We start from the raw sequence: 57,671 nt of genomic DNA on the forward strand, positions 1-57,671 counted from the left end.
ATGCGTTTTGCTCAAATGCTGATTAAAGGCGATGCCAGTCCTTTAGATATGGAAGATTGTTACCGTTGGTTGCATCACACCGTGATCGCCGACACCAAAACGCACCAAGAGGTGCAACAGCTGTTAGCTCAGCTGGCGAATAAAATGCCGGGTGCTGCGCTAACGAGGGCCAAAAGGCCATTGTAGTGAAAAATTCACCTGCGACTGCTACACTGCAGGCTGAATTAGTGAAAAAGAGAAAACATGACGGTCAAAGATCCGCATCTTGCGCGTGAGCAAGAAAAATATGAAAACCCCATCCCTAGTCGGGAATTTATCCTCGAACACTTAAAGCAGCGGCAACAACCTGCCTACTTTGAAGAGTTGGCCGCTGAATTAAAGCTGACAGACGATGAAGCGATGTTTGCGCTAAAAAAACGTCTGCGCGCCATGGAACGTGACGGCCAGTTGCTGTTTAACAAAAGCAAACGTTATGGTCTGGTCGACGACCTGGATTTAGTCAAAGGTACTGTGTTAGGTCACCGTGATGGTTTTGGCTTCTTAAAGCTGGAACAAGGTGGTCCTGACTGGTTTATTCCTAACTTTGAAATGAAACGTCTGCTGCATGGCGACGTGGTGCTGGCATCGAAAAGCGATTTTGCCAGCCGCGACAAAGTGGAAGCCCGTATAGTCCGCATTTTAGAAGCCCGTAATGAACCTATAGTAGGCCGTTACTTTAAAGATTTTGCTTTAGGTGTTGTGGTACCAGACGATCCACGTCTGAGCCAGGACATTGTGATACCACCAGGTGAAGAAGGCGCAGCGCGTCATGGTCAGGTGGTGTTGGTTGAAATCAGCCAACGTCCAAGCAAAAGAGTCAATGCGGTAGGTAAAGTCATTGAAGTATTGGGCGAACATATGGCGCCTGGTATGGAAATCGAAATCGCTATTCGTAACCACCAGATCCCCCACGAGTTTTCTAAAGCTGTTGAACAGCAAGTGGCAGGTTATGGCACTGAAGTACCAGTAGAAGCTAAAGCTGGCCGTGTTGATCTGACTCAACTGGGTTTGATCACCATAGATGGTGAAGATGCCCGTGACTTTGATGATGCAGTGTACTGTGAACGCAAAGCCGATGGCGGCTGGCATTTATGGGTCGCTATAGCGGACGTGAGTAGCTATGTACTGCCGGATACTCCGCTGGATAAAGAAGCGCTGGAACGTGGTAACTCGGTGTATTTCCCGGATCACGTGGTTCCTATGCTGCCTGAAGTGTTATCCAACGGTTTATGTTCACTGAATCCGCATACAGACCGACTTTGTTTTGTTGCTGAAATGCATATCAGCAAACAAGGCAAGTTGGATGGTTATCAGTTTTATGAAGCTGTGATGCACTCCAGCGCGCGCCTGACCTACAACAAAGTGCACGCCATTTTAGAAGGTGATCCTAAGTTACGTCAGCAATACGAAGCCAACTTAACCAATATCGATAACCTGTATTCGCTCTATAAACAAATGGCGAAAGTACGGGCCGAGCGTGGCGCCATTGAATTTGAAACAGTCGAAACCCGTTTTATCTTTAACAGCCATCGTAAAATTGAACAGATAGTGCCAATTCACCGGAACGAAGCGCATAAGATCATTGAAGAATGTATGATTTTAGCCAACGTTTCGGCTGCTAAGCTGATTGAAAAACATGAAGCTTTTGCCTTGTTCCGTGTGCATGAGCGCCCGGACGCGGATCGTTTTGCCAACTTCAGACGTTTCCTTGCTGAATTAGGTATTGAAGCTAATCTGCCGGTAGAGCCAACACCTTTGGATCTGATGCTGACTTTGCAAAAACTGCAGGACAGACCGGATAAAGAGCTGATTGAAACCACTATGCTGCGCTCGATGAAGCAGGCTGTGTATCAGGGCGATAACCTGGGGCACTTTGGTCTGGCGTTAGAAGCTTATGCGCATTTTACCTCGCCTATTCGTCGTTATCCGGATCTGGTGTTGCACCGTGCTATTAAAGCCATTTTGCAAACTCAGGGTCAGAAAGTGACAGGGCCTAAAGGCTACACTGAAAAACAAATTCATCCTTTGGGTGAACAATGTTCGATGACGGAGCGCCGTGCTGACGATGCAACCCGCGAAGTAGCAGACTGGCTGAAATGTGAGTATATGCAGGATCACATTGGCGACAGCTTCAAAGGCGTGGTCTCTACCGTCACTAACTTTGGTTTGTTTGTCCGTATTAGCGACTTGTATATCGAAGGTTTAGTGCATGTCACCTCGTTGCAAAACGACTATTACCACTTTGATACCGAACGTCAGGTGCTAAAAGGTGAACACAGTAATGTGCAATACCGCATGGGTGATTTGATTGAGGTCAAAGTGCTGGCGGTGAACCTAGAAGCGCGCAAAATTGATTTAGGCATAGTGGGCATGGAAAAACGCACGACGTCGAATCGCAAAGTCAGCGCCAGTAAAAAAGCGGCGATGACACCAGCGGAAGAAAAAGCGTCTATGCGCAAAAAAGGTGCCCGTAAAGCTGGTGTTGAGCAAACAGCGCCGGGTAAAGCGGGTAAAAAGCCTGCTGCGAAAAAGCCAGCGGGTAGCAAACCAGCGGCCAAAAGCTCGGTAACAAAGGGCCCGGCAGCGAAAAGCCCTGCTGGTCCAAGACCTGGTAAAGCACCGCGTAAGCGTAAGTAGCAAAAGCAATAGGCTGGTGTTTTTGCTACACTAGCCGACAGTTAATCCAAAGCCCGGTGTTACCGGGCTTTGCTATTTCAATTGAGGTTGCGATGAGCGCAGATTTTGTATTTGGTATTCATGCGGTAAGTGCGTTATTTGAACGTGCGCCGGAAGATGTTCTTGAACTTTTTATCTTAAAAGACAAAGACGATCAGCGTTTACAGCCGCTGCTGAAATTCGCCCGTGATTTTGGCGTGTCAGTGCAATACTGCAACCGCAGAGCTTTGGATGAAAAGGTCAATGGCGCGCAGCATCAGGGCGTAGTGGCACGAGCCCGCGCTCAGCAAACCGGCACCGAACAGGATTTAGCCCGTATTGTGGCTGAGCAATCCAGTCCTTTCATTTTGATTTTAGATGGCATAACCGACCCACATAACTTAGGTGCTATTTTACGTAGTGCTGATGCGGCTGGAGTGCATGCAGTGGTCGCTCCTAAAGACCGTTCAGTCAAGGTGACTCCTGTGGTGCGTAAAGTGGCTTGTGGTGCTGCAGAAGTAGTGCCTTTTATTACGGTGACTAACTTAGCCCGTACTATTCGTGAGTTAAAAGACGCTGGTATTTGGGTGGTGGGTGCTGCAGGTGAAACTGAAACCACTATTTATCAAACGAAACTCAATGGTCCTTTGGCGATCGCTTTAGGTGCTGAAGGGGATGGCTTACGTCGTCTGACCCGAGAGCATTGTGATTCGCTGATGAAGATCCCAATGTTTGGTTCGGTCTCGAGCTTAAACGTATCGGTCGCAACTGGTATCTGCTTATTTGAAGCAGTGCGTCAGCGCCAGTAATCCGGTTATGGGGTCAGTCTTGTGGCCAGACCCCAAGCCTTCTAGCCCTTACTAAGCAGGGCTGGATCCAATAGCTTCTCTAACTCTGCTCTGCTGTAACTGGTTTGCTCCACTGCGACATCAATCACAGGCCGCTTTTCTTTATAAGCCTGTTTGGCAATATCTGCTGCTTTTAAATAGCCAATCAATGGATTGAGTGCAGTCACCAGAATAGGGTTACGCGACAAGGCTTCGTTTATCTTGTCTTTTTGCACTGTAAAACCTGCTATGGCTTTTTCGCCTAAGGCTGAGCTTGCTGAACTTAACAGCTCCAGGCTTTGTAAGATGTTATGGGCTATCACAGGCAACATCACATTCAGTTCAAAATTACCGGATTGGCCAGCTACTGTAATAGTGCTGTCGTTGCCTATCACCTGAGCCGCTACCATGGCCACAGCTTCAGGGATCACCGGATTGACTTTACCCGGCATAATGGAAGAACCAGGTTGTAATGCAGGCAGGGCAATTTCGCCTAAACCTGCTAATGGGCCTGAATTCATCCAACGTAAGTCATTGGCGATTTTCATTAACGCCACAGCCAGTACTTTGGTCGCACCTGATAAAGCCACAATAGAGTCTTGCGAGCCCAAACTTAAAAAGAAGTTGGAGCTGGGTTTGAATTTTAAACCTGTCTGGCTGCTGAGCTTCTGACAAAACAAAGCCGCAAAATCCGGATGGGCATTAATACCAGTACCTACAGCTGTACCGCCCTGAGCCAGCGCTAATACTTGTTGCTGTGCAAATTCCAGTTGCTGTCGTGCATGGGCAATTTGAGCTTGCCAGCCGGATAACACCTGAGCAAAAGTCACAGGCATCGCATCCATTAAATGAGTGCGCCCTGTTTTGACGATATGCCCAACGTCCTGGGCTTTAGTGGCTATGACAGCTTCCAGTTTGGTGAGCGTCTCAATCAACTGATGGTTGGTAATAGCAGCACTTAAATGAATGGCTGTTGGGATCACATCATTGCTGCTTTGACCCAGATTAATATGATCATTGGGGCTGATATTAAGGCCTGAACTTTTGCTGGCTAAAGTCGCCAGCACTTCATTCACGTTCATATTGGTGCTGGTGCCAGAGCCGGTCTGAAACAGGTCGATAGGGTAGTGCGCCATATCCAGTTCAAGTAGTTGTTGCTCTGCGGCAGAATTGATCGCCGAAGCAATCTCTGGTTCCAGTAACTTCAGCTCAAGATTGGCGGCAGCGGCGGCTTGTTTAACTCGAAGCACGGCCTTAATAAAAGCCGGAGGCATCGTCAAAGGGCTGATTTGAAAGTTATCCAAAGCGCGTTGGGTTTGCGCCTGATACAAGGCCTCTTCAGGCAATTGCACTTCACCCATACTGTCGCGTTCTGTTCTGAAACTCATGAGGTTATTCCTGTTTATTTATTGCTCAGTTGGAAATGTTATGGGGGCTTTTCCGTTAAATAGCAATATCCCCGCAGTATTGACGCCATAGCTTAATAAAAATCCGTGTTGTAGCTTGTTTTAACAGCAAGAAACCCCTAGAATACCGCCCCTTCGACCATCCAGAACGTTCCTTGCCTCTATGCGAGTCTGGTCGAGCTCACCCGAGGCTAACTAACCGTAAGGAGCTACAATGCGTCATTACGAAATCGTGTTTATGGTTCACCCAGATCAAAGTGAACAAGTTCCAGGAATGATCGAGCGTTACACTGGCGCGATCAAAGAAGCTGGTGGTTCAATTCACCGCTTAGAAGACTGGGGCCGTCGTCAATTAGCTTATCCAATCGAAAAGCTGCACAAAGCTCACTATGTTCTGATGAACGTAGAAGCGCCACAGGCAGTAATTGACGAGCTGGAAACTAACTTCCGCTTCAACGACGCTGTATTGCGTAACCTGATCATGCGCACTAACACTGCCGTGACTGAGCCATCACCAATGGCCAAGGTACGTGACGAACGTCGTGACCGTGCTCCTCGTGATTCAGATGAGCTGGTAGCAAACGACGAGTAATTTGCAGATGGACAATAGCCTGGTTGTGACTGGCACTATCTGCCGTCAGGTCGACCACAGCGAAAGTCCGGCCGGTATTCCTCACAGTTATTTAGTGATTGAGCACCAATCAGTGCAGCAGGAAGCCGGTTTTAACCGTCAGGTTTATGTCAGATTACAAGTAGTCTGTGCAGGAACCGGGTTAGCGCAACAAACTCACAATTTGAAACTGGGAAACAAAGTTCGGGTGACAGGTTTTTTAAACCGGCATCAGAGCCGCAGCGGTCAGTCTAAACTGGTGCTGCATGCCCAACAGATTGAAATATTAAGTTAGGAGAAGTTTCATGGCTCGTTATTTCCGTCGCCGTAAATTCTGCCGTTTCTCTGCAGAAGGCGTGATTGAGATCGATTACAAAGATACAGCTACGTTAAAAAATTATGTCACTGAAAGTGGCAAAATTGTCCCAAGCCGTATCACTGGTACCAGCGCTAAGTATCAACGTCAATTAGCTCGCGCTATCAAACGCGCCCGCTACCTGGCCTTGTTACCATACAGCGATTCACATAGCTAACAGCGACTGGTTAAACCGTATACAGAGAGGGTATTACAATGGAAATTATTCTGTTGGACAAAGTTGCTAACCTTGGTGGTTTAGGCGACAACGTAACTGTTAAATCTGGTTATGCTCGTAACTTCTTATTCCCACAGGGAAAAGCAGTTCCAGCTACCAAAGCTAACATCGAAAAATTTGAACAGCGTCGTGCTGAGTTAGAAGCCAAACTGGCTGAGACTTTAGCAACTTCTCAAGCTCGTGCTGAGAAGATCGCTGCTCTGGCTGAAGTAACTTTAGCTTCTAAAGCGGGTGACGAAGGCAAATTGTTCGGTTCAGTTGGTACACGTGATATCGCTGATGCTATCACTGCTGCAGGTGTTGCAGTAACGAAAGCTGAAGTGAAGTTACCTAACGGTACTATCCGTGAAACTGGCGAATTCGACATCGCGCTGCAGTTACACGCAGAAGTAACAACTACTATCAAAGTAGTAGTGGTTGCTGAGGCTTAATAAGCCTTTTGGGCACACAGTTTTGTGTGCCCAATTCCTTCTGGCTCTACCTTCGTTTTACGTTAAAAAAATTCTGCTTTACTGATTTTTCCAAACCTTCATACATGCTTTAATGATAGGCTATCGCTCCCTGGCAGGCGCTATCAGCCTGTGACCTAATTTCTAGAACTTCTGGTGTTATGGACAATAAGCAAAGAGATAAACAAGTCGCTGCGGTAAAAATGCCGCCACATTCCATTGAAGCTGAGCAATCCGTCTTAGGCGGCTTAATGCTGGACAATGATGCCTGGGACAAAGTCTCAGAAAAAGTGGTAGAGCAGGACTTCTATTTACGTTCACACCGTTTTATTTTTTCTGCCATGTCGCGGGTGGCTGAAGCCAACCAGCCTATCGACTTAATTACCGTTTCTGAAACCTTAGAGCGTAGTCAGCAATTAGCCGACGTTGGTGGTTTTGCTTACCTAGGCGAGATTGCCAAAAACACTCCAAGTGCGGCCAATATTCTGGCCTATGCCGACATAGTGCGTGAACGCGCCGTAGTGCGGGATATGATTTCAGTGGCGCACGACATTGCTGATGCAGGTTATGACCCGCAAGGCCGTAATAGTGCTGAGCTTCTGGATTTCGCTGAAACCAAAGTCTTCAAAATAGCTGAGCAGCGTGCCAATTCCAATGAAGGCCCTGAGCCTATCAACAGTATTTTGTCGAAAACCATAGATAAAATTGACGAGCTGTTCCGGAACCCAAGCGCTGGTGGTTTAACTGGTGTATCAACGGGTTATATGGATTTGGATAAAATGACCAATGGGATGCAGCCGTCGGATCTGATCATAGTGGCGGCTCGTCCTTCGATGGGTAAAACCACTTTTGCGATGAACTTGTGCGAACACGCTGCTATTACCAGTGACAAACCAGTGCTTATTTTCAGCTTAGAGATGCCGTCCGAACAAATTATGATGAGGATGCTGGCGTCTTTAGGCCGTATTGACCAAACCAAAGTGCGGACAGGTCAGCTGGATGACGAAGATTGGGCGCGTTTATCGTCCGCCATCGAACTTCTCAACAGCAAAGGCAAAATGTATATCGATGATGCCTCGGGCTTAACACCTACGGAAGTGCGTTCCCGTGCCCGTCGTGTGGCGCGTGAGCATGGTGGCTTGAGTATGATTATGGTCGACTACTTGCAGTTGATGACAGTGCCTGGCTTATCGGAAAACCGTACTTTAGAAATCGCCGAAATTTCGCGTTCACTGAAAGCTTTAGCCAAAGAGTTAAAAGTGCCTGTTGTGGCCTTATCGCAGCTAAACCGTAGTTTGGAACAACGGGCCGACAAGCGTCCTGTGAACTCCGACTTAAGGGAATCCGGTTCTATTGAGCAGGATGCCGACTTAATTATGTTTATCTACCGTGATGAGGTCTATCACGACGACAGCCCGGATAAAGGCACGGCCGAGGTTATTATAGGTAAACAGCGTAACGGCCCTATAGGTCGTATTCGTCTGACCTTCCATGGTCGCTATTCACGTTTTGATAACTATGCCGGAACAGCCCGTTTTGAGGACGAGTATTAATGAGTCGTCGTCCACAGGCCCGCATTGACTTAGCGGCCTTATTGCATAATTTACAACAAGTGCGTGCTGCCGCTCCAAATAGCAAAGTGCTGGCGGTGTTAAAAGCCAATGCTTATGGCCATGGTTTGCTGAAGGTGGCTGAACAACTCAAAGACGCCAGTGCTTTTGGTGTGGCCCGTATCGACGAAGCTTTGATGCTTCGCGCAGGCGGCATAGTCAAACCCATAGTACTACTGGAAGGTTTTTTCCATGCTGACGAATTGCCTCAGATAGTTGCCAGTAACTTACAGGTGGTGGTGCATCATCAAAGTCAGGTCGAGGCTTTAGTGGCTGCAGAGCTTGATTCACCTGTGCATGTCTGGCTGAAAATGGATAGCGGTATGCACCGTTTAGGTTTATTGCCGCAAGAGTTTCTGCAGGCCTATCAACAGTTGTGTCAAAGCCCTAATGTGATCCAGCCGATGCGGCTGATGACTCATTTTGCCAGTGCTGATGAGCTGACTGTTGATAGCACCCAACAGCAAATCGATCTCTTTATGAAAACTGTTGCAGGTTTGGCAGGTGAGCTTTGTCTGGCCAATTCTGCTGGCACTTTGGCCTGGCCGCAAAGTCATGGCCACTGGATCCGTCCTGGTTTAGCTTTATACGGTGTTTCGCCGATTGAGCAAGGCAGAGCAGAGCAACATCAGCTAAAAGCCGTGATGAGCTTTAGCAGCAGCGTCATTGCAGTGCGCGACGTGAAGCAAGGCGATAAAGTAGGTTATGGTGGCACCTGGACTGCACCAGCTGACACCCGCGTGGCTGTGGTGGCTGTAGGTTATGGCGATGGGTATCCAAGAGCGGCCAGCAATGGCTGTCCTGTACTGATTAAAGGCCAACGTTATCCGATAGTAGGTCGTGTCTCTATGGACATGACGACAGTGGATATTGGCAATGCAGATGTGCAGATTGGTGATGAAGTGCTGTTATGGGGTGCTGATTTGCCTGTCGAAGAAATTGCAGAGCAAGCACAAACTATTCCTTACGAACTGCTCTGTAATATCACCAGCAGGGTCGAGTTCAGATATCTGAATCTTTAATAGCAAAAAGCCGACTTTAGTCGGCTTTTTTGTCGGTGCAGATCAGCTTATTCGTCGAAGCTGACTTCAATAAATACTTTGCCAAAATCTGAGTCAAATGGCATCAGAATTTTTGCACCAGTGGTTTTGTGAGTGATAGTGTGGCCTTTGCCTGATACGACAACAGGCGTTGCCATACTGAATTCGTGGCCTTTTTCACCGAGAATACGTTTAGCACCACCAGTCACCATATTAGTGATTTCGCCAACCATATCGGTGACGTCTTCATTAATTTTGTCAGGTCTTTCGCCTAACATTCTGGACATGATTTCCAGCGCTAAAGATTCTTCAAAAGTGACTGAGAACGACCCTTTTGTAGTAGGGCCTATCATACCAATCAAACCTGATACTTCACCGCGAGCCTGTTCGTCTTTCTTTAATCGTGGCTGTCCTGGCACAATAGTCGTATTGGCCATGGTACCTAACACATTGACTAACGAAGAGAGAAACGGATTTACATACTCAACATTCATTTAATTAGCCTGTTCGGAGTCTGGACCTGATTGTATTGCCAACCTCAAGGTTAGGTGGCTATACCATATAACACAAGTCTAGCTTATTGTTTTGGTATGAATTTTTCTAAAATATTTACAATTTTATTCGGTTCTGCTCACTAAAATAGCCATTGAACCATCAAGGCGTCAAGCCTATTCAGTCATTTGCTGTTTTTTTAAGGCAGCTTTGGCAGCTTCCATGAGCTTCTACAGTTTGTCTTTGAATTAAAAAGCCTTTTTCAGAGGCTAATGCGACAAACTCTTGCTGTAATGGGGACGAATGTAACTCCTCCACATGACCACACTGATCACAGATCAACAGCTGGGCCGGATGATGCTGTTCAAAGTGATGACAGAGCAAAAACGCGTTGGTTGATTCAATTTTATGAATAAACCCCTGTTCTGTCAGAAAATCCAAAGCACGGTAAATAGTGGCAGGTTTAGCTGCGGGTTCACTGGCTTTTAATTGTTCGAGTAATTCATAGGCACCTATGCCGCCATGAGTTTCTGCCAACAAACGGAACACTTTTTCACGAATACTGGTAAAGCGTGCACCATTAACGTCACAAATATGGCGGGCCCTGGTGACCAAAGATTCAATCGACATAACGCAGCTCACTCCGGTAGCAATGGCGGCAGTTTATCACAGAAGTTTGTCAGCTCCAGCCCTTGTGTTGGTAATTCCTTATACAAAACAAAAGTTAAGTTTTAATGCAGTTGTTATAGTTTGTTTGCCATCTACAAACCTGCAAACTGGAAAGCTTCTGCTGGCCTGAATTGTGAAACCGCATTTCCTGCGTAGGTCTGATGCTCTGATAAGGCAAGTTTGCGCACGGGTTGCCCCTTGTGCAGATCAACTTGTTTCAGGTCAACCCAGAAGGTGTTTGGTGTTAATGCAGTCTCAAAGTAGTAACGTAGTGCCTTATGATCAGAAACAGAGCGCCAGCGGGTTGATGAAATATTAGGCTCTGTGGGTGATGAAATACCAAAGGGTACTGAAGCATTACGGATCACACTGAACAGGCTAGCTACCGCAATCAAAGGATCGCTAGTCTGAGGTATTGCTTGCAGGTAAAACGAGGCTCTGACAAAACGGTCTGCTGCTCTGTTCGTTCCCGGCAGCATAGTGGTGCCTCCTAATTCACGCCAGTATTCGTTGATTGCCAGCTGCTTTTCAAATATGGGGGAGTTGGTCATCACGGTATAAGACGGATCATGGTGGATCACCAGCTTTCCATTGATATACTCAAACACCGCATTGTCGCCTGAAGCGTCTGATAAAGATAAGTGTAAGGTGGCTAAACGGTCAGTTCCGGGAATATTTGCAGAGACAACAACAAAAGGTTCATTCTGCATGGCCGCTACAGCTTCAGACACGGTCGCAAAATTATCCAGCATATATTGTACCCAGGCTGCGATACTCAAACCGGGTTGGCTGCCGTCATACTCTGCATAACGTGACTCTACTAACCACAACAGATTAGCGACCAGGCCTTTTTCGTTTAAACCATCAGTGCTTGAAATATCAAAGGCACTGGCGACCACACTGCCATATATCGAGGTCCAGCGCACTGAGTTAGGGCCAACTTCTCCCTGACGTTGCATACCTCGGGGAAATAGCCAAAGATTCACCGGGATCTCATCACGCCAATCCATCGAACGGGCAGTAAGCACCAGTTGCTCAGGACCTTTATAAACAGCTCTGGTACAGGCTTCAGCTGTTGAGAACAGGCTCAGGGTACAAATTAACGTAAAGATAAACACCAGAAAGTTACGCATACAAGCTCCCTTGTTTTAGTTTTTCAGCTTACAAATCTACAATTTTGCCAGACTCCAGCATCTGACTGTTGTTGCATTTCTATTTTAGTCACATAGTGCAATCAGTATAGCTACAAGCTTTGCACTGAAAAGCCTGGCCGTCTGGTGTATACTCGCGCGATTTTTCTACACTCTGTATTCAGAGCTATAGAAAGCAGCAGATTAACCAGATGGCAGCCGTTTATGATGAGTTCAAATACTTCCCTTTCAAAGCCTGTGATTATGGATCACCGTTTCTCCATTGCCCCTATGCTGGATTGGACTGACAGGCATTGTCGTTATTTCCATCGATTATTGTCTGAACATGCGGTGCTCTATACAGAGATGGTTACTACAGGCGCGATCATTTATGGTCAGGGCGATTATCTGGCTTTTAATGAAGAAGAGCATCCTGTTGTAGTGCAATTGGGTGGTTCTGATCCTAAAGATATGGCGCACAGCGCTAAGCTTTGTCAGGAACGGGGTTACGACGCTATCAATATTAATGTTGGCTGCCCATCGGACAGAGTGCAAAACGGTATGTTTGGCGCTTGCCTGATGTCAAAGCCTGAACTAGTGGCTGCTTGTATCCATGAAATGCGTTCTGTAGTAGATATTCCTGTCACAGTAAAAAGCCGCATTGGGATTGATGATCAGGATAGCTATCAGTTTTTAGTAGATTTTATCGGCACTATCGCTGAATCCGGTTGTAACCAGTTTATTGTGCATGCCCGTAAAGCCTGGTTAAGTGGCTTAAGCCCTAAAGAAAATCGCGAAATTCCACCCCTGGATTACGAACGAGTGTATCAGCTGAAAAAAGATTTCCCCCATTTAGATATCTCCATCAATGGTGGCGTGAAAACCCTGGCTGATTGTTTAACCCATTTACAGCATGTGGATGGTGTGATGGTGGGGCGTGAAGCCTACAGTAACCCGTTGATGCTGGCGCAAATTGACGCTGCTATTTATAACAACCCACGCGCTGTACCAACACCACATCAGGTGGTGGAGCTGATGTTGCCTTATATTGAGCGCCAAATGGCACAGGGCGCACGCTTCTGGCATATAGCTCGACATATGCTCGGGTTGTTTCAGGGCGTACCTGGTGCCCGTTTATGGCGGCGGCATTTAAGTGAAATAGGCCACTTGCCGACCAGTGGTCCACAAGTCATGTTGGATGCGCTGAAAAAGGTGCCACAGCTTTAACAGTGTGAGTATCAAGTTTTTAAAAAAGTGGTGAATTTCACCACTTTTTTTGTTTTTAACTCTTACATGTTTTTTTGATAAATAGGTCAAATTTATTTTAAATTATTATTTATCAGTAACTTAAAAATTAATTTCAGTATGGCACGTACCTTGAAATAGACATAGTGAACTTCACTACTCATTAAGGAGCACGACCATGAAAACACTTGCTACGTTAGTCCTTGTTACCGCTGCAGCTTTTGCTGCTACACCATCAGCGCAAGCCAATGAGCTGAGCTTACCTTCTGTTAATACACAAGCCATCAGTTCTTTTGCTGCTGAATTAATAAATCAACAAATGGCTGAGTTAAAAGTTGTCATTCTGGAACAAAGCCAAAAAGCTTTGGCTGAACTGGAAACTAATTTAGTGACCAGCACTGAAACTGAAAAAGAAGTTGTGGTTACAGTAGCTAAGGTGGACTAAGGATGCTGAGCTTAACATTAGGGTTGTTGGGGCTGTTTTTATTACCCGTCGTTAGTGTTGGCCTGGTGTCTGTGATCTGGCATTGGTTATTACCCCCCTTTGATATTCCTGCTTCAACCCGGTCTTAAGTAGTACCGGGTTTTGTTTTTTTAAGTTCTTGCTCCGCTGTTCATCTACTGCTGCAAATCCCATTTCTCTTTATTCATACACCTCTTTGCTTTGCCCTTTTGAGCTACCCACTTAACCTGAAATTATGTTTTTTAAAATGGCTAAAAAGTGGTCTAAATTGCTATTTAATATTTTAAGTAAAACTCTGAGAATGATCTGTAATTAGTTTTTAAATCTAAAAATATCAATAAAATCAATTGTTTAAAATTTATTTATAAATTGGCACAACAGCTGCAATGTATAGGTATCAACAGATGAACTGATGATGAATTAAACCACTAACTAAGATTGAGGAGAGTCAAAATGGAAATAGCAGCACTGATGGTTGTATTAGCTTGGTTCGGCATTGTTGGCAGCTGGGCTGCAGACGAAGTCTAAATAACAAAATGCTGATGAGTATCAGCAAAGGCACAAAAACATAAACAAAGGTGAGGAGAGTCAAAATGGAAATAGCAGCACTGATGGTTGTATTAGCATGGTTTGGCATTGTAGGCAGTTGGGCTGCAGACGAAGTCTGAACAGAAAGCGTTTAGGGAGGTACGGAGCATGTCACTGATTATTATCAACATTGTCGTGGTCTGGGCTTTAGCTGGTTTGCTCTGGTTGTTAGACAGAGCGGTTTATAACAAGGTTGGAGAGTAAGCATATGAGCTTAGAAAAAGATAAAAGTGCCTGGTTTGTGAATAAGGCTAAACGTAAAATTTCAGGTGTGTGTGCAGGTTTTGCCGCTTTTTATGAGCAGCCAATCTGGTTAGTCCGCACTGTAGTGGTATTGCTGGCGTTGTGTTTTCCGGTTGCTGTGGTAGTCGCTTATATCGCCGCTGCGTTAATACTGCCAGAACGTTGGGTGTACTGATATGAGTTGTACAAAACAGGCGGCCTGGCGGGCAGGTCGCCTGTAGAGATGGTAAGTTGCTATAAAATTATATGTTCTTCCGTGCCGTTAAGCGCACCCATTCTTCTTTGACTGCTACCGGGTCAAACTCAAATTCTGCCGCATAGGCATCAATTACCGACTGCGCCTGACTTTCCAGAATACCGGACAGCGCCAGTAAGCCACCTGGTTTGACATAAGCACTGATAATGCCTGAAAGCTGAGCCAATGGGCCGGCCAGAATATTTGCCACTACTACATCGGCTTGTAATGACGCAGGTTGATCCTTTGGCAAATACAGCTCAATTTGTTGTTCTACGCCGTTACGGGTGGCGTTGGCGAGGCTGGATTCAATAGCTTGTGGATCAATATCGATTCCCACCACACGCTTAGCGCCCAGCTTTAATGCCGCAATACCTAAAATACCTGAGCCACAACCAAAATCGACCACTAAACTTTGCGACAATTCCTGTGCATCCAGCCATTCCATGCAAAGCGCTGTAGTTGGGTGAGTACCGGTACCAAAAGCCAGGCCAGGGTCAAGCATCACGTTTACTGCCGTTGGATCCGGAATGTCGCGCCAGCTTGGGCAAACCCATAAACGGTTACCAAAGCGGATAGGGTGGAAGTTATCCATCCATTCTCTTTCCCAGTCTTTGTCTTCCAGTTGTTCCAGCTTGTACTGCACACCGTTTTTAAACATGGCGGCTTTTTCCAGCTGTCGAACCACTTTGTCCATGTTGTGTTCGGCGTCAAACAAACCCACCACCACAGTGTTTTCCCAATACAAGACTTCACCCGGCAGAGGTTCATAAATAGGGGTGTCTTTGGCGTCAACAAAACTGACAGCTTGCGCGCCCCAGCTCATCAGCATATCGCTGACCTGCTCGGCTTGTTTTTCAGTGCTGTTTACGCGTAATTGGATCCACGGCATGGCGTTGCTCTTCACTCTCTGGAATTGGGCGCGAATTGTAGCAAAAAAAAATGGGGTCAGATCACATTAATTGCCCGGCAATTAATGTGATCTGACCCCATTTTCAGGTATTACTTCAGGCCGAGTTTATGTTCAAGATAGTGGATATTCGTTCCACCTTTATTGAAGTTCTCGTCTGTCATAATCAGCTTATGCAGTTCGATATTGGTTTTGATGCCACCTACCAGCAGTTCGCTTAATGCATTACGCATACGGGCTATTGCGATATCGCGGTTTTCACCGTAAGTGATCAGCTTACCAACCATTGAATCGTAGTTTGGCGGTACTGTGTAATCAGCGTAAATATGCGAATCCCAACGCACACCGTTGCCACCTGGTGGGTGGAAGCGGGTGATGGTGCCTGGCGACGGAATGAACGTCTTGGCATCTTCAGCATTGATACGGCATTCCACGGCATGACCACGGATCACAATGTCTGACTGCTTAATGCTCAGTGGCATGCCAGAGGCGATGCGCAGCTGCTCTTTAATCAAATCCACACCAGTGATCATTTCTGTTACAGGGTGTTCTACCTGAATACGGGTGTTCATTTCGATGAAATAAAACTCGCCGTCTTCAAACAGGAATTCAAAAGTACCAGCACCACGGTAGTTCAGGTCGATACAAGCCTGCACACAACGGCCACCGATAAAGTCGCGCAGTTCCTGAGTAATACCAGGAGCTGGCGCTTCTTCCACTACTTTCTGGTGACGACGTTGCATAGAGCAGTCACGTTCACCTAAGTGAATGGCACTGCCCTGACCGTCAGCCAGCACCTGAATTTCGATATGACGTGGGTTTTCCAGGAATTTCTCCATGTACACCATGTCATTACCAAAAGCAGTGCCTGCTTCGTTTTTGGTCATCGCAATAGATTCAACCAATTCGTCTTCGCTGCGCACTACACGCATACCACGACCACCACCACCACCAGCAGCTTTCACGATAATCGGATAACCGATACGTTTAGCTATGGCTTTGTTGACGTCATCGTCGTCGCCTACAGCGCCGTCAGAACCTGGTACACAAGGTACACCAGCTTTTTTCATGGCTTCAATGGCAGAAACCTTGTCACCCATCAAACGGATAGACTCAGGGCGTGGGCCGATAAACACCAGGCCACTTTCTTCCACTTGCTGCGCGAAGTCAGCACGTTCAGCCAGGAAACCATAGCCAGGGTGAATCGCCTGGGCATTGGTTACTTCAGCTGCGGCAATCAGCGCAGGAATATTTAAGTAACTTTGTGGTGACGGCGCAGGACCAATACAAATGGTCTCATCGGCCAGCAGCACGTGTTTCAGATTACGGTCTACTGTGGAATGCACAGCTACCGTTTTGATACCGAGTTCTTTACACGCACGTAAAATACGCAGTGCAATTTCACCCCGGTTGGCGATCAGTACTTTTTCTAGCATGAGTCTGCCTTTTAACTTATTCGATCACAAATAATGGCTGGTCAAACTCAACCGGCTCGCCGTTTTCTACCAGAATTTGTGTCACCACACCGGCCTTGTCAGACTGGATCTGGTTCATCATTTTCATCGCTTCGATAATGCACAGGGTGTCGCCCACTTTAACGCTCTGGCCCACTTCAACAAAAGATTTTGAAGTAGGAGAAGCAGCGCGGTAGAAGGAACCTACCATAGGTGAACGCATCTGGTGACCTGTAACTACCGGCTTGGCAGCTTCAGCAGGAGCGGCGGCAGCAACTGGTGCTGCAGCTGGAGCTTGTTGCATTGGCGCCGCAGCATAGTGCATTGGAGCATATTGCTGCATTGGGCCATTGCGGCTGATACGAACGGATTCTTCGCCTTCAGTAATTTCAAGCTCGTTAATGCCTGATTCTTCCAGCAGTTCGATCAATTTTTTAATTTTTCTGATATCCATGACGTAGTTGCCTAATTAATTTGATGGAATGGTTGATAAGGACGACACCGCCGATTCCAGTGCGTAGTGGTAGCCTTTGGCACCTAAACCACAAATCACACCTTTGGCGATATCGGATAAATACGAGTGACGACGGAATTCTTCCCGCGCATGTACATTGGACAAATGCACTTCAATAAAAGGGATAGCCACGGCCAGCAGCGCATCACGAATCGCCACGCTGGTATGGGTATATGCGCCCGGGTTGATAATAATAAAGTCCTGTTGTCCTAAACTTTGCTGAATAGCGTTGATGAGCTCATGTTCGGCGTTGGATTGCAGATGAGTCAAAGTGGCATTCAGCTCTTTAGCATGGGCAGTTAAGCCATCAACAATTTGCGGTAAAGTGGCGGCGCCATAAATTTGAGGCTCACGTTTGCCTAACATATTTAAGTTAGGGCCGTTGAGCAGCAAAATACGTAAGTTTGTCGACATATAGCGCGAATTTCCCGTCATCTTGTTTAATTGCCAACTATCTTGCCAAAGGCATAAAGCAATTGCATCTTTTTTGTTCAGCGACCAGCTGTCGCTGCAGATTTGCCGCTTATTATAGTGAAATCGTTGCAAATGGCAGCAAAATACTGGTCTTATCAGCAGAACGGAACTTTTTTGCGAAGTTGAAACTGAAGTGGGGGAATTCAGGCAAAGTCAGAGCCAGTCTGACTTTGCCGTGAGTAGTGCGAAAATTTTTACTGTAGTATTGGGCCTAAATGGGCACTAAAATCTTTTGGTCCCATGAAGCCAGTGATGCGAGATTGCGTTAATTCGCTGCCGTTTTTGTCAAATAACAGCAAAGTTGGCAAACCTAAAACCTGAAAATGATCCAATAATTGCTGATCCTGATCAGTGGCATGAGTTACATCTATCTTAATTAAGGTAAACTGCGCCATTAAGTTTTTCACTTCGCCATCGGCAAAAGTGATGTGTTCAAACTCTTTACAGGCCACACACCAGTCGGCGTATAAATCCACCAGCACAGGTTTACCTGCTTCGGCAGACTTTTTCACTTGCTGTTGCAGCTCATCCAAAGTTTTCGCCAGTTTAAATTCGGTGTTTTGGCTTTGAGTGGCTTGCGTCGTTGTAACTGTAGCGCCAGGCAACCAATACCATAAGTTAGCGCCCGTAGTGCCAAGCAGGATCACTAAGGCCAGCATCCAACTGATGCTTTGACCTGTTGTGCCTGTAGACAGTTGTTGCGATAAGCGGTGTAAATACACGGCCAGCATTAACAAGACTAAGGTTCCGGCAATGACAACTATGTAAGTTGGCAGGAAACGGCTGAGTAACCAGACTGGCACTGCTAATAACAGGAAACCAAAGCTGGCTTTGACTACGTCCATCCAGGCGCCGGCTTTGGGTAAAAACTTACCGCCTGTGCTGCCTAAAATCAGTAGTGGCAAACCCATGCCCATACTTAAGATATATAGCGTTAAAGCGCCCAAGGCTAAATCACCCGATTGAGCCACATATAAAAGCGCGGCTGTTAAAGGTGCTGTAGTACAAGGGGAGGCGACTAACCCTGATAACAAACCCATCAAAGCCGCACCTTTAATGCTGCCACCTTGTTGTTTGTTGCTTAAACTATTCACCTTGTTTTGCCATTTTTCCGGCAGACTTAAGTTAAAGACGCCAAACATAGCCAAAGCCAAAGCGACAAATAAAATGCTGATGGCAACTAAAACTATAGGGTGCTGAAAGTAGGTCTGGAATTGCAAACCTAAGCTTGCGACCAATAAACCCAACAAGGAGTAGCTGACCGCCATACCCTGCACATAAGCCATCGACAAACTAAAAGCTCGTTTGCCGGATAACTGCTGGCCTTGCCCTACAATAATGCTGGTTAAAATAGGGTACATAGGAAACACACAAGGCGTAAAAGCCAAACCTAAACCCAACAGGAAAAACAAAAACAAAGCTTTGAGGGTGCTGTCGGTTTGTAATTTGTCTAACAGTTGCAGCTGTTCTGAAACAGGAGCTGTAGATGTGGTTGAAGATGAATTGTCAGTAATACCCAAAGCTGCAGCAGCATCTGCTGTACTAGCGCTTGCCGCCGGGCCTTCGTCAGCGGCTGGTGCTATTAATGGAATATCCAGAGTTTGCACCGGGTAACATAAACCCGCTTCTGCACATCCCTGGAAGCGCACTTTGAGCATGGCTTCAGAACCCAATTGGCTCAGCGGAATATCCAGCACCACCTGATGGAAATAGACTTCAGACTCACCAAAGTATTCGTCGTGGATCATCACGCCTTTTGGATACTGCGGATGAGAAAAAGCGGCATCTATACCCACAAACTTAAACTTGTCTTTATACAGGTAGTAACCGTCCGCTATGGTAAAGCTGACTTGTAATTTGTTTTCCTGCTGGCGGAAATCCATCACAAAAGCTTGCTCTACCGGCAGAAACTGCGAACCTTGCTGCAAGGCGGCCAGCGCATTGGTGCTTTGGGCCTGGCTTATAAAAGAGAGACTTAACAGCAGGCTAAATAAAAAACTCTTAATCACGACTCGTTACCTCTTGAACCCACTGTAAATAGGGGGCGAATACTTGTTGCGCGGCAATGGCAATAATTTCAGGCACTTGATACGGGTGTAAAGCACAAATGGCCTGTTCAATTTCGATAAAATCTTCTTTTCTGGCTTTAATTAACAACGGAATTTCAGTGCTTTGTTCAAGTTTGCCCTGCCAGACATAGTGCGATTGCACCGCAGGCAAAACGTTAACACAAGCCGCCAGTTTTCGCTCCAGCAAGTGCTTCGTTATGCGCTCTGCCACCTGTAAATCAGGACAATTGCATAAAATCAGTTCCATCATCATGGGGATGTCCTCATTTTGGTTGGTTCAAAGTCACAGCAGTCAAGACCTGCTCACAGCGTATTTTGTTGCATAAATCTATTTGTTTGCACAAAAAAAAAGCAAAAAGGCTTGAGTACACAAAATTTTTAAAACAAAGCCCTTGGGTTCATAAGGAGATTGCCCCATATAGCAAGCACAACAAATTTAACACCCAATGTTAAAACTCAAATCGCTTTTAGGAGATAAAAAAGCATGAATATTCGTCCATTACACGATCGCGTCATCATCAAGCGTTTAGAAGCTGAAAGCAAATCCGCTGGTGGTATTGTGCTGACTGGCGCTTCTGCTGAAAAATCTACTCGTGGTGAAGTTGTTGCTGTAGGCAACGGCCGCATTTTAGAAAACGGCACAGTCCGTCCTTTAGATGTGAAAGTCGGCGACAAAGTGATCTTTGGTGCTTACGTAGAACGCACTGAAAAAATCGAAGGCCAGGAATATGTCATCACCAAAGAAGACAACATCCTTGGCGTGATCACCGAATAATTAAACCGAACTTTCTAATTTAATTTCAAAGTATTCAGAGGAATTTTTAAAATGGCTGCAAAAGAAGTACGTTTTGGCGATGACGCCCGTAACAAGATGCTCAAAGGCGTCAACATTTTAGCAAACGCAGTGCGCGTTACTTTAGGCCCTAAAGGCCGTAACGTGATTCTGGACAAGTCATTTGGTTCGCCAATGATCACCAAAGACGGTGTATCTGTTGCCAAAGAAATCGAGCTGGAAGACAAGTTCGAAAACATGGGCGCACAAATGGTGAAAGAAGTTGCTTCTAAAGCCAATGACGAAGCTGGTGACGGTACTACTACTGCCACTGTGTTAGCACAAAACATTATCAATGAAGGCGTAAAAGCTGTTGCTGCCGGTATGAATCCAATGGATTTAAAACGTGGTATCGACAAAGCTGTGATTGCTGCTGTTGCTGAACTGAAATTATTATCTCAGCCATGTGCCGACACCAAAGCTATAGCTCAGGTAGGTACTATCTCTGCAAACTCTGACGATGAAATTGGCCAAATCATTGCCAATGCCATGGACAAAGTAGGCAAAGAAGGCGTGATCACTGTTGAAGAAGGCCAAGGCTTAGCCAACGAGCTGGCTGTGGTTGAAGGTATGCAGTTTGACCGTGGTTACCTGTCTCCGTACTTCATCAACAACCCGGAAGCAGGCCAGGTAGAACTGGATAACCCGTTCATCCTGACTGTTGATAAAAAAATCAGCAACATCCGTGAATTACTGCCGGTATTAGAAGGCGTGGCCAAGTCAGGCAAACCACTGCTGATCATCGCTGAAGATTTAGAAGGCGAAGCTTTAGCTACGCTGGTTGTGAACAACATGCGCGGTATCGTTAAAGTTTCTGCGGTGAAAGCTCCAGGTTTCGGTGACCGTCGTAAAGCTATGCTGCAAGACATCGCTGTATTAACAGGTGGTGTAGTGATTTCTGAAGAAATCGGCTTAGAGCTGGAAAAAGCCACTCTGGAAGATTTAGGTACTGCTAAACGTGTTGTGATCACTAAAGACAACACCACTATCATTGATGGTGCCGGTGAGCAGGAAGCCATTGACGGTCGCGTGAAGCAAATCCGTCAACAAGTGGAAGACGCCACTTCAGATTACGATAAAGAAAAACTGCAAGAGCGCCTGGCGAAGTTAGCTGGTGGTGTTGCTGTGATTAAAGTAGGCGCTGCGACTGAAATCGAAATGAAAGAGAAAAAACACCGCGTAGAAGACGCGCTGCACGCAACTCGTGCTGCCGTTGAAGAAGGCGTAGTACCTGGCGGTGGTGTGGCTTTAGTACGTGTAGCTGCCAAACTGGTTGATCTGCGTGGCATTAACGAAGACCAGAACCACGGTATCAAAATCGCACTGCGTGCGATGGAAGCACCACTGCGTCAAATCGTTGATAACGCAGGTGAAGAGCCATCAGTTGTAGTAAACAACGTGAAAAACGGTTCAGGCAACTACGGTTACAACGCTGCAACTGGCGTGTACGGCGATATGCTGGAAATGGGTATCCTGGATCCAACGAAAGTAACCCGTTCTGCTCTGCAGTTCGCAGCTTCTGTTGGTTCTCTGATGATCACCACCGAAGCTATGGTCACAGAACTGCCGAAGAAAGACTCTCCATCAATGCCAGATATGGGCGGCATGGGTGGAATGGGCGGAATGATGTAACGCGCACATCCCCCTAAAAAAACGAACCCGGCGCAAGCCGGGTTTGTCGTTTTTAAGGGGGAATGGCACGTTACGAAGGGGTCAGATCAAGATTTGCGAAGCAAATTTGCTCTGACCCCAATATTCCATCAGCATCCTCAATAACCTCTTAATTTTCAGGGTTTGGCTTGCTTCAGAGAAAAATCAAACTTATCTAACTAATGATGGAGCAATAGTAACGCTCGTCGCTTTGATAGGTCGTTTTATATTTTCCATCAAATTTTCAGCTCTGTTTAGCACGTTAGCGGAGTAAAGAAGTTCTTTTTCGTATTCAACGTGTGAAATATAAATCTCATCCGGCAGCAGAATTTCATTTGAGACCAAGCTGTCAATGTATAGCTTTTTTTTGTTGCTAAAAACGTCTTTTAATACACTTGTTTTAGGGAGAATCAATTCAGAATAAATGATTCCTGCAACATCAGAGAGCAACTTTACCAAATCTACATTGCCTTTCTGATTACACAGCCCATCTTTTACATTTTGCAGTTTGCTTTTTTTGTTGGCCTTATCCATTGATTCATCTATAAATTTATCAAGTGACAAGAAGTAACCTATTGTCAGAATACCATCTGGTTCTAGTAGTTTTCGACTGAAGCCTGTACTCACGGTTATCGGTACCTTGTTGTGCGCAATGGCATTCCTTAATTCGCATAATAATAAATAACGTCCATCTGGTGTATCGTACATTCCACTTATAGATTTTTTTGCCCAGTCTGATATTTCTTGATTCTCTGGGAGAGCCTTAGCTAACAGTGCAGGTAATAGTGAAGTAAATTTGATGAAGGAAGCGCTAACATGCATTACTGAATTTTCAGCCTCAATAAAGGCTAAACTTGAATTAAATGAATCTTTACTAAAATCTTCAGCCATATCTATGCACTTGAGGTACATGTCTTTTTTAAAATCACTTAAAGACGTACAAAAAAGCGAATACTGAATTAGGAACTCATAGATACTAATTATATCGTCCTTAATAGATAGTATTTTTTCTAACTCCGACAGTTCGACGTCAACAGTTCTGATCGTTTTACCTAGCACTAAGACTTGTCGCATAAACCATCCTTAATAATTTCAACACATTTAATAAAAATATATAACTTGTTGATTTTAATATCACTATTTATAACTTTTAATAAAGTGATGAAAATTAGATTTCATCGACTAGGCGCTATTGATATCAGTCTGAACAAATCTATGCCAATAGTAATCTTATGCTCCACTATGCGAACTTAATCCTTTAGTCACCCACCAAGCCCCCAACAAAGGCACCACCAATAAAATCGCAGGCTGGACAAAAAGCTTATAGATTGACCAAAGCTCGGAGCTAAAAAGTTGGCTTGCTGCGAAGGCTAACCAAACCAAATTGATAAGAAGGATCAGCAAAATCAGGTTGAACTGTCGCCAGACAAGGTCTGTAAGTTGAAGCCTTTTTCCAAAAATGATGTAGGTAACGCCATTAGGCTGAACAGCGGTCACAACCACCAAAACGAAGCTGATAACTCCCCAGAACACTGATGGCCACAACCCGGTATCGCTGATGTTATTTAGCAGTGAGAGCTGGCTATCGGATAATGTCAGAAGAAAAACAGATAAACTTGTCGATATCAAATATCGCCAGTAAAGTCCCCATATCCTATTCATCCATTATTCCGAATTCTGCGTCTTCATTCACACTGAATGAGGTTTTGTTGTTCATCGGCAAGCCTTGATATTTATGCTTCCTGATGGTAGCTCAAAGTTGGAGTTGGCAGAATCGGCATTTATAAAAATAGCTAGGTTGTTATGCTGCCTTGCTGCACTGTCGCTTTACTCCGAGTGCAACCTACCTTCGCGTCAAGTGCAACCTACATTCCCATCAAACATCCCCACAAAGCCATTCCCAAACCCCTGTCCCTAAAGCTTTACAAATTTCTCAAACTTCAACCAATCACTTAAATTGATTAGAAACGAATTTTCTATTCTATTGGTCTAGTGTTTATCGCGGTGCAGGTTAAACTTTAACCAATGGAGGGAGCACATATGCTTCAACGGAAAACAACATTACTATCGGCTTTAGCAGTCGCCGTTTCGATAGCTTTAACTACACCTATAACCAATGCAGAAAGCATGAATAAGGGCAATCAGTTCTGGTGGCCTGAACAACTGGATCTGGCGCCTTTGCGTCAGCATGGGGTGGAATCCAGCCCTATGGATCAAGGCTTTAACTATGCCGAAGAATTTAAAAAGCTGGATTTAAAAGCCGTCAAAGCGGATATCACCAAACTGATGACCACGCCACAAGACTGGTGGCCGCCGGATTATGGCCATTATGGGCCCTTTTTTATTCGTATGGCCTGGCATAGTGCCGGTACTTATAGAGTGTCTGATGGTCGGGGCGGGGCTGGTGGTGGGCAGCAACGGTTTGAGCCGTTAAACAGCTGGCCTGATAACGTCAATTTAGATAAAGCACGGCGTTTGCTTTGGCCTATTAAGCAAAAATATGGTCGTCAAATTTCATGGGCCGACTTGATGGTATTAACAGGTAATGTGGCGCTGGAGTCTATGGGCTTTAAAACCTTTGGTTTTGCCGGAGGCCGTACCGACGACTGGGAAGCCGATATTGTCTATTGGGGGCCTGAAACCAAGTGGCTGGACGATAAGCGCTATAGCGGCGATCGCAAGTTGCAAAAGCCTCTGGCCGCTGTGCAAATGGGCCTGATTTACGTCAACCCTGAAGGGCCAAATGGCAATCCTGATCCCTTGCTTGCCGCCAAAGATATTCGCGAAACTTTTGGCCGTATGGCGATGAACGACGAAGAAACAGTGGCATTAATAGCGGGCGGTCATACTTTTGGTAAAGCACATGGTGCACATAAACCTGAAGAATGTGTCGGCAAAGAGCCAACTGCGGCTGGTTTGGAAGAGCAAGGTTTTGGCTGGAAAAACAAATGTGGTAAAGGCCATTCGGAAGATACAGTCACTTCGGGTTTAGAAGGTGCCTGGACAGTTAACCCGATAGCCTGGACCACTCAGTATCTGGATAACCTGTACGCCTTTGACTGGGTGAAAACCAAAAGCCCAGCTGGTGCCACCCAGTGGATCCCTAAAGATGGTCAGGCCGCCAATTTAGTGCCGGATGCACACGATAAAACCAAACGTCATGCGCCTATTATGTTCACCACAGACTTAGCGCTGAAGGAAGATCCTGAATACCGCAAAATCACCACACGCTTTAAAGAAAACCCCAAGGAGTTTGAACTGGCGTTTGCCAAAGCCTGGTTTAAATTAACCCACCGCGATATGGGACCTAAAGTGCGTTATTTAGGTGCTGAAGTGCCAGCTGAAACGCTGATTTGGCAGGACGCTGTGCCAGCAGTGGATCATGAATTAGTCAACGCAGAGGATATCAAAGCGCTCAAAACCAAAGTGCTGTCATCGGGTTTAACAGTGCCAGAGCTGGTTCGCACCAGTTGGGCTGCAGCTGCCAGTTTCCGTGGCACTGATTTACGGGGTGGTGCCAATGGGGCTCGTTTGGCTTTAGCGCCACAAAAAGACTGGGCGGTCAATAATCCGGCTGAAGTGGCCAAGGTGCTGAAAAAACTGCAGGCTATTCAGCAGGACTTTAATAAAGCCCAAAAAGGTGGCAAAAAAGTCTCGCTGGCCGATTTGATCGTACTTGCTGGCAGTGCTGCGGTAGAGCAGGCTGCCAAAGCGGGTGGCATAACTGTGGAAGTGCCATTTACACCGGGCCGCACTGATGCCAGTCAGGCACAAACCGATGTTGAGTCCTTCGCTATGCTGGAGCCTGCTGCAGACGGTTTCCGCAACTATTACAGCAAAGACGCTCGTCTGTCGCCAGCCGAAGCTTTGGTAGATAAAGCCAATCTGTTGACGTTAAGTGTGCCGGAAATGACAGTGCTGATCGGTGGTTTACGTGCGTTGGATGCCAATACAGGCGGTACGAAACAGGGCGTTTTTACCAGCAAACCCGGCACTTTAAGCAACGACTTCTTTGTCAATTTGCTGGATATGTCCACAGAATGGCGTAAGTCGGCGAAAACTGAAGGCCTATACGAAGGTGTGGATCGCAAAACCGGCACATTGAAATGGACAGCCACTCCAGTGGATCTGGTATTTGGTTCCCATTCAGAGCTGCGTGCTATTGCCGAGATCTATGCCGCCAACGATGGCAAGGCGAAGTTCACTCAAGACTTTGTTGCCGCCTGGACCAAAGTGATGACGCTGGACAGGTTTGATCTGAGCATGTGATAGCGCTGTTGTTGAAGTAAATTGTGAAGATAAAACTACGGCGGCCTTTGGGTCGCCGTAGTTCATAATTGTATTCACTATTTGCGTCTGTTATGGCTGGCTAAAGAGTCTCTAATTTGTGCCATTAAGCTCTTGTTCTGCAATACATAAAGTGTTTCTTGTTCGCGCTCCCAGTCGTCAGCACCGAGTATTACAAATGCTTTACTGCAATCAAGAGTCACTTTGATTGGGTTGTGACTATCGATCACTTGATCAATATGGGTATTAATATGATCTCTGAATTGATTGAGGCTTAGGGTATGCATAGTCGCCACCAAGAATAAGCTATAAGTCAGGCTGTATTGCCATAAACTATGACAGCTCATCTTCGGGAATGCCAGAACAGCTCATAGTTACCTCTTCCCAACTGCATCAGGCCCAGCTAGGCTAGAGCTATCCACACAATTCCAAGAGCCATCTATGCGCCAGCAAGCCATTTTATCTATAGACCAGGGAACCTCTTCCAGCCGCGCTTTGTTATTTAACCGTGACGGTAAGGTATTGGCTGTGGCACAGCAGGAGCTGGATTGTGTTTATCCAGAACAAGGCTGGGTGGAGCAAGACGCAGAGCTGATTTGGCTCTCTGTGCTGAAGGTGTGTCGGCAGGTGTTGGCGCAGGCCGTGCAGCTGGGTATTGAAGTCTTGGGTGTCAGTATCAGCAATCAGCGCGAAACTACTGTGCTTTGGCATAAAGCAAAAGACAAAGTGCTGGCACCCGCTATTGTCTGGCAGGACAGGCGTACAGCGGATTATTGCCAGCAGCTCAAAGATCAGGGCCATGAAGCCATGGTGCAGCAAAAAACCGGTTTGCTGCTGGACCCTTATTTTTCCGCTAGTAAAATTCAGTGGTTACTCACTCATAATACGGATGTGCAGCAGGCTCTGGCCGACAATGAACTGGCCTTTGGCACTATCGATAGTTTTTTGCTCTGGCGTTTAACATCGGGGCAAGTGCATGCCACAGACACCACCAATGCCAGCCGCACTTTATTGCTGAATCTGCAAAGCTTAAATTGGGATCAAGAACTGCTGCAGTTGTTTGGTGTACCGGAGCAGATTCTGCCGCAGGTTAAACAAAGCGCTGATATGTATGGCCTTTGTGATACCCGCTTATTTGGTTTGGCTTTGCCTGTGCTGGCGCTGGTGGGCGATCAACAAGCTGCGGCTTTAGGTCAGGGTTGTATCAGCGCCGGTTCGTTAAAAAGCACTTATGGCACAGGCTGTTTTGCGTTATTAAATACCGGCTGCAGCCCGTTATTTTCCAAACACAGATTACTGACTACTGTGGCTTTTACTGTGCAGGGCCAGACTTTTTATGCGCTGGAAGGCGCCATTTTTGTCGCTGGTGCTGCGGTGAAATGGCTGCGGGATCAATTGGGTGTTATTACGCAAGCCAGTGAAACCGAAGCTTTGGCGCAGAGTTTACCGGATAACGGCGGTGTCTATCTAGTACCGGCTTTTACCGGTTTAGCTGCACCACATTGGCAACCTGAAGCGCGTGCTGCTTTGGTTGGTATGACGCTTGGCACGGGCAAAGCGCATTTAGCCCGTGCCGCGCTGGAAGCTGTGGTCTATCAAACGGCTGATTTACTCTCTGCCATGCTGGCTGATGGTGCAAAGGCAGAGCAGCTACAAATTGATGGCGGCATGGTGGCGAACAACTGGTTATGCCAGCATCTGGCTGATGTGCTGAATGTACCTGTGCTTAAACCCAGTCAAAACGAAGCTTCAGCTTATGGCGCTGCGGTATTGGCCGGAGTAGCACTGGGCTGGTTTGAAAGTCTGGCTGAAGTGAAGTTTAGCTCTGAAGCACAACAGTTTTTACCGCAAATGTCGGCAGATAAACGCCAGCAGTTGCTAAGTGGATGGCAGAAAGCTTTGGTTTCGGTGCTTGCGTAAAGCTCATACTAAACGGCGGCCGTAGGGGCGACCTTTATGGTCGCCCGTTTTGCCTTTCAAATTTGAACCTGAGGTTATCAACGCCCCCTTCATACCGGACGGGTTTTATCTTTGCGTAACACCCACACCGTAAATAAACTAGCCGTCATAAACATCAGCAAGCTATAGACGCTGGGTGCTATCGACATGGCGGTGTTTTGTAAAATGCCTGTAGTGATCATCAAGGCCAGTGTGCCATTTTGCAGGCCTACCTCAAGGCAAATGGTTCTGGCTTGTTTTTCCTGCTGCAGCAAAAGCCGGCCTAACCAATAACCTGCCAGCATAGTGATGACATTTAAAGCTAAAGTGGCTGGTCCGGTTTTTTCTAAAAACAGCCAGAGATCCGCGCCCAGATCGGTCGCTATGCTGATGATCAACAACACCAGTACTATCACCGAAAAGCGGCTGATAAAGGGTTGAATGCGATGTGAGCGTTCAGGCCATTTAAAGTTGAACCACATGCCAAGCAATACAGGAAAGACACTAACAATCATTAACGTCAGCCAGGTTTTTAATAAAGGCAGTTGCAAAGCAGTGTTTTCCCCTAAGAAGTGCTCAATCGCCCATACCGCCAGCAAAGGCAACGAAAAGGGCGTGATAAATCCAACCAGCGCAGTTAAAGCCACAGACAAACCCAGATCGGCTTTACACAAGTAGCTATATAAATTGGAGGTAGTGCCACCCGGACATAAGGCCAGAATAAACAAACCTACCGCCAGTTCACCTTGCAACTCAAACTGGTAAATTACCCCTAAAGCACATAGAGGTAGCAGTAGTAACTGTGCCAGCGCTCCTACAAAAAATGCTTTTGGCTGGCGCGCAACTTCTGCAAAATTTGCTGGCCGCAGGCTCATGCCAACACCCGTCATAATCAGTATTAATGCGATAGGTAAACCAATCTGGGTCAGAGCTTCAAACATTTTTAATTATTCTTCAAAGAGATAATGAGGATTACCCTAGCTTGAAACCTAAGGTTGAGCAATAGCATGCTAGTTTTGGCTAATTGATCTGCAGTCATCTGATTGTCATACATTTGTCACAGGGGCTGGCTACTCTTTTGCCAAAGCATGGAGATCTGCCAGTGAAATTTTACCTGACAACCAGACAGTACAATCAGGCACTCTCTGTTGTGGCTTTGCTGTCTTTCTGTGCTCTGCTTATGTTGGCGTTGTGGCCAACCCCAACACTGAAGTTAAATGACTATGACAGCATGGAATGCCGCATTAACTCAGCTTCAGAAGGTGCTGTGTTATCCGTCGTAGGTTCTCCGGTGAATTCTTTGAGTCTGGGAAAACAGCTTTGTGATAAAACTGAGCTGGCAGCGCATTTTGGTCGTGTCAAAGTCAGTTGGCCCAAACGTACTGAACTCACAGCGGATGCGTTAATTTCGGGCCAGTATCAGCTGTTATGGTCCAGGCGTGAGGTGCTGGCTGGCGCCTTACACAATCTGCAGGACTACTACAGCGAAATTCTTATTTTCCCCAAATATCCGGTGTATTTCGTCAGTAAACAGCAGTCGTTTCAGCTCAGCAAAACCTTTTTAACTCAGCAGCGGTTTGGTTTTTTAACTGACGTCAACAGCTACAGCGGCTTTCAGCTGCCCGTGGCATTACTTCAACGTGAAGGGCTGACTCTGGCCGATATCAACTACCGGCAGTATGACGACTGGACCACCTTACTGGCTGCTTTTGAGCAAGGTGAGATCACTATCTATTCCAGTGTGCTGCTGGATAAACATCAGCAGGTAGTACAACAAGGCGCGGATCAAGTGTTGTATACCCTGGCAGGCACTGAAGTATTACCGGAACAACGGCAACTGATCCCTGGCTACAGCAATGGCGGCAGCTGGTTTTTACATAAAAGTCTTGAGGACAAAGGCTGTCTGCTGCAACGGAGTTTATTGACTCTGGATGAGATGCTCAGCCCCACAAGAGTGGATTTAGATTGTGAAACCTAAGGTACCATCTTCATTCTGGTTACTGGCAGCTGGACTGCTGTGTGCTCTGCTGTTAACAGTGATTCTGGCCTATTTTACGGCGACCGAAAAACTAAGTGCAGCTCTGGAACAACAACTGCCAGCTGTGGTGAACAAAGCGCTGGAAGACAATCATGGTTTTCAGCAAAAAGTCGTGCCTTATCTGCTGGAACAACTAAATGCCGATTTATCCGGGATCTCTCTTCAACCAGGCTCAGTGTTGATCAACCGCTGCGCAGTTACTCTGTTTCAAATTGGCGAAGGAGCAGCTCCTGATAGCAGCCGGACTATGCAGTGGCTTTCTGGTACTCACCCACGTTTTGCCCGCTTTGAGATCCACTGTGTTCTGAATACTGCGGGTATTTCAGTTGCTAGCGCTGTGATTTTGTTATTTTTGCTGGTGTCAGCCTGGCTGATACCTGCTCCTGTGAGCTTGCAGCGCGAAAGATATATAACCAAAGCACTGCAATCGGGTTGCAGTATGGCTGAAGCTTTGACGCTAACGCAGCCACTGCAAGCTGTAGTCACCGCAGAGCGATTAGGCTTTTTAGAGCAATTGCTGGAGCAGCACTTCAGTTTTGCCGATGCTATGGCGTTGGCGTTTTGCAGTTCAGAGTATTGGGATCCGGATTGTGATCTACAGTGGCTGAAATTAGGCTGGCACATTTATCCGGCCGATTGCCGACGCGCTTTTCAGATTGCCAAAGCGCCGGCTTTGCTCGAGTTTCAGCTGTCACGCTCCAGTGTTATGGTGCATGGCGTGACTATTGAGTTACCCCGCACCCCTTTGTTGTATTACTACTGGTACGCAATACAGCGGGTGCAGACCGCTGAAGGCTGGGTATTAAATCCGGCCAGCAATAAACCAGATCTGGTATTGGCACAGGACATAAGTCAGTTGATGGAGCAGTGGCAAGGCCATAAAAAAGCCATTCAGGATTTACAGGAGCAGGGCCTGAAAGCCAAGACGCTGGATCAAAACCGCAGCAAAATCAGGGACGAACTGGTCTCTGTACTGGGGGCTGAATTAGCTCATCCCTATTTATTCGACAGTCAAAAAAGTGTAAGAACAGGCCGCTTTAGTTACCGTTTGATGACAGCGCCAGATTCTGTCCTGTTAGGCCAAACCAACAGCTCTGAACCTGACAGAGATATCTCTGAAATGCCTGTAGTTATCTAATTCATAAATCCTTCATTCGCCAAACCTACCTTGAAGTGGCCTCAGATACAGGGGTCATCAACAGCCAGTCAGATTGTGTGAAGGGATAAAAATGAATAGCTCCAAATTAATGGTGGCTCAGAAGAATAGCTCTGGCCTGCCTTTTAAACTAAGTGTGCTTGCGCTTTGTTGTTGCACGTTCACCTCAACAGCAGCTGTGGCCGATGCTGCTACAGCAACTAAAGCTGGCGAAAAAAGCATTGAACGAATTTCTGTCACCGCCAGCCCGATCCGCGACAGTCAGGAAGAGTCCATTATGCTGCAGCGTGAAGCCACCAATGTGGTCAACGTGATAGCTGCAGATGATATTGGCCGCTTTCCGGATCAAACCGCAGCCGCAGCTTTGTCACGTTTGCCTGCTGTGGCTGTGCAGCGGGATCAGGGCCAGGAACGTTATATTCAGGTGCGTGGTGCGCCGGCGCGCTGGACTGCAGTGTCTTTTGATGGGGTCAATGTGTTGGGGGCTGAAGAACGGGTATTCCGTTTTGACTCAGTGCCTGCAGCTGTCATGAGTTCAGTCGATGTATCCAAAACCCTGACGCCTGATATGCCCTCTGAAGCTCTAGCTGGACGGGTGGATATCAAAACCTTTTCACCTTTATCCAAACCAGGTTTTCACACCGATCTTGATTTAGGCTTGGGTCAGCTGGAGTTAGGTGATGGCGATCAGCACCGTTATTCAGGTCGTTTGTCCTGGTCTGATGGCGTGGTTGGGGTGATGGGCGCTTTGTCCGGTTTTAAAATGGAACAGGTCACCGACAATAATGAACGAAGCTACGATGCCAGCGGTGCTCCTACTTTGTTTGATTTTCGTAGTTATCAGTTAGAGCGCGAAACCAACTCGGCTATAGTTAAATTCGAATTTGCACCTCAGCCAGAGCATAAATTTGCGCTTACCAGCTTATACACAGAGTTTGTTGATCACGAACTACGGAATCAGTTTCAGTTTGATCTAACCAAAGGTCAGGGTCGCAGAGACGAACAAAGTGGTGATTTAACTGCTGTGCCTGTGACCGGGATGTTTCAGGATGGCCAGTATGAAAACTCCACTTTTGTAAATACTTTGTCTGGTCAGCATGAACTGGCTGATTGGGAACTGGCCTGGGATTTCAATTACACCGAAACCGAAAGCTTAACCGACTTGCCGATCTTAAGACGTACCCAGGTAGATCCACGCCAGTTCCATTCTTTAAGTTATGACTTATCTAACCCGTTGATCCCTCAGGTGCAGTTGTACAGCACCATAGCGAATTCGGATGGCAGTTTGTCTCCTGGTGAAGCGCAATCGGCACTGAATCAATCCGGCTTTGGTTTTGATGGCCTGATTAACTACAAAGGTGTGGCGGAAACAGAGTCTTATAGCTTAAAAACCGATGCTGCTTATGACTGGCAATCGGCAGGAGCCGACGCCAAATTGCAGCTGGGTGCTCAGTATGATGATCGCAAAGCCACTTCGCCCGGTATGAATAGCCCCTTTATTATGCTTGGTCCTTTGGCTGGCGCTGCCGGTATTGAGTTCACTCCTGACGCTTTTAATACAGATAAGCAGTGGGATTCGGATCAAAACTATGGCTTTACCGCCAACTACTTTGATAATGCTGCAGCCAGGGCTCAAATCGATACAGCCGTTGCTGCATTGATAGATGCAGGTTTAATTGATCCGGATAGCTTCAGTGCCATTGAGAACTGGTATGAAGTGACTGAAGAAATCACCAGTCTGTATGCCATGAACACCTGGACCTGGGATCAACATCAGATCCTTTTTGGGGTCAGGGCAGAGCGGGTTGATATTCTGAGTCAGGGCTATTTAAAACAAAGCGACGGCACTACGCCCTTAAATGTGGCGCAAACGAATACTGAATTATTCCCCAGCCTGCATTGGAATGTGGATCTGACCGAAGATCTGAAATTCCGTTTGTCTGGCGTGACAGGCTCCAGCCGGCCTTATTTTAGTCAGTTGCGTTCAGGTGCTTCAGTCAATGATACCGACAATGCGGTATCAGGCGGCAACCCAAACCTGAAAGCAGAAACTGCTGTGGGCCTTGATTCCTCGCTGGAATGGTACTTTGCTGACGCTGCTTTAGCTTCGGTGAATTTCTTCCACCGTAATGTAGACAATGTGCTGTTTGATTCTGTCACTCAAGTGGGAGACAACCGTTTTGATACGCCGGGTTTTGACCGCTCTGGTTATGACTACAACACCACCTTAAATGGCGATAACGGCAAACTGACAGGGCTGGAGTTCAGTTATATCCAGCAGTGGGATTTCCTGCCTGAATCCATCCGTGGTTTTGGCCTGCAATTTAATATGGCCTTTCTGGACAGCGAATTTGACACCCCGGACGGCCGCACTGTGGCTTTACCCGGCACCTCAGATCGCGTGATTAACTCCTCGTTATTTTATGAAAACCATGGCTGGTCGGTGCGATTGAACTGGCAATGGCGCGACCAATGGCTGGACGACATTTCGCCGGACTCCAGTGGCGATTTGTATTGGCAGGACAGCGAGCGTCTGGACTTGTCAGTGCGTTACCAGTTAAGCGAGACGTTTTCGGTCTACGCCGACCTGAACAATATGACGGATGAACTGGGTGTGCGTTTCCAGGGCACCGAAGCCAAACCTGTGGAAGTAGAAGGCTATGGCCGTCGTTTCCTGATGGGCGTGCGGGCTAACTTTTAACAGATAAGGATCAATGAACATGAACTCTATGAAAATAACTACTTTCGCAGCTGTATTGGCCATGAGCCAGCTCGTTACTTATTCTCTGCCACTGTCTGCCGCCGGTACTCAGGCTGCTGTGCAGCAGTCTGTGCCTGCTGTGTATCTGGTGCGCCAGACTCAGTCCTTATTGCCTGATGCATTGATGGTGCACTGGACTATGCCAGCTGCAACTGTTGATATTTATAGGGCTGAGACTCCGGATAAAAAAACCATGAAAAAAATAGCTTCTGATGTACGTGGCAACAGCTATCTGATCCAGTCGGATACACAAAACCGGCCTTATATCTATGTGCAACCTGCAGGTCAACAAGGGCATTGGGCGGCAGAACGGGTATTGCCATTACAAGGTGGGGTGAATTTCCGTGATTTAGGCGGCTATCCGAGCCAAAGTGGCGGCACTGTGGTGTGGGGCAAGTTGTTCCGCAGTGGCACTATGACGGATTTAACCTCTGCTGATTATCAGTACCTGAGTGCTTTGCAGATCCGCACTATGTGTGATTTCCGCTCTCGTGAGGAGCTGATGACTGAGCCTACCTTATACAAAAACTTCGCACCAGAAGCACAAATGTTAGTTCGTGATTATTCAATGCAGGAGATGATGGCTGGCAGCACTATGCAGGCCTTCGGCAAAATAACCACCAGAGAACAAGCTATTGAGGTGTTTTCAGGTTTCTATCGTCAGGGGCCTGAACGTTTTTCCACTCAGTTTAAACAAATGTTTGAACAATTGCTGGCTGGTAAAGTACCGCTGGCGGTGAACTGCTCAGCTGGTAAAGACAGAACAGGCATGGCATCCGCTTTGATTTTATCGGCGCTGAATGTGCCGCGCCAAACCATTGTGAATGACTATGCTTTATCAGAAAAAGTGTACGACTTTTCGTTACGTGAAATGAAAAAACATGCCAAAGCAGGTGATAAAAAGGACTCGCCACATAATCAATTTATGCAGGCGATGAAACCAGAAGTGATTCAGGTGATGATGGGCACAGATCCGGCGTTAATCCAGGCTATGTTTGATCAACTGGAAAAAGACTATGGTTCAGTTGATGTATATCTGGAACAAAAATTAGGTCTGGATCAGGCCAAACTGCAGCAGTTACGTCAGATGTATTTGGAGGCTTAATCACGATCAACACAGACTTTGGCTGAGAGCTGCCAAAGTCTGTGTTATTACTTCTGTTTGCACACCTCTGCTTTTTTTCTGTTGTTTTTCTGCTTTATCAAACTAAAAATATTTATTTTTCAAATGCTTATTTTTTAATTAAAAAATAAACTTGCACCTATACTGTGTCTCACCTAGTATTTGCTGTGTGGCGCACAGTGTGTGTGGCACAGTATAGGCGATTGAACAGAACACAGGATTTCTTATGACCACTTCACAGCTGGACAAAATGCGACTGGAACTGCGCCGTGGTGTGCTGGTGCTGGCCGTATTGGCCTCGTTGAAGCAACCACATTATGGCTATTCGCTGAGGAAGCAATTGCAGGACAGAGGCATCGACATAGACGAAGGCACTCTGTACCCGCTGGTGCGGCGTTTAGCTGAACAAGGGCTGCTGGACAGCGAATGGCAACAGGCCGAAGGCCGGGAACGGCGTTATTACTTGTTGTCGGAGCAAGGCAAAGAGCTATTGGCGCAGTTAACCGATGAATGGCTACAACTCAATTCGGCTTTGGGTCCTTTGTTAACACAAGATCAAAGCGGGGAGACAGAATAATGGAACTGGTAGAACGTTATGTCGCTGCGGTGCAGCGCGAGTTACCTGAAGAGAAAAGGCAGGAAATAGGCCGTGAACTGAATGCCAATATTATGGATCAGCTTGATGCACTCAAAGAGCAACAGGGCCAGTTGTCAGAAGATGATGTGGCCGTAGTATTGAAGCAAATGGGTCGGCCAAGAGTTGTGGCTTATCAGTTTGTGCCGCCAAGAGCTTTAGTCGCTGCTGAAGATATGCCTCTGCTGAAGCACACTTTGTATATGGTGTTGGGTGTGCTTTTTGTATTGCAGGTGATAGGCGCTACTACGCATTGGATGGGCAGCAGTGATGGCAATTTAATCCGCTTTTTATTGCAGTTAACCTTCGGTTTTATGGACGAAGCTTGTTTTGCTTTTACCGCTATAGTGCTGAGTTTTGCCGCTGTAAATAGCTCCGGAAAGAGAGTAGGCCGCTGTGCGGGCAAAGACTGGTCGCCAAAGCAGTTACCTAAAGCAGATCTGGGCTGGCAACATATCAGCCTGACCGATGTGTTTACTGATTTAGCCACCTACTTATTCCTGCTGATTGTCATTTGGCATCCGCTATGGATGAATCCTGAAAATATAGCGGATCGCAGTGTCATGTTTACAACTGACGCTCTATTGATGCTGCAATGGTTTAGCCCTGTGATTGTTTTCTCTGTGCTTTTGAGTTTATGGCAGTTGCAGCAACGCATCTGGAACCGTAGTTTGTTGCTTAGCAGCATTGCAGTAAACGCAGCTTTTTCGGTATTTTTAGTGGTGCTGGCTTTTAATGGTCCCTTGCTGCAAGCAGGCCCTGCTGAGCTGAAAAGCTTGTTTACTGTGCTGCAGCTGGAGAAGGGCTTCACTTATGGTCTCTTGATCACGGCCTGTTTCCCTGGTTATGAAGTGGTCAGGGATCTGCTGCGATTACGCCAATTCGCTTAACAGCTTTACTCTATTGCCTGCAGTATCTCTGCAGGCAATCCTCTGCCTTCACTGTTGCGCTCAGTAAAAAGCAGCTTTTAAAAACTCCGTTATACTCAAGTCCGGTTCCTTAAATTGCGGTAAGCCTATGCAAAAGCTTAAGGTTTTCACCCTCGCATTTTTATCGTTTCTACCTTCTACAGCACAAGCCTTAAACGCTATTACTCCGGCCTTTGCTCTGACGCTGGAGCATGTGCGCAATTTAGACGGTGGTGTAGACCAGGGTTCACGTAGTTTAGCCAGTGCCGATTTCACTCTCACCGTGGATACAGCCGCAGCGGGTTTATGGCAAGGCGGCGAGTTTTTTGGTTATCTGTTGGCAAACTATGGCGGCGATCCTTCAGAGCTGGTTGGCGATGTGCAGGGCATGTCCAATATTGCCGCGGCAGACGAAACAAAGCTTTATGAACTGTGGTATCAGCATAGTTTTTTTGATGGGCAACTAAAAACTCTGTTGGGTTTACATGATTACAACGCCGTGTTTTATAGCCTCGACAGTGCTGCTCTTTTTACCCACCCCTCTTTTGGTATAGGTCCTGAAACATCTCAGGTTGGGCCTTCCATATTTCCAACTACTGCAGTGGCGGCGCTGCTCTCTGTTGAACTGGAAAACTACTATGCACATCTGGCGGTTTATGACGGTGTGCCGGGGCATCCGGACGGACGTCGTGGCACTTACATTCGGTTTGAAGAAGGTGAGGGCGTGTTTCGTGCTGGCGAATTAGGCATGAAAACAGAGGCCTATAAAATTGGTGTTGGGGTTTGGCAGCATAATGCTTTAGTGGAAAACCCGGTGAATTCAGAAATGCATCGTGACAATCAAGGTCTGTATCTGATTGCTGAATATCAATGGTTTGAAGACCTTGCGTTCTTTCTGCAGGCGGGTTTTGCTGATCAGGATGTGAATCAGTTGGAAAGCTATTATGGTCTGGGTGGCGTTTACACGGATGTCTGGTTAGCCGGTGATGCTTTAGGTTTGGCAGTAGCCCTGGCACAAAACGGCGATGCATTTTTGCAGCTGAATTTGGCATCCGAGCAAAAAGAAACCTCGTGGGAGCTGAGTTATGCCATGCCACTCCATGACAGGGTCATGCTGCAGGGCAGTGCTTATTATGTGAATAATCCTTCGATGGATCCAACGCTGGACAACGCATTTGCATTGGGATTCCGGCTTATGTTCTCTTTGGAATAACAGGGACCAACTATGAAAATTAAAATGGCTATTACAGTGGGTGTAGCGAGCTTCTTACTGGTGGTAGTGATGAATAGCTACATTGGCATGCAGGCGACCAATAAACTGGGACAAATGCTGGAGTATTTAGGTGGGCCTGCCTGGGATACAGCAGATGGTGCTATGGAAGGGCAAATAGGCATACAGCAGGAAATTATCAGTATGCAGCAGTTTTACCATGCCGATATTTCTGCCGATCAAGCCGATAGTCAGTTAGCTGAAGCTGGTGCTATGGCTAATGAGGCGCTAAGCCGAATGAAAAATAGCGGTTTACTTCAGGCCGGCACAATTAAAGAGTTTGAACAGTTGTGGTTGCAGTATCAGCAAAACCGCGATGCCTTATACCAGCAACTAAAAGCAGGGCAGCAACCCGCAGACTTGTATCAAAGCTTTCAGGCTTCAGTAGCCAGTTTGCTGGACTTTGTTGGCACTATGGAGGAAGAAGCTGATTCTGCGGTAGAGTCGGAAACCGCCCATGTGGATTCGTTGCAAAGCTCGGCCCGCTGGAACCTGGGCTTAGGCTTAACCATCAGTATTATTATTGCCGCACTTATTTTTATATTTGCCCAGTCCATAATTATCGCACCACTAGCCCGGTTAAAAGCACATTTAGTGGATTTAGGCCGCGGTTCAGGAGATTTAACAGCCCGGCTGAATGTGACAGGGGCAGACACTGAAGTGAAAGATTTGGCTGTGGCCTTTAATCTTTTTATTGAGCAGTTACAGCAATTAATGCAGTCAGCCAAACAAAGCCATCACTCGTTAAGCAATGCCCATCACGATATTTCTGCAGCTATAGAGCAAAGTGCCAGCGGTGTGACCGTGCAATTAAAAGAAACTATACAAGTGGCTGATGCTATTCAGCATTTAGCCAAGGCAGTTGATCATATTAGCCAAGCTGTGCAACGAGCCGATACCGCGTCCAGTGAAGCATCAGGTATTACGGCTCAGGGTGAACAAGTGGTAGACGCAGCCCGTTTGGGGGTCAGTGAAGTGGCGAATGAAATTGATAATGCCAGCAAAGTGATCAGCGTTTTAGTGGAAGACAGTAAAAATATCAGCACTATGCTTGAAGTGATCCGCAGTATTGCCGAGCAAACGAACTTACTGGCACTGAATGCGGCTATTGAAGCGGCACGGGCTGGGGAGTCGGGTCGTGGTTTTGCGGTAGTGGCAGATGAAGTACGCAGCCTGGCGTCACGCACTCAGGATTCGACTAAACAAATTGAGAGCATTATCAATAACCTGACCAATGGCTCTGGTATGGCAGTAAAAGTGATGGCGGGCGCCCAGCAAAAAGCTTTACAGATCACAGAGCGCATTGCTGATACTACGACGGCCTTTTCCTCCATAGTGACTGTGGTAGGGAAAATCCGCACGGTCAACGAAGATATTAAAGAATCGGCCCGCTCAGAACAGGCCGAGATGAAGCAAATTCATGGCAGTGTTGAAGCTATAGTGGCACAGGCAAAAACCAATGAAAGTATTGGTCAGCAAGCGCGCCAGAGCAGCAACAGGCTGGATAAAGAAATGAGTAATTTAGCCGGCTTGTTAGCGCAGTTTCGCACTTAGCCAGTGTGAAAAGACGCTAAAAGGCGGCTGAAGCAATCAGCCGCTTTCTTAATAAGCAATTGAATTCCCTACAGGGCATCCCCATAACCCTGAAAGGCAATCCGCCTTTACCTTACTGAAGGTTTATCATGGCTTTACATCTTCCTGCTATCGTTACTTTGCTGGCGCTTTTCTTGTTTTTATACAGTTGTCTGGCTGTGGGTATGGCGCGGACAAAATACGGTGTTGCTGCTCCGGCTACTACGGGGAACCTGGATTTCGAGCGTATATTCCGCGTGCAAATGAATACACTGGAACATCTGGTGCTGTTTTTACCTGCGCTTTGGTTATTCAGTGAATATGTCAGTCCGGTCTGGGCTGGGTTAGTGGGGTTGGTCTGGTTAGTGGGCCGTTTGTATTATGCCGTCAGTTATATTAAAGACGCGAAAAGCCGTGGCCCTGGTTTTATGATTGGTTTTGTCGCCTTGCTGGTGCTGATGATTGGCKCAGCAGTTGGTATTGTGCTGCGTATGATGGCTGGTTTATAACCAATGAGCAGCACATCCCTCGCGACTGAAGTGGAGCCTGATACTGAAGTTCAGGCTCCGGCCAAAAAAATTGGTCCGCTTTTTAGTTTAATTCCGTTTTTGACTCCTTATGCCAGCCGCTGGATTTTAACTTTTATTGCCTTAACGGTAGCTGCTGTGGCCACTCTGACTTTGCCTGTGGCTTTTCGTTATCTGATTGATGCAGGGTTTTCTACCGATCAAGCTGGTCATATCGACAAATACTTTCTGGCCTTGTTTGGCCTTTCTGTGGTGCTGGCAGTGGCCACTGCGTTGCGGTTTTATTATGTGTCCTGGCTGGGGGAGCGGGTCACGGCCGATCTGCGCAGTGCTGTGTATGCTCATGTGGTGAAAATGAGCCCGCAGTTTTTTGAACTGACTAAAACCGGCGAAGTATTGTCGCGTTTAACCACAGATACCACCTTAATTCAGGCTGTGGTGGGCACCAGTTTGTCGATGGGGTTACGCAATAGCTTCTTGTTGCTCGGTGGACTGGTGATGTTGTTTGTTACCAGCGTTAAATTAGCCGCTTATATTCTGCTGACTTTAGTGCTGGTGATTTTGCCGATTTTCTTGTTTGGCCGCAAAGTTCGTAAGTTGTCGCGTGACAGTCAGGACCGTATTGCTGATGCCAGTGCTGTGGCAGGTGAAGTGTTAAACGCTATTCCCACAGTGCAGTCGTACCGGCAGGAACAGCGCGAAACTTTGCGTTTCACTGAATCGGTAGAAAATGCCTTTACCACAGCTTTATCCCGTATTCGCGCCCGCTCTATGCTGACCTTAGTGGCGATAGTGCTGGTGTTTGGTGCTATTTCTTTTGTGCTGTGGTTAGGCGCTCAGGCAGTACTGGCGAATGAAATGACAGGCGGCGAGTTGTCGCAGTTTATTTTGTATGCGGTATTAACAGCAGGTGCTATTGGCGCTATTGCCGAAGTTTGGGGCGATTTACAACGTGCTGCTGGTGCGGCTGAGCGGTTAATGCAGTTACTCAATGTAGAATCCCCTGTGGTTGAAAGAGCAGATCCTCTGCCTTTTGTGTTGCCTGAACATAATCTGGCTGGCAGTGGTATTGAGTTTAACGACGTTAATTTCAGCTACCCATCAAGGCCAGATACCTTAGCCTTGCAGGATTTTTCACTGCAAATTAAACCTGGTGAGCACATAGCTTTAGTTGGCCCTTCAGGCGCAGGCAAAACCACCTTGTTCCAGCTGTTACTGCGCTTTTACGATCCACAACAAGGCCAGGTGAAATTTAACGGCATGGATTTAAAAGATGTGCGTTTAACAGATGCCCGTCAGCCTTTTGGCATAGTGCTGCAGGACACTGTGATATTTGCAGGTTCTGTGCTGGATAATATTCGTTATGCCCGCCCTGAAGCTTCAGAAGACGAAGTAAAACAAGCAGCGCAAATGGCCGCAGCGCATGACTTTATTCTGGCTTTACCTGAAGGCTACAACACTTATTTAGGCGAACGTGGTGTGCGTTTATCCGGCGGTCAGCGTCAGCGTATATCCATTGCCAGAGCCATCTTAAGTAACCCTTCGGTGTTATTGCTGGATGAGGCCACCAGTGCTTTAGACGCTGAAAGCGAACGGCAAGTGCAACAAGCTTTGGATAATGCCGCACAAAACCGTACTACCTTAGTGATAGCGCACCGGCTGGCCACAGTGCTGGCAGCCGATCGTATTATAGTGCTGGAAGCCGGGCGCATAGTAGCTCAGGGTACTCACACAGAATTGCTGCAAAGCAGTGAGTTGTATGCTCGTTTGGCAGCTTTGCAGTTTAGCCATTAGTGGGTATGTAAAGGAAGAGCTCTGATTTAAAGCCAGGGTTCGAGTTTGGTCACGTAATCTGCTGGCAACAGATGACCACTGTCGAAGCGGAACAGCTTTTTATCGGTGTTAGGCAGGGCATCAAACAGCTGTTGATTCTGTTTGATGCTGGCGTATTCATCGTCATCTGCAGTAAATAGCCAGACCTGATTATCGGCCAGACCTTCCATCAGATTAAGTGGCGCTACTACTGCTGTAGTATTGTTCATATGGGGCGGTACTATGGCCGCAACGCTGTGAATGCGGGAGTCGACCCCAGCTAATAATAAGCTGATTTGTGCGCCCATGCTGTAGCCCACCAGTTTCATCTTGCTGCTATCAATTTGGGGGTGTTGTACCAGCCAGTCCAGCAGCACTCTATGATCCCGTACTGTATCTACCAGCATTTGTTCATAAGGTTCACGCTCTCCCCACCAATGCAAATTATCAATAATATCTACTACGGTAAGAGCCGGGTCTTTGCGTAAACCATGATTTCGGGCATCAATGGCCACAACCGCATAGCCCTTAGCCAAGGCCATAGCTGTGATTTTGTCTGTTTGCTCAAAGGTGGCTCGCTCTTTAAAGCTGTCTTGCCACCAGCGAATTTGGCTACGCCCCATAGCATGAGCGCCAATCAGCACAGGAACCGGGCTTGTGATGGTTTTAAGATCTTGTGGGTAGTGGATGCGACCATTGACAGTCACTCCATCAAAGCTCTGGTAAGTGAACTCAAAACTTTGTGGGTTAAGTTCTGTCAGCTCCAGTTGCACCTGGTGTTTCACAGGGTAAGCATACCGAACCGCTAGTTCCTCTGCACTCAAGCTGTAAGGCTTTAAGCCAAATAGGCCATACCAAAGCGCCGCTATACCAGCGACCACAACGCCAATACTCAGCATAATCTTTTTTCCTTTTGTCTGTGGCATAGTCTTTCCTGTTTTGCTTTTTTCTGTATGAGAAACAAAGATGCGGACCGCTGCCACAAACAATAAAGCAGCAAATGTCAAAACAATGTGAAATTGCAATTTGTTGTGAAAGGAGAAGCTGTTTTACATTCCAGATTCAAAGAATGCTGCTAGAGTTAATCCAGTATCAGCTGTAGTTTTCGTTTTTTTGGTAGTGATCTATGCCTAAGTTTTTGTTGTGTTTCATACTGTGGTTGGCCTGTACCCAGAATGCTTCAGCACAGCATTCGTTACGATTTTTGATGCCAGATTACCCACCTTATACCTATCAGGAAAATGGGCAGAATAAGGGAATTGGCTATGAGGCTGTCGCCATGATTATGGCGGATATGCAGCAGCCAATGTCTGTGCAGTTGGTGCCGCATTTTGGTCATGCTGTGACCGACATGCAACGCGGCTTGGCAGATGGTTTTTTTCTGGCGACAGAGAGCGCAGAGCGCAATAAAGTTGCTGAGTACTCAGAACCTGTGCTGATGATCCAGTGGACCTGGGTGTGGTTAAAACAGCGCACAGATTTATTGCCCGGCTCTGCCAGCTTTAAACACAAAGCTCAGGTTTCTGCCCAATCCAACAGCAATATCCACAGATGGTTGAAAGAACATAACTATCAGGTAACAGCCGGAACTACAGATATCAGGGGCTTGTTGAATTTACTCAGATACAAAAGAGTTGACGCAATTCTATTACCACAACTGACAGTGACGACTTTGCTGGCAGAGCAAGGCACTGATGCTGCTTTGTATAGTTTTCAACAAGAAATTAACTTACCTTTTGCAATTTACATCAACAACATTTACCTGAAAAAGCACCCGCAATTTATGCTCGAGTTAAACGCCGCTATTCGTCGTTATCAGGCCAGAACTCATGCTATTCAGCCTGATTGATCCGCTGTTCAAAGGGCGCGCTGGTAAAAGGCTGCTGCTTGTTATTTTGTGCTGTCTGTGTCTGCCAACCGCGCTTAAAGCAAACGAAACCTTACGGATGGCGATGCCGGATTACCCGCCTTATACCTCGATACAAAACGGTACTTATCATGGTTTTGGTTATGAAGCTTTTGTCAGCATCATGGCTGATCTGCAACAGAGTTTTACTATTGTGCCTGAGCCTAATTACGGCAGGGCAGTGAAGGATTTGCAAAACCAGGTGGTGGATGGTTTGTTTCTGGCTTCTGAGAATGAAGAACGCAATGCTGTGGCTGAGTTTTCTGATGCCGTTTCTTACACCGGCTGGACTTGGGTATGGTTAAAGCAACGCACTGACTTAGATCCTGCTTCGGCTGACTTTAAGGAAAAAGCCATAGTTTCAGCGCAATTAAACAGTAACACTTATCTGTGGATAGTGAAGCAGAATTACAAAATGGCAGGTGCCCCAAGCAATATCCGCATGTTATTTACCATGTTAAATTCCGGCAGGGTAGATGCTATTCTGTTGCCTGAACTGACGGCAAAAGCTGTGATGCAACAGGAAAAACTAGACCCCAATTTGTATTCGATGCATTTGGAAGTACTGCTACCTTTTGGCATTTATATCAGCAAAGCTTATATAGCCCGCAACCCGGACATTATGCCGAAGTTAAATCAGGCGATCAGGCGCTACCACGATCGTAAACAGAATTCCGACTCCGCATCTTTTGATTAAAACATCAAAATGGGTTGTTTAGTTATTATTCAGTCATAGTTGAAACTATTTACCTTTTCTTCCATCTGAAGTCACTGCATTTGCTCTGAGCCTCAAATTATCCACAGATTCAGCAGCCAGTCAGGCAAATCAGACAATATGAATGGTTGCAAATCGGCCTTGTTCTCCTACAATGGCGCGGCAACTGGAGGGTGGTGATGAAATTTTCGGCAGTAATAGTGTTGGCTTTAACGACCAATTCGGTGATGGCAACCGAATGGTGGCAAACCAAACAGGATCCAAACAATACCCAGGTGATAGCTTTGGGTAAAAAGCCTGTGCTTTCTGTGGCGAACTGCCCGGAAGATACGGCGCTGCGTTATTACCTGAAAGCCGAAAAGATAGTTGCGTTGCAAAACACCTGGTATCAACAAGCCAGTGAAGAACCTCATACTGATTTGTATCGCTGGGTTTATGGCGCCACTTGGCTGGAGAAATTAAATCAGGCGGTATGGCCCGGTACTGAAGCTTTCACCAAAGCTGCCTTCCCCGGTGAGATCCAACAACTGACGATGGAATTTCCTCAATCTGAACAAGACAATTTAGCTTTTGATGACGTGCTGGTATTTAATCTGCAATTTGCCGGTTTTACTGCCGACCATAAGCCCGATTTACGTATTAGTCTGGACAGGGATTTAAGTAGAGTAGCTGGGGTAGGTGACTTGGATTTAGCGCTGAATCATCGCTTAGCTAACAATATTTGTGTGGTGCATAGCCTGAATCAGCTGGCGCAGGACAAACAGGTTGAACTGAAAATTAAAGGTAAAACAGTGCCACAGCTGAAAATCAGCTCAGAAGCTGTTGCCAGTCAGCTCTGTCTGGTTGAAATTCATCAGCAACAGGCTGTAAAAGGTTCTCTGACATTACCTGTCACCCAGTGTTAATAGCTCAATAGTCTCTATCCGTAGGCTATTTCCAGTATTGCTCTACCGTGATCTGCCCCGGATCGCGGCGTAAATTCTTTTTCAGACCAAGGCTTTCCAGCACGGCTTTGGTTTCTGTAATCATTTGTGGATTACCGCACAACAAGACTTGAGATTGCGTAGCCAGGTTCTGGCCGCAGGTCTTCTGAAGTAAAGCGCTTTGGATTAAATCCGGGATACGTTGCTGCAAAGCGCCCATTGACTTTTCTCTGGTAACTACAGGCTGATAATGCAGTTGCGTACCATACCGCTGCTGAAACTGCCGGATCAGCGGCTGATACACCAATTCAGCTTCAAAGCGCACACTGTGCAGCAGAATAATGGAAGAAAAACGTTGCCATGGGGTCTCTGTGCCCAACATGGACAGATAAGGCCCAATACCAGTGCCGGTGGAGATCAGCCAAAGGTTTTCACCTTCAGGGACTTCATCCAGAATAAAAAATCCGCTGGCAGGCTGGCTGACCTGTACTGTGTCGCCTGGTTTTAATTGCTGCAGCAAAGGCGACAGTAAGCCATCCGCTACAGTGCTGATTAAAAACTCCTGTTCTTTACTGCCCGGGCTATTGAGCAGCGAATAAGCGCGTTGCGCCTTGCCATCTGCAGTATCCAAAGCCAACCGCACAAACTGACCTGCAATAAAGTCGAAGGGCTCTGTTTGCACTTTGATACTGAACAAAGTATCAGTCCAGTGCGTATTTGCTGTTACTGTGCCGTCAAGCCACTGCGCCATAAGTTGCTTCCTGTAAGGCTACTACCTGAATCAAGACTAACAAAACTGTACTTATATACAAGCACAGTGCCGACAGGCTTTTCGCTTGGCAAAAAAAAGCCCGGAAATCCGGGCTTGAGGTGGTGGGGCGCTTTTAGTTTGAGCTGGTTTTGTATTGCTCAAACCAGGCCAGAATATATTCCACTTTAGTGATCATCCGGCTGGGTTTATTGGCGATGCCGTGAGGCGCGCCAGGGATCCGTACCAAAGCTGTATCTACTTTACGAATTTTTAAGGCCTGATAAAACTGCTCAGATTCACTGATGGGTGTGCGTCTGTCATTTTCACCTGTCATCAGCATAGTGGGCGTAGTGACGTTACCGACCAGTGATAAAGGCGAACGTTGCCAGTAATGTTCTACATTTTCCCAAGGCACACCGGGGAATTGGTGGAAGGTTTGGTACAGGTAAGTATCTCCTGTCAGCACTTTACTTAGCCAGTTGATAATAGGTTTAACCACAGCCGCTGCTTTATAACGCTGAGTTAAACCTACTGCATAGGCTGTCGCTATACCACCAGCTGAACCACCAGCGATAAACAGGTTGTCTTTATCGACAAGCCCCAGCTCAATCATCGCATTTACGCCTGAATCATGATCGGCATAGTCTTCAGGCGAGCTGTATTTTCCATGTAACAACATGGCAAAACGTTCACCGTAGGATGAGCTTCCTCTGTGGTTGTCGTAAAACACCACATAACCTTCGGCAGCAAAACGTTGCATCTCAGCGCTGAAATGCGGGCCATAAGCCAGATGTGGGCCGCCGTGAATTTCCAGCATCATTGGGTATTTTTTAGTTGGATCAAAGTCTGGCGGCGTAATGTACCAGCCCTGGATTGGCTCGCCATCAAAAGATGATTTGTAATTAATTTCATGCACTTGCCCGAGCTTTTTATGCCCCAGCAGATCTTCGTTTAACTGAGTTAAAGTGCGGGTTTTGCCATTTACTATCACAGCCACATCGGCCGGACGCTGGGCGTTGCCCTGAGTAAAGGCAATGACTTCGTTAGCGACACTGTATTCGCCACTTAAATAAGGCTGAGGTAAACCAGCGCCTGACACTTGATCCGTCAGTTGCTGCAGCTTGCCTGATAAAGACACCGAAGCGAGCGTACGTTTGCCTTTGTCGTCAAACTGGATCACTAAACTGCCATTATCCAGCCATTGTGGGTTTTCGACGTCACGATCCAGCTCTTTCGTCAGATCTTTTATTTCACCTGAGCGCCAGTCCATCAGTTTCAGCTTGCCATTGGTGTAAGGCACTTTTTCATTATTGCCCCAGACAAATGCCAGATACTTGCCATCGGGCGAAAATACCGCTGAGCTCTCCCGGCCAGCCATAGTGGTCAGTTGTTTTAACTCGCTGCTGGCCAAAGTAAATTGATACAAGTCGCTGTCGCGTGGCTGATATTCCCATTCTTTGTGGGTATTGGCAGAAAAAATCAGCGCTTTACCGTCTGGTGTCCAGCTCAAATCTGAGCCGTAGTTCAAATCACCGCTCGTCAGCTGACGTTCTTTGCCTCCAGTGGCAGGCAACACAAAAAGATGGCGGAACTCTGATTTTAAAAAACCCTGTCCGTCGGCTTGATACTGAGCCCGTTCAATGAGAACAGCTGGTTCTGACCATTTAGCTCCTTCAGGTTTTTTTGGCATTTTGGTGGCTTTGGCAAGCTTAGTCGGCTGAGCCGGCACGTTCATGGTAAAAGCCAGTTGTTCACCATCAGGCGACCAGCTTAAGTTACCCGGGCTTTTAGGCAGTTGACTGACTAAAGCAGTTTTGTTTTCTTTGATGTAATGCACATGGATTTGGCGTGAGCCGGAGCGGTCAGAAATAAAGGCGATACGGCTGCCATCTTCAGACCAGCGTGGGCTGCCATAGTTAAATTGATCAACAAACAAAGGGCTTTGACGGCCGGTTTTTACATCCAATAACCATAAACTGCTGTGGGTGCCGTCTGTCATAATATCGTTGCTGTTGCGCACATACACAACTTGTTTGCCGTCTGGTGATACTTGTGGGTCGTTGGCATATTCCAGCGCAAAAATATCTTCGGATTCAAAGTAGGGGCTGGTTGCAGCGGATGCCAAAACCGGCGCTGCGCAGAGTAATGCAGTACTGGCGATACAGGAATAAATAAAAGGCACAAAGGCCACGGGCTTTTTCATCGGTAAACCTCTTCTGATAAGACAAAGGTTAAACTAACCTGACTCAGGCTATCGCACAATTTAGCAGCGACCAAAACCTGAATTTAAGCGTTCAGTATGTCTGGCTATTCAACCTGAGGCCAGTCACTGCGGCCCTGGCGGCTGGATTTCGCAGCTCATTTTGTTTACACTGGCGCCACCTTTCCCTTGGTTTGTAGTCTTTTATGACGTTAAAAAGTTTCAGTGTTTTGACCCTCCTTCTTGTTGGTTTAGTCGCTTGTAGTCAACCCGATCCGATTCAACGTATTTCAGGCCCTGCTCAGGGCTCCAGTTTTACTGTCAGTTTTTGGACTGAACAGGATCTGGACAGAAGTGGTTTGGAAAAACAGCTAAAAGATGAGCTGGATCGTATCGACCTGCTGATGTCGAATTACAGACCAGACTCTGTGATTGAAGCCTTTAATGCTCAGCAAAGCGACGAGCTGGTAGAAGTTGGTGAAGAACTGGTATTGATGGTGGATATAGCCAAACAAATATCGGCCCAGAGTGAAGGTTGTTACGATTTAACAGTCAAACCTTATTTTGAGCTGTGGGGCTTTCGTGGTGATAAATTAACCAAACCCAGTGCTGAACAAATTCAGGCATTAAAACAAACCATAGGATTAGACAAGGTTAGCAGTGACGGCAGTCGTATGGCGAAACATAGCCCAGGTTTAAGAGTGGATGTGTCCTCGATAGCCCAGGGTTATACAGTTGGCCAACTGGCAAAAATTCTCGATAAGGCGGGTATTCAAAATTATCTGGTAGAAGTTGGGGGCGAACTGGTCAGCAAAGGTAAAAAGCCAGAAGCCAAAGCCTGGCGTGTGGCTATTGAAAAACCTTTGCCTGATTCACAAAAACTACAAAAAATCATCAGCGTGCAGCAAGATGAACCTTTATCTATTATGACCTCAGGCACATATCGGCATTTTTATGATCTGGATGGTGTACGCTACAGTCATGTACTGGATGCCCGCACTGGCACCCCTGTAACCCACAATACGGTGTCGACCACTATTTTGATACCAGACCCAACCTGGGGCGATGCCTGGTCTACCGCCTTTTTATGTATGGGCAGCGAGCAGGGACTGAAAGTGGCTGATGAACTGAAGTTGCCTGTGTTATTTATTGATCAGCAAGGTGCTGATTTTATTGAAAAACCAAGCCAGGCCTTAACTGAAGCTTTAGCTTCAGGTACAGCGTTCAGCTTTGTGGAGTAACACCTGATGGCACAAGGATGGGATAAAGAGAAGCTGCAGCAGTGGCGTTTAAAGGGCAATGATTTTTTAACTTTGTATTTTAAACGTTGCCAACAGGACCAGATCAATGTGATTGGTGGTTATCTGGCCTATATCTCGTTATTGTCCCTGGTGCCTTTTATTGCGGTGATGTTTTCGGTGATGGGCGCTTTTCCTATGTTTGGGGAACTACGCGACCAGCTTGAGGCTTTTTTATATGCCAATGTAGCACCGGCAAAAGGCGACGATTTACGTTTATATATTGCTGGTTTTGTTGAAAATATTGGCAAAATGACAGCTGTAGGTATTGGTGCTTTGGTGCTGGTGGCTTTAATGCTGATCCACAATATCGACAAAACCATCAACAGCATATTCCGCATCAGGAAACGGCCACGACTGATTATTTCGTTTTCGATTTATTGGATGGTGCTGACTTTTGGGCCTATTCTGCTTGGGGCATCCATTGCTGTCACTTCTTATATTCTGTCTTTTTCCAGCCTGGCTGACGGCTACACTCCGGGGTTAAGCAGTGTACTACTGGCACTGACACCTTATGTGTTTTCTATTCTGGCTTTTTTCCTGCTGTATCTGGTAGTGCCTAATGCCAAAGTGCAGTATCACCATGCATTGATTGGCGCAGTAACCGCCAGCGTCATGTTTGAATTGTTAAAGAAAGGTTTTGCTCTTTATATCACTCATTTTCCGTCTTATCAGGCCATTTATGGTGCTTTGGCTTTAGTGCCGATTTTGTTTTTGTGGATTTATCTGGTGTGGCTGGTGGTGTTGTTAGGGGCAGAGTTAACGGCTTTGCTGGAGGAGCGTTATCTGCAGGCCGCTTCTGAAGCAGAAATAGCAGCAGAAAAGGACACTACAGCATGAATACAGCTGCAGCTATAGAGGCTTATGCCACTCAATGGCTGGACACTGCAGATGGACAGCAGATTTATCTGGAGCAAAGTGGTAACCCCCAAGGCATTCCGGTGGTTTATTGCCATGGTGGACCAGGAGGCGGCAGTTCACCTTTTCATCGTCAGCTGTTTGACCCTGCTTTGTATCACATTATTATTTTTGATCAGAGAGGTTGTGGTTTATCCACCCCTGCTTTGCAGTTGGAAAGTAACAGCACTGCGCATTTAATTGCCGATATGGAGCAAATTCGCCAGCATTTGCAGATTCAACGCTGGGTGGTCGCAGGAGGATCCTGGGGCAGTACTTTGGCTTTGGCTTATGGCCAGGCTTATCCTGATCGTTGTTTGGGTTTTATCTTACGTGGCATTTTCCTTGGCCGTCAGCAGGATATAGATTGGTTATACCGTGCTGGTTTTGGTGCCAGTCAGGTTTTTCCTGACTATTATCAGGATTTTATAAAGCCAGTGGCACATCTGTCACATTTAGATATTCTGCAGGCTTATCAATTGCAGCTGCATCATCAAGACGAAAGCATCCGACTAGAGGCCGCTTTGGCCTGGAGTATCTGGGAATCCCGTATTGCTACTTTGTTACCTAATGAATTTTCCCGCAGTGGTGAAATGGATGCCCAGTCGGCTTTAGCTTTAGCCTTGATTGAACATCATTATTTTCAGCATCAGTGTTTTTTTGAGCCGAACCAATTGCTTAATAATATACATAAAATCAGTCATTTACCTTGCCAGATAGTGCATGGTCGTTATGACATGGTATGCAAAGCCGAAAATGCCTTTAGTCTGACTTCGCTTTGGCCTGGTGCAGAATTAAATTGGGTCGTGGATGCCGGACACTCAGCGTCTGAAGTTGGGATCTGCAGCGCCTTATATAAGGCCAGTCTGGAGATGGCTGATGTGTTGCAGGCTGTGGGTGTAAAAGCGCTATGAAAGCCTTGATCCAGCGGGTTAGCTCAGCCAGTGTCACTGTCGAGCAACAGCAGGTCGGTGCAATTAATACCGGCTTATTGGTGTTACTTGGCGTAGAAAAAGACGATACAGAATTACAGTTAAAAAAGCTGGCTGATAAAGTGCTGAAGTACAGAGTGTTTTCCGATGAAAATGGAAAAATGAATTTAAATGTGCAGCAAGCTGGTGGCGCCTTATTGGTGGTATCGCAATTTACCTTAGCAGCAGACACTAATTCAGGCTTAAGACCCAGTTTTTCCACTGCTGCTGTGCCTGAGACGGCGTTGAAGCTGTATCAGGACTTTGTCGCTTATTGCAGAAGTTGTGGTATTGAGGTCGCTACAGGGCAGTTTGGTGCTGATATGCAGGTGGCTTTAGTAAACAACGGCCCTGTCACTTTTCTGTTAGAGACTTAACTTCGTACAGCAGATTCAGATAGCCTTCGATCGGGTGACACTGATAACTTCGTTCCGTCAGCAATGCTTCCAGTTGCTGATGGTATTCAGGTTGTGACAAATTAATCAAAATAGTTCCGCTTTGCTCCAATGTCTTTTGCATCGCCTGCTGCCAGCCGTCAAACAGTGGATAAATATCCCAAAGCACAAAAGACCATTGCTGTTGATTGTTTTTTAGGAAATCCTGGGCAGGCAGGGCTATTAACTCTTCTTTGCCATTCAGGCAAAAAAAACGCAGATAAGCATCAATCACAGTCTGATTCAACTCCACTGTCACCAGTTGAGTGGTTGGCAACACAGTAGCGATAAAACGGTTGATATCACCGCCTCCCAAGCCCAGCTGTAATACAGACTGTGGTTTAAGCTGTTGTAACGAGCGCAGAATAGGCACCAGATGTGGCGAAAGTGTCGCTGCTGGTGCTAACTGGTTCATCTTACTTTGCATGATGCCGTCCAGATAAAGGCATAAAAAAGGCCCTTCTTCCGTCAGCTCCAGCCGGGGCGGACCCGATTGAAACCAGACTAACTGTTGTATAGCGTCAGGTTTTTGTTCCACAATACCCTCAAATCAACTGACTACAGGACGACGACGTGAACTGGCAGCTTAGCGCCCCACAGACTGAAGCTCAATGGTTAGCTTATTATCAATTACGCTGGCACGTCTTAAGAGCTCCTTGGGATCAACCCAAAGGCTCAGAGCAGGATGATTTGGAGGCAGAGTCTTTTCATCGCATGGTGTGCACCGAAGACGGCGAGGTGGTGGCTGTTGGCCGTTTGCATAAAGTAGACGAGCAGACAGCTCAGGTACGTTATATGGCGGTGTCGGATCAATGGCAGGGGCATGGTTTAGGCGCTATGGTGCTACAACAGTTAGAACAGGTGGCGCTGGAGCAGGGCATGCAGCGGATCATTTTGAATGCCCGCGATACGGCTTCAGGTTTTTATCAAAAAGCAGGCTACAGCTACCTTGAACCCGCCAATTCGTTATTTGGTATTGCTCATCATCGTTATGTCAAAATCTTAGGTTTTTCCGCATCCACTGAGCTACTGCAGCAATGGCTGCCAGAACTACAACAAACCTTCTGGCAGAAAATTCCATTGTCGGCTTATATGCAGTTACAGGTGCAGTCGGTAGACAAACATAAAATCTGTTGCGGTGCACCTTTAGATCCCAATATCAACTTACATCACACCATGTTTGCCGGCAGTATTTATACACTGGGTACTTTAACAGGCTGGGGTATGGTCTGGTTGTTATTAAAAGATCAGCAACAGCATGGTGATATCGTACTGGCTGATGCTCATATCCGTTATCTGAAACCTGTTACAGGTGCAGCTGAAGGCCGCTGCTGGCGGCATCAATGCGAACCAGATTTCTCTGCATTGCTACAGCAACGTAAAGCCAGGCTGGATATCAAGGTCGGTATCTTTTGTGATGATATCCAAGTCGCTGTATTTGAAGGTCGTTTTGCGGTATTACCAAAAAAGGCGCCGTAGGGGTGGGGTTTATTCCCGCCCGTCTTTAGTTCGATAAGCCATTGTTTTGATATTGAGATATGTAAAGCAAATATCAGGGTTATTTCAGGTAAAAACTGCTGGCGAATTTGATACTACAGCTATCAAGTCCGTCAGGAGTACCACTAATGAATAATAAATGGTTGATCAGCTCATGTGTTGCGACAGCCGCAGGAATAGTTGCTGGCGCAACCTACCTGTTATTTTCTGAGTATTCAGTTTTATCCGGCAGCCAAAGCTGGGTGTTAAGTTCCACTTGGTCCAGTGTGATGTTATGGCTTTTTGTTTCTATGTTTCTGCTGGCCTTGTTGTTTAACATTCTGGCCTTTCTGGAACTAGAGCGTCAGGAAGAAGTGCTGAATCCGATGTGGTGGCCACAAGGTTATAAGCTCGGACGGCAGCAGCAACAGTTTAAAGAAAACACTCAACTTTTATTGCAGTTCTTTGGCCGTGAAATGGAATCGGTGGAAGACTGTGATTCCCACTTTTTAGTCCGCCGTCAGCAACAGGCTTTATTGCTTTATATCCAACCTGAATTGGATCAGGCGTTAACTGTGGCTCAGGTTCGTTCTGTGTTTCAACAGATGTTATCGCTGAATTGCCAGCGTGGTTTGATTGTCTGCTATCAGAAAATTAATAGCCAGGTACGGCTCTTTGCTGCTGAAGCCGGTATAGAACTTTTTGACCAGCAACGTTTGAAAAAATACATGAATGCTGAAAATTTCGACCAACTGGCGCTGATATAAGGCTGTTATCACGCTATATAAAGCTTTCGTCATGTTTTTATCGCCAAATTTGTCATGATGATCAAGCGTTTACGAATGTTAGACATGGAACGAACAAAGATAACGGATTACACACTTCCTGCCTGGCCAGACACTGTCTGGCCATTTTTTTAACTTTCATTCTGACCCTTTCTGATTTTGCCCTCTGCCCGATTTAAACAACAACCAGATAAAACGACTGTGACTTTGATTTCCAGAACAATAAGCAGGGATTGGTTCACTTGCCGAAAAGAACAGAGCAGCTGAGCTATGCCTTATCACCTGAGACAAAAAGCCAGAGCAATGGCTCTGGCTGATGGTTTTATTAAAAGACGCGTATTAATGTAACTTGAAGCTGCGCACCGCATTTTCCAGTGTGCCGGCTGCGGTAGCAACCTGAGCGCTTTGCTCCAATGTGGAGGTTGCACGTTCAGTACTTTGTTCTGCTAAATCCACCATACTGTGCATGCTGTGTTCTATTGCAGTTCCAAGTTGTAACTGACTGGAGGTAGTGGTGGCAATGTGATCGCTGATTTGATGCATAGCTTCGATAGCATGGTTAATTTCAGCCAAAGCTGTCATCAACTGGCTGTTTTGCGCCACACAGTTATTGGCATCGGTCTGACCTTTTTCAATCGACTTCACCGCATGCATACTTTGCTGTTGCAAGCTGCCAATCATAGTGCGAATTTCATCTGTCGCCTGCTGACTGCGCACAGCTAAAGAACGGACTTCATCTGCGACAACTGCAAAACCACGGCCTTGTTCACCGGCTCTGGCTGCTTCTATGGCGGCGTTTAACGCCAGCAGGTTAGTTTGCTCAGCAATGCCACGAATAGTGGTCAGAATACCGCCTATGTTGTTTGATTCTGCATTGACAGCCTGCATGGTATTGCTGGTGTCATTTAGTTGCTGAGCCAGCTCCTGGATCAGTTTGTTATTGGCGGCTGATACCTGATCAATTTGCTGACTTTGGTTTAACGCCAGCTGCATTTGGTGCTGCGCCTGATCTGCTTGTTCGGCGATTTGGTGAGTATTGGTGGCCAGTTGTTGAGTGATACCGTTTACTTCCGCCACCTGGTGATGCTGAGTACTTAAAGCCTGATGAATAGCGCTGACTTCCTGACTTGATAAACGGGCACTTTGGTTCAGCTCCAGCACCCCTTGTTGTATTTGCTCAATTAACTGGCGTAAGGCTTTAATCAACGTATTCACATTGGCGGATAACTCACCAAATTCATCGTCAGAGTTAATAGTCAGTTCGCGGCTTAAATCGCCTTGTGCGATACGATCAAGCACTCTGTTGATACCGGACAAAGGCGTGATCATGGCTTTGATGGTCAGATAAGCTGCGCCTACGGCTAAGCCAACCAAAACAATCAGCATAATCACAGCGCGGATAGTGCCGGAGTTTAACGCTGAGGACAGATCCTGCTGTAACGAATTAAACTGGCTGTCAGCCTGGCCTATCATTTGATCTAAAGCGGCTACAGCCTGGGTGACTTGCTGCTCGGACAGGTCCAGTTGTTGCCGTGCCGCTTGCAGTTGTTTCACCTGCAACAGTTTAATGCTGACCAGGTTATTTGTACCTTCCACTCTGGTTTTTGCTTCATCCAGCTGAGTTAAAAAATCCTGCCAAAAGTCTTGTGCACCCACTTGTTTGACTATATTGGCGATGTAATCCAGATTACCTTGCATATCACTAAAGGCAAAACCTAAGTTCTCCTGACTACTGGCCAGTTGCTCCGGATCTGTCATAGCGGCAATTTCACGTACTGTTTTCAGCAAGCCTAAGAGCTGACCATCCACCCGACCCGCAGCTCCTTCCAGTAATTCCATTTGTGATGTTTTACCCGGCGCCTCCAAAAAGGAGATATCCACTAAGGTAGCGCCAGCGGCATCAATCAGGTTTTCCAGCTCTTTCAGTTCCGCCGTTGCCTGCTCACCCTGTGTTATGGCTTCTAAACGGGCTTTAAACAGTTGTTCAACAGCTTGTTGATAGGCCTGATACGTTTGCTGAGCTTCAGCTAAAGGCTTTTGTAACGTAGGTTCTTTGGCAACTAAAGGCGTCAGACTGGCCATTCTGTTGCGATAAACCTCGGCCGCCTGAGTAAATTCATTCTGATAACTCTTAATTTTGCGGGCATCTTCGGCTGTGTAACCCAAAGCAGATAACTTGGCGAGTTTGAGTAACTGAATTTGCGCCATATTGCTTTGCTGTTGCACAGGTACAGCAGTTTCGTTCATTTGACCGCTGGTGCTGTTTACTACGGCAAAACTCCAGAGCGAGGATAAGCTGGCGACTAATAACAGCAAGGCAATAAAGCCAAAGCCCAGATAAATTTTATGTGCAACCCGAAGTTTCATAGGATTATTCCAACAGCTGTTATGGTTTTAGTATTGGTTAGAATGCGATAGATAGAAAATCGACAGCTGAAACTAACAAAGTTTTTTCAACTGGTCCAGCCAGATTGGTGCAAATTTATTCAATGCAGATAAAAAAAGAGCACCAACTTGGTGCTCTTTGTTAGAAAGTGTAATTAAACTAATGGTTTAGAAGCTGCTTAGTAAATTAGCTGGTAGTAAAGTATTTAAGCTGCCATGACGCAAGAGTTCAGCGGCTTTTTCGATATCAGGTGCAAAGTAGCGGTCAACATCATAAAAGCTAACTTCCTGACGTAATACGGCTTTGGCTTGTTCTACCGCAGCTGCGCCCTTAAGTGGTGCACGGAAGTCTAAACCCTGAGCTGCCGCCAGATATTCTACGGCTAACACGCCTAAAGTATTTTCTGCCATATCCGCTAAACGACGGGCGGCAAAAGTGGCCATAGAGACATGGTCTTCCTGGTTGGCGGAAGTAGGTAAGCTGTCCACAGAAGCCGGATGCGCCAGAGATTTATTCTCTGAAGCCAAAGCTGCTGCTGTGACCTGAGCAATCATAAAGCCGCTGTTTACGCCACCGTTATTGACTAAAAAGGCCGGTAACTTGCTTAAATGCGAGTCGATTAAAAGTGCCATACGGCGCTCTGAAATGGACCCAATTTCAGCAATAGCCAAAGCCAGATTATCGGCCGCCATAGCCACAGGTTCGG

At 46.6% G+C, this 57,671-nt stretch carries 56 protein-coding genes (2 of these 56 only partly in view); 36 read left to right on the forward strand and 20 right to left on the reverse strand.

Features of this window, described 5'->3' with window-relative positions:
- The 3 genes from P3C17_RS01860 to rlmB all read left to right on the forward strand — a co-directional run.
- Positions 1-186, forward strand: partial view of a tetratricopeptide repeat protein gene (locus P3C17_RS01860; protein WP_300927849.1) — the final stretch only. The gene continues 432 nt to the left of window position 1, outside the view; the window shows 186 of its 618 coding nt (coding positions 433-618); its start codon lies beyond the left edge, outside the window; the stop codon is at positions 184-186.
- A 57-nt stretch (positions 187-243) separates the two neighbouring features.
- Complete coding sequence (gene rnr, locus P3C17_RS01865) at positions 244-2,676, forward strand: ribonuclease R (RefSeq protein WP_300927850.1); 2,433 nt, start codon at positions 244-246, stop codon at positions 2,674-2,676.
- 92 nt (positions 2,677-2,768) lie between these two features.
- Positions 2,769-3,503 carry a 23S rRNA (guanosine(2251)-2'-O)-methyltransferase RlmB gene (gene rlmB / locus P3C17_RS01870; protein WP_300927851.1) on the forward strand — a complete coding sequence of 245 codons (735 nt, stop codon included), beginning with the start codon at positions 2,769-2,771 and terminating at the stop codon, positions 3,501-3,503.
- Positions 3,504-3,544: 41 nt separating this feature from the next.
- Here the strand turns inward: rlmB and P3C17_RS01875 are convergent, their stop codons facing one another.
- The gene (locus P3C17_RS01875; RefSeq protein ID WP_300927852.1) at positions 3,545-4,909 is read right to left on the reverse strand and encodes a class II fumarate hydratase; all 1,365 of its coding nucleotides are present in this window, start codon (positions 4,907-4,909) and stop codon (positions 3,545-3,547) included.
- Positions 4,910-5,141: 232 nt separating this feature from the next.
- On the opposite strand from P3C17_RS01875, the gene rpsF reads away from it, so the two are divergent.
- From rpsF to alr, 6 genes are all read left to right on the forward strand, one after another.
- Positions 5,142-5,519 (forward strand): 30S ribosomal protein S6, encoded by a 378-nt coding sequence (gene rpsF / locus P3C17_RS01880; protein ID WP_008899550.1) that lies wholly within the window; start codon positions 5,142-5,144, stop codon positions 5,517-5,519.
- Positions 5,520-5,526: 7 nt separating this feature from the next.
- On the forward strand, positions 5,527-5,832 hold the full coding sequence (priB, locus tag P3C17_RS01885) for a primosomal replication protein N (protein WP_300927853.1): 306 nt from the start codon (positions 5,527-5,529) through the stop codon (positions 5,830-5,832).
- Positions 5,833-5,842: 10 nt separating this feature from the next.
- Positions 5,843-6,070, forward strand: a complete 228-nt coding sequence (gene rpsR, locus P3C17_RS01890) for a 30S ribosomal protein S18 (RefSeq protein ID WP_008899548.1) — start codon at positions 5,843-5,845, stop codon at positions 6,068-6,070.
- Between the two features lie 38 nt (positions 6,071-6,108).
- The gene (rplI, locus tag P3C17_RS01895; protein WP_008899547.1) at positions 6,109-6,561 is read left to right on the forward strand and encodes a 50S ribosomal protein L9; all 453 of its coding nucleotides are present in this window, start codon (positions 6,109-6,111) and stop codon (positions 6,559-6,561) included.
- Between the two features lie 179 nt (positions 6,562-6,740).
- Positions 6,741-8,132 carry a replicative DNA helicase gene (dnaB, locus tag P3C17_RS01900; RefSeq protein WP_233007672.1) on the forward strand — a complete coding sequence of 464 codons (1,392 nt, stop codon included), beginning with the start codon at positions 6,741-6,743 and terminating at the stop codon, positions 8,130-8,132.
- Entirely contained in the window at positions 8,132-9,211 is a 1,080-nt protein-coding gene (alr, locus tag P3C17_RS01905) for an alanine racemase (RefSeq protein ID WP_300927854.1), read from the forward strand. Before dnaB ends, alr begins: the two co-directional genes overlap by 1 nt.
- A gap of 47 nt (positions 9,212-9,258) precedes the next feature.
- Here the strand turns inward: alr and P3C17_RS01910 are convergent, their stop codons facing one another.
- From P3C17_RS01910 to P3C17_RS01920, 3 genes are all read right to left on the reverse strand, one after another.
- Positions 9,259-9,723, reverse strand: a complete 465-nt coding sequence (locus P3C17_RS01910) for a chemotaxis protein CheX (protein WP_300927855.1) — start codon at positions 9,721-9,723, stop codon at positions 9,259-9,261.
- 178 nt (positions 9,724-9,901) lie between these two features.
- Positions 9,902-10,351, reverse strand: a complete 450-nt coding sequence (locus P3C17_RS01915) for a transcriptional repressor (RefSeq protein ID WP_300927856.1) — start codon at positions 10,349-10,351, stop codon at positions 9,902-9,904.
- A 131-nt stretch (positions 10,352-10,482) separates the two neighbouring features.
- A complete protein-coding gene (locus tag P3C17_RS01920) occupies positions 10,483-11,523 on the reverse strand; it encodes a linear amide C-N hydrolase (protein WP_300927857.1) in 1,041 nt (346 codons plus the stop codon).
- Positions 11,524-11,745: 222 nt separating this feature from the next.
- Here P3C17_RS01920 and dusA point away from each other — a divergent pair, with 222 nt between their 5' ends.
- The 4 genes from dusA (at position 11,746) to P3C17_RS01940 (ending at position 14,234) form a co-directional block, all read left to right on the forward strand.
- Entirely contained in the window at positions 11,746-12,747 is a 1,002-nt protein-coding gene (gene dusA, locus P3C17_RS01925) for a tRNA dihydrouridine(20/20a) synthase DusA (RefSeq protein ID WP_233079727.1), read from the forward strand.
- Between the two features lie 196 nt (positions 12,748-12,943).
- Complete coding sequence (locus P3C17_RS01930) at positions 12,944-13,210, forward strand: hypothetical protein (protein WP_300927858.1); 267 nt, start codon at positions 12,944-12,946, stop codon at positions 13,208-13,210.
- A 2-nt stretch (positions 13,211-13,212) separates the two neighbouring features.
- Positions 13,213-13,338 (forward strand): hypothetical protein, encoded by a 126-nt coding sequence (locus P3C17_RS01935; protein ID WP_261373321.1) that lies wholly within the window; start codon positions 13,213-13,215, stop codon positions 13,336-13,338.
- Between the two features lie 686 nt (positions 13,339-14,024).
- Entirely contained in the window at positions 14,025-14,234 is a 210-nt protein-coding gene (locus tag P3C17_RS01940; protein ID WP_233079729.1) for a PspC domain-containing protein, read from the forward strand.
- 67 nt (positions 14,235-14,301) lie between these two features.
- Here the strand turns inward: P3C17_RS01940 and prmA are convergent, their stop codons facing one another.
- From prmA to cutA, 6 genes are all read right to left on the reverse strand, one after another.
- Entirely contained in the window at positions 14,302-15,186 is an 885-nt protein-coding gene (gene prmA / locus P3C17_RS01945) for a 50S ribosomal protein L11 methyltransferase (protein ID WP_300927859.1), read from the reverse strand.
- 110 nt (positions 15,187-15,296) lie between these two features.
- Entirely contained in the window at positions 15,297-16,640 is a 1,344-nt protein-coding gene (gene accC, locus P3C17_RS01950) for an acetyl-CoA carboxylase biotin carboxylase subunit (RefSeq protein WP_300927860.1), read from the reverse strand.
- A 16-nt stretch (positions 16,641-16,656) separates the two neighbouring features.
- Positions 16,657-17,112, reverse strand: coding sequence for an acetyl-CoA carboxylase biotin carboxyl carrier protein (accB, locus tag P3C17_RS01955; RefSeq protein ID WP_008899124.1), 456 nt, complete (start codon positions 17,110-17,112; stop codon positions 16,657-16,659).
- Positions 17,113-17,127: 15 nt separating this feature from the next.
- On the reverse strand, positions 17,128-17,586 hold the full coding sequence (aroQ, locus tag P3C17_RS01960; RefSeq protein ID WP_008899125.1) for a type II 3-dehydroquinate dehydratase: 459 nt from the start codon (positions 17,584-17,586) through the stop codon (positions 17,128-17,130).
- Positions 17,587-17,840: 254 nt separating this feature from the next.
- Positions 17,841-19,655 (reverse strand): protein-disulfide reductase DsbD, encoded by a 1,815-nt coding sequence (locus P3C17_RS01965; RefSeq protein ID WP_300927861.1) that lies wholly within the window; start codon positions 19,653-19,655, stop codon positions 17,841-17,843.
- Complete coding sequence (gene cutA / locus P3C17_RS01970) at positions 19,648-19,968, reverse strand: divalent-cation tolerance protein CutA (protein ID WP_300927862.1); 321 nt, start codon at positions 19,966-19,968, stop codon at positions 19,648-19,650. The genes P3C17_RS01965 and cutA overlap by 8 nt, the downstream gene beginning before the upstream one ends.
- Positions 19,969-20,199: 231 nt before the next feature.
- On the opposite strand from cutA, the gene P3C17_RS01975 reads away from it, so the two are divergent.
- Together P3C17_RS01975 and groL are read left to right on the forward strand one after the other, a co-directional pair.
- Entirely contained in the window at positions 20,200-20,490 is a 291-nt protein-coding gene (locus tag P3C17_RS01975) for a co-chaperone GroES (RefSeq protein ID WP_053423916.1), read from the forward strand.
- 51 nt (positions 20,491-20,541) lie between these two features.
- Complete coding sequence (gene groL / locus P3C17_RS01980; protein WP_264345523.1) at positions 20,542-22,179, forward strand: chaperonin GroEL; 1,638 nt, start codon at positions 20,542-20,544, stop codon at positions 22,177-22,179.
- A 189-nt stretch (positions 22,180-22,368) separates the two neighbouring features.
- On the opposite strand, the gene P3C17_RS01985 is transcribed toward groL, so the two are convergent.
- Complete coding sequence (locus P3C17_RS01985) at positions 22,369-23,271, reverse strand: hypothetical protein (protein ID WP_300927863.1); 903 nt, start codon at positions 23,269-23,271, stop codon at positions 22,369-22,371.
- Positions 23,272-23,427: 156 nt separating this feature from the next.
- Complete coding sequence (locus P3C17_RS01990; RefSeq protein ID WP_300927864.1) at positions 23,428-23,859, reverse strand: hypothetical protein; 432 nt, start codon at positions 23,857-23,859, stop codon at positions 23,428-23,430.
- A 378-nt stretch (positions 23,860-24,237) separates the two neighbouring features.
- Between P3C17_RS01990 and katG the strand changes: the two genes are divergently transcribed.
- A complete protein-coding gene (gene katG / locus P3C17_RS01995) occupies positions 24,238-26,466 on the forward strand; it encodes a catalase/peroxidase HPI (protein WP_300927865.1) in 2,229 nt (742 codons plus the stop codon).
- Between the two features lie 77 nt (positions 26,467-26,543).
- Here katG and P3C17_RS02000 read toward each other — a convergent pair whose 3' ends face one another.
- Entirely contained in the window at positions 26,544-26,771 is a 228-nt protein-coding gene (locus tag P3C17_RS02000) for a type II toxin-antitoxin system Phd/YefM family antitoxin (protein ID WP_300928359.1), read from the reverse strand.
- 154 nt (positions 26,772-26,925) lie between these two features.
- Between P3C17_RS02000 and glpK the strand changes: the two genes are divergently transcribed.
- Positions 26,926-28,404, forward strand: coding sequence for a glycerol kinase GlpK (glpK, locus tag P3C17_RS02005; RefSeq protein ID WP_300927866.1), 1,479 nt, complete (start codon positions 26,926-26,928; stop codon positions 28,402-28,404).
- Positions 28,405-28,493: 89 nt separating this feature from the next.
- Here glpK and P3C17_RS02010 read toward each other — a convergent pair whose 3' ends face one another.
- Entirely contained in the window at positions 28,494-29,363 is an 870-nt protein-coding gene (locus P3C17_RS02010; RefSeq protein ID WP_300927867.1) for a bile acid:sodium symporter family protein, read from the reverse strand.
- Between the two features lie 161 nt (positions 29,364-29,524).
- Here P3C17_RS02010 and P3C17_RS02015 point away from each other — a divergent pair, with 161 nt between their 5' ends.
- The 10 genes from P3C17_RS02015 to P3C17_RS02060 all read left to right on the forward strand — a co-directional run bounded on the left by P3C17_RS02015 (position 29,525) and on the right by P3C17_RS02060 (position 42,205).
- Positions 29,525-30,400, forward strand: a complete 876-nt coding sequence (locus P3C17_RS02015) for a hypothetical protein (RefSeq protein WP_300927868.1) — start codon at positions 29,525-29,527, stop codon at positions 30,398-30,400.
- A complete protein-coding gene (locus P3C17_RS02020) occupies positions 30,390-31,598 on the forward strand; it encodes a hypothetical protein (protein ID WP_300927869.1) in 1,209 nt (402 codons plus the stop codon). Before P3C17_RS02015 ends, P3C17_RS02020 begins: the two co-directional genes overlap by 11 nt.
- 91 nt (positions 31,599-31,689) lie before the next feature.
- Positions 31,690-34,317: a TonB-dependent receptor gene (locus tag P3C17_RS02025; RefSeq protein ID WP_300927870.1), complete on the forward strand. Its 2,628-nt coding sequence runs from the start codon at positions 31,690-31,692 to the stop codon at positions 34,315-34,317.
- Positions 34,318-34,336: 19 nt separating this feature from the next.
- Positions 34,337-35,482, forward strand: a complete 1,146-nt coding sequence (locus P3C17_RS02030; protein WP_300927871.1) for a tyrosine-protein phosphatase — start codon at positions 34,337-34,339, stop codon at positions 35,480-35,482.
- Positions 35,483-35,726: 244 nt separating this feature from the next.
- Positions 35,727-36,077, forward strand: a complete 351-nt coding sequence (locus tag P3C17_RS02035; protein WP_300927872.1) for a PadR family transcriptional regulator — start codon at positions 35,727-35,729, stop codon at positions 36,075-36,077.
- Positions 36,077-37,024 carry a hypothetical protein gene (locus tag P3C17_RS02040; RefSeq protein WP_300927873.1) on the forward strand — a complete coding sequence of 316 codons (948 nt, stop codon included), beginning with the start codon at positions 36,077-36,079 and terminating at the stop codon, positions 37,022-37,024. The genes P3C17_RS02035 and P3C17_RS02040 overlap by 1 nt, the downstream gene beginning before the upstream one ends.
- A 127-nt stretch (positions 37,025-37,151) precedes the next feature.
- Positions 37,152-38,255 (forward strand): carbohydrate porin, encoded by a 1,104-nt coding sequence (locus P3C17_RS02045; protein ID WP_300927874.1) that lies wholly within the window; start codon positions 37,152-37,154, stop codon positions 38,253-38,255.
- A gap of 12 nt (positions 38,256-38,267) precedes the next feature.
- On the forward strand, positions 38,268-39,866 hold the full coding sequence (locus P3C17_RS02050; RefSeq protein WP_300927875.1) for a methyl-accepting chemotaxis protein: 1,599 nt from the start codon (positions 38,268-38,270) through the stop codon (positions 39,864-39,866).
- A gap of 128 nt (positions 39,867-39,994) precedes the next feature.
- The gene (locus P3C17_RS02055) at positions 39,995-40,393 is read left to right on the forward strand and encodes an MAPEG family protein (RefSeq protein ID WP_300927876.1); all 399 of its coding nucleotides are present in this window, start codon (positions 39,995-39,997) and stop codon (positions 40,391-40,393) included.
- A 3-nt stretch (positions 40,394-40,396) separates the two neighbouring features.
- Positions 40,397-42,205 (forward strand): ABC transporter transmembrane domain-containing protein, encoded by a 1,809-nt coding sequence (locus tag P3C17_RS02060; protein ID WP_300927877.1) that lies wholly within the window; start codon positions 40,397-40,399, stop codon positions 42,203-42,205.
- A gap of 26 nt (positions 42,206-42,231) precedes the next feature.
- On the opposite strand, the gene P3C17_RS02065 is transcribed toward P3C17_RS02060, so the two are convergent.
- Complete coding sequence (locus P3C17_RS02065) at positions 42,232-43,149, reverse strand: alpha/beta fold hydrolase (RefSeq protein WP_300927878.1); 918 nt, start codon at positions 43,147-43,149, stop codon at positions 42,232-42,234.
- A 200-nt stretch (positions 43,150-43,349) separates the two neighbouring features.
- On the opposite strand from P3C17_RS02065, the gene P3C17_RS02070 reads away from it, so the two are divergent.
- From P3C17_RS02070 to P3C17_RS02080, 3 genes are all read left to right on the forward strand, one after another.
- Complete coding sequence (locus P3C17_RS02070) at positions 43,350-44,072, forward strand: transporter substrate-binding domain-containing protein (protein WP_300927879.1); 723 nt, start codon at positions 43,350-43,352, stop codon at positions 44,070-44,072.
- Positions 44,073-44,175: 103 nt separating this feature from the next.
- Positions 44,176-44,826, forward strand: a complete 651-nt coding sequence (locus tag P3C17_RS02075; RefSeq protein WP_300927880.1) for a transporter substrate-binding domain-containing protein — start codon at positions 44,176-44,178, stop codon at positions 44,824-44,826.
- Between the two features lie 197 nt (positions 44,827-45,023).
- Positions 45,024-45,749 carry a hypothetical protein gene (locus tag P3C17_RS02080; RefSeq protein WP_300927881.1) on the forward strand — a complete coding sequence of 242 codons (726 nt, stop codon included), beginning with the start codon at positions 45,024-45,026 and terminating at the stop codon, positions 45,747-45,749.
- A gap of 25 nt (positions 45,750-45,774) precedes the next feature.
- Here P3C17_RS02080 and P3C17_RS02085 read toward each other — a convergent pair whose 3' ends face one another.
- Together P3C17_RS02085 and P3C17_RS02090 are read right to left on the reverse strand one after the other, a co-directional pair.
- Positions 45,775-46,518, reverse strand: coding sequence for a ferredoxin--NADP reductase (locus P3C17_RS02085; protein ID WP_300927882.1), 744 nt, complete (start codon positions 46,516-46,518; stop codon positions 45,775-45,777).
- A gap of 133 nt (positions 46,519-46,651) precedes the next feature.
- Positions 46,652-48,721, reverse strand: coding sequence for a S9 family peptidase (locus P3C17_RS02090; RefSeq protein WP_300927883.1), 2,070 nt, complete (start codon positions 48,719-48,721; stop codon positions 46,652-46,654).
- 203 nt (positions 48,722-48,924) lie between these two features.
- Between P3C17_RS02090 and P3C17_RS02095 the strand changes: the two genes are divergently transcribed.
- Genes P3C17_RS02095 through dtd form a run of 4 tightly spaced genes read left to right on the forward strand, consistent with a single transcriptional unit; the run spans position 48,925 to position 52,261 of the window.
- A complete protein-coding gene (locus P3C17_RS02095) occupies positions 48,925-49,959 on the forward strand; it encodes an FAD:protein FMN transferase (protein ID WP_300927884.1) in 1,035 nt (344 codons plus the stop codon).
- A gap of 6 nt (positions 49,960-49,965) precedes the next feature.
- Positions 49,966-50,856 (forward strand): virulence factor BrkB family protein, encoded by an 891-nt coding sequence (locus P3C17_RS02100; RefSeq protein ID WP_300927885.1) that lies wholly within the window; start codon positions 49,966-49,968, stop codon positions 50,854-50,856.
- Complete coding sequence (gene pip / locus P3C17_RS02105; protein WP_300927886.1) at positions 50,853-51,827, forward strand: prolyl aminopeptidase; 975 nt, start codon at positions 50,853-50,855, stop codon at positions 51,825-51,827. The genes P3C17_RS02100 and pip overlap by 4 nt, the downstream gene beginning before the upstream one ends.
- Entirely contained in the window at positions 51,824-52,261 is a 438-nt protein-coding gene (dtd, locus tag P3C17_RS02110) for a D-aminoacyl-tRNA deacylase (RefSeq protein WP_300927887.1), read from the forward strand. The genes pip and dtd overlap by 4 nt, the downstream gene beginning before the upstream one ends.
- Here the strand turns inward: dtd and P3C17_RS02115 are convergent.
- Positions 52,239-52,856, reverse strand: a complete 618-nt coding sequence (locus P3C17_RS02115; RefSeq protein ID WP_300927888.1) for a hypothetical protein — start codon at positions 52,854-52,856, stop codon at positions 52,239-52,241. The genes dtd and P3C17_RS02115 overlap by 23 nt on opposite strands.
- Before the next feature lie 35 nt (positions 52,857-52,891).
- Between P3C17_RS02115 and P3C17_RS02120 the strand changes: the two genes are divergently transcribed.
- Positions 52,892-53,797, forward strand: a complete 906-nt coding sequence (locus tag P3C17_RS02120; protein ID WP_300927889.1) for a bifunctional GNAT family N-acetyltransferase/hotdog fold thioesterase — start codon at positions 52,892-52,894, stop codon at positions 53,795-53,797.
- A 146-nt stretch (positions 53,798-53,943) separates the two neighbouring features.
- Positions 53,944-54,561, forward strand: a complete 618-nt coding sequence (locus tag P3C17_RS02125) for a restriction endonuclease (RefSeq protein WP_300927890.1) — start codon at positions 53,944-53,946, stop codon at positions 54,559-54,561.
- Positions 54,562-54,918: 357 nt separating this feature from the next.
- Here P3C17_RS02125 and P3C17_RS02130 read toward each other — a convergent pair whose 3' ends face one another.
- Together P3C17_RS02130 and hutH are read right to left on the reverse strand one after the other, a co-directional pair.
- On the reverse strand, positions 54,919-56,946 hold the full coding sequence (locus tag P3C17_RS02130) for a methyl-accepting chemotaxis protein (RefSeq protein WP_300927891.1): 2,028 nt from the start codon (positions 56,944-56,946) through the stop codon (positions 54,919-54,921).
- 186 nt (positions 56,947-57,132) lie between these two features.
- On the reverse strand, positions 57,133-57,671 hold the 3' end of the coding sequence (gene hutH / locus P3C17_RS02135; protein WP_233081530.1) for a histidine ammonia-lyase. It continues 997 nt past the right edge of the window; the window shows 539 of its 1,536 coding nt (coding positions 998-1,536); its start codon lies beyond the right edge, outside the window; the stop codon is at positions 57,133-57,135.

The sequence above is a fragment of the Rheinheimera sp. 1928-s genome (assembly GCF_029269265.1).
GTDB lineage: Bacteria > Pseudomonadota > Gammaproteobacteria > Enterobacterales > Alteromonadaceae > Pararheinheimera.

What these genes read in the sequence shown, in the direction of transcription:
- dtd (WP_300927887.1), top strand. Translation starts at nt 51,824, where the DNA reads ATGAAAGCCTTGATCCAGCGGGTTAGCTCAGCCAGTGTCACTGTCGAG.
- dnaB (WP_233007672.1), top strand. Translation starts at nt 6,741, where the DNA reads ATGGACAATAAGCAAAGAGATAAACAAGTCGCTGCGGTAAAAATGCCG.
- P3C17_RS01975 (WP_053423916.1), top strand. Translation starts at nt 20,200, where the DNA reads ATGAATATTCGTCCATTACACGATCGCGTCATCATCAAGCGTTTAGAA.
- P3C17_RS01875 (WP_300927852.1), bottom strand. Translation starts at nt 4,909, where the DNA reads ATGAGTTTCAGAACAGAACGCGACAGTATGGGTGAAGTGCAATTGCCT.
- P3C17_RS02065 (WP_300927878.1), bottom strand. Translation starts at nt 43,149, where the DNA reads ATGCCACAGACAAAAGGAAAAAAGATTATGCTGAGTATTGGCGTTGTG.
- rpsR (WP_008899548.1), top strand. Translation starts at nt 5,843, where the DNA reads ATGGCTCGTTATTTCCGTCGCCGTAAATTCTGCCGTTTCTCTGCAGAA.
- P3C17_RS02080 (WP_300927881.1), top strand. Translation starts at nt 45,024, where the DNA reads ATGAAATTTTCGGCAGTAATAGTGTTGGCTTTAACGACCAATTCGGTG.
- P3C17_RS02060 (WP_300927877.1), top strand. Translation starts at nt 40,397, where the DNA reads ATGAGCAGCACATCCCTCGCGACTGAAGTGGAGCCTGATACTGAAGTT.
- katG (WP_300927865.1), top strand. Translation starts at nt 24,238, where the DNA reads ATGCTTCAACGGAAAACAACATTACTATCGGCTTTAGCAGTCGCCGTT.
- P3C17_RS02045 (WP_300927874.1), top strand. Translation starts at nt 37,152, where the DNA reads ATGCAAAAGCTTAAGGTTTTCACCCTCGCATTTTTATCGTTTCTACCT.
- P3C17_RS02010 (WP_300927867.1), bottom strand. Translation starts at nt 29,363, where the DNA reads ATGTTTGAAGCTCTGACCCAGATTGGTTTACCTATCGCATTAATACTG.
- dusA (WP_233079727.1), top strand. Translation starts at nt 11,746, where the DNA reads ATGATGAGTTCAAATACTTCCCTTTCAAAGCCTGTGATTATGGATCAC.
- accC (WP_300927860.1), bottom strand. Translation starts at nt 16,640, where the DNA reads ATGCTAGAAAAAGTACTGATCGCCAACCGGGGTGAAATTGCACTGCGT.
- rlmB (WP_300927851.1), top strand. Translation starts at nt 2,769, where the DNA reads ATGAGCGCAGATTTTGTATTTGGTATTCATGCGGTAAGTGCGTTATTT.
- P3C17_RS01930 (WP_300927858.1), top strand. Translation starts at nt 12,944, where the DNA reads ATGAAAACACTTGCTACGTTAGTCCTTGTTACCGCTGCAGCTTTTGCT.
- P3C17_RS01915 (WP_300927856.1), bottom strand. Translation starts at nt 10,351, where the DNA reads ATGTCGATTGAATCTTTGGTCACCAGGGCCCGCCATATTTGTGACGTT.
- alr (WP_300927854.1), top strand. Translation starts at nt 8,132, where the DNA reads ATGAGTCGTCGTCCACAGGCCCGCATTGACTTAGCGGCCTTATTGCAT.
- cutA (WP_300927862.1), bottom strand. Translation starts at nt 19,968, where the DNA reads ATGATGATGGAACTGATTTTATGCAATTGTCCTGATTTACAGGTGGCA.
- P3C17_RS01985 (WP_300927863.1), bottom strand. Translation starts at nt 23,271, where the DNA reads ATGCGACAAGTCTTAGTGCTAGGTAAAACGATCAGAACTGTTGACGTC.
- P3C17_RS01920 (WP_300927857.1), bottom strand. Translation starts at nt 11,523, where the DNA reads ATGCGTAACTTTCTGGTGTTTATCTTTACGTTAATTTGTACCCTGAGC.
- P3C17_RS02040 (WP_300927873.1), top strand. Translation starts at nt 36,077, where the DNA reads ATGGAACTGGTAGAACGTTATGTCGCTGCGGTGCAGCGCGAGTTACCT.
- rpsF (WP_008899550.1), top strand. Translation starts at nt 5,142, where the DNA reads ATGCGTCATTACGAAATCGTGTTTATGGTTCACCCAGATCAAAGTGAA.
- pip (WP_300927886.1), top strand. Translation starts at nt 50,853, where the DNA reads ATGAATACAGCTGCAGCTATAGAGGCTTATGCCACTCAATGGCTGGAC.
- P3C17_RS02125 (WP_300927890.1), top strand. Translation starts at nt 53,944, where the DNA reads ATGAATAATAAATGGTTGATCAGCTCATGTGTTGCGACAGCCGCAGGA.
- P3C17_RS02100 (WP_300927885.1), top strand. Translation starts at nt 49,966, where the DNA reads ATGGCACAAGGATGGGATAAAGAGAAGCTGCAGCAGTGGCGTTTAAAG.
- P3C17_RS02095 (WP_300927884.1), top strand. Translation starts at nt 48,925, where the DNA reads ATGACGTTAAAAAGTTTCAGTGTTTTGACCCTCCTTCTTGTTGGTTTA.
- P3C17_RS02070 (WP_300927879.1), top strand. Translation starts at nt 43,350, where the DNA reads ATGCCTAAGTTTTTGTTGTGTTTCATACTGTGGTTGGCCTGTACCCAG.
- P3C17_RS01910 (WP_300927855.1), bottom strand. Translation starts at nt 9,723, where the DNA reads ATGAATGTTGAGTATGTAAATCCGTTTCTCTCTTCGTTAGTCAATGTG.
- accB (WP_008899124.1), bottom strand. Translation starts at nt 17,112, where the DNA reads ATGGATATCAGAAAAATTAAAAAATTGATCGAACTGCTGGAAGAATCA.
- P3C17_RS01940 (WP_233079729.1), top strand. Translation starts at nt 14,025, where the DNA reads ATGAGCTTAGAAAAAGATAAAAGTGCCTGGTTTGTGAATAAGGCTAAA.
- P3C17_RS02130 (WP_300927891.1), bottom strand. Translation starts at nt 56,946, where the DNA reads ATGAAACTTCGGGTTGCACATAAAATTTATCTGGGCTTTGGCTTTATT.
- priB (WP_300927853.1), top strand. Translation starts at nt 5,527, where the DNA reads ATGGACAATAGCCTGGTTGTGACTGGCACTATCTGCCGTCAGGTCGAC.
- P3C17_RS02075 (WP_300927880.1), top strand. Translation starts at nt 44,176, where the DNA reads ATGCCGGATTACCCGCCTTATACCTCGATACAAAACGGTACTTATCAT.
- rplI (WP_008899547.1), top strand. Translation starts at nt 6,109, where the DNA reads ATGGAAATTATTCTGTTGGACAAAGTTGCTAACCTTGGTGGTTTAGGC.
- P3C17_RS02025 (WP_300927870.1), top strand. Translation starts at nt 31,690, where the DNA reads ATGAATAGCTCCAAATTAATGGTGGCTCAGAAGAATAGCTCTGGCCTG.
- glpK (WP_300927866.1), top strand. Translation starts at nt 26,926, where the DNA reads ATGCGCCAGCAAGCCATTTTATCTATAGACCAGGGAACCTCTTCCAGC.
- rnr (WP_300927850.1), top strand. Translation starts at nt 244, where the DNA reads ATGACGGTCAAAGATCCGCATCTTGCGCGTGAGCAAGAAAAATATGAA.
- P3C17_RS02090 (WP_300927883.1), bottom strand. Translation starts at nt 48,721, where the DNA reads ATGAAAAAGCCCGTGGCCTTTGTGCCTTTTATTTATTCCTGTATCGCC.
- P3C17_RS01935 (WP_261373321.1), top strand. Translation starts at nt 13,213, where the DNA reads ATGCTGAGCTTAACATTAGGGTTGTTGGGGCTGTTTTTATTACCCGTC.
- P3C17_RS02085 (WP_300927882.1), bottom strand. Translation starts at nt 46,518, where the DNA reads ATGGCGCAGTGGCTTGACGGCACAGTAACAGCAAATACGCACTGGACT.
- groL (WP_264345523.1), top strand. Translation starts at nt 20,542, where the DNA reads ATGGCTGCAAAAGAAGTACGTTTTGGCGATGACGCCCGTAACAAGATG.
- P3C17_RS02030 (WP_300927871.1), top strand. Translation starts at nt 34,337, where the DNA reads ATGAACTCTATGAAAATAACTACTTTCGCAGCTGTATTGGCCATGAGC.
- P3C17_RS02050 (WP_300927875.1), top strand. Translation starts at nt 38,268, where the DNA reads ATGAAAATTAAAATGGCTATTACAGTGGGTGTAGCGAGCTTCTTACTG.
- P3C17_RS02000 (WP_300928359.1), bottom strand. Translation starts at nt 26,771, where the DNA reads ATGCATACCCTAAGCCTCAATCAATTCAGAGATCATATTAATACCCAT.
- P3C17_RS02035 (WP_300927872.1), top strand. Translation starts at nt 35,727, where the DNA reads ATGACCACTTCACAGCTGGACAAAATGCGACTGGAACTGCGCCGTGGT.
- P3C17_RS01990 (WP_300927864.1), bottom strand. Translation starts at nt 23,859, where the DNA reads ATGAATAGGATATGGGGACTTTACTGGCGATATTTGATATCGACAAGT.
- aroQ (WP_008899125.1), bottom strand. Translation starts at nt 17,586, where the DNA reads ATGTCGACAAACTTACGTATTTTGCTGCTCAACGGCCCTAACTTAAAT.
- prmA (WP_300927859.1), bottom strand. Translation starts at nt 15,186, where the DNA reads ATGCCGTGGATCCAATTACGCGTAAACAGCACTGAAAAACAAGCCGAG.